At 67.7% G+C, this 46,020-nt stretch carries 47 protein-coding genes; 22 read left to right on the top strand and 25 right to left on the bottom strand.

Features of this window, described 5'->3' with window-relative positions; translation table 11 throughout:
- Positions 1 to 290: 290 nt before the first annotated feature.
- Both ON21_RS02730 and ON21_RS02725 read right to left on the bottom strand, forming a co-directional pair.
- Positions 291 to 530, bottom strand: coding sequence for an MbtH family protein (locus ON21_RS02730; RefSeq protein ID WP_039794945.1), 240 nt, complete (start codon positions 528 to 530; stop codon positions 291 to 293).
- 169 nt (positions 531 to 699) lie between these two features.
- On the bottom strand, positions 700 to 1,518 hold the full coding sequence (locus ON21_RS02725; RefSeq protein ID WP_039794930.1) for an alpha/beta fold hydrolase: 819 nt from the start codon (positions 1,516 to 1,518) through the stop codon (positions 700 to 702).
- Positions 1,519 to 1,707: 189 nt separating this feature from the next.
- On the opposite strand from ON21_RS02725, the gene ON21_RS39185 reads away from it, so the two are divergent.
- From ON21_RS39185 to ON21_RS02705, 4 genes are all read left to right on the top strand, one after another.
- Positions 1,708 to 1,878: a hypothetical protein gene (locus ON21_RS39185; RefSeq protein ID WP_169332663.1), complete on the top strand. Its 171-nt coding sequence runs from the start codon at positions 1,708 to 1,710 to the stop codon at positions 1,876 to 1,878.
- An 84-nt stretch (positions 1,879 to 1,962) separates the two neighbouring features.
- Positions 1,963 to 3,507: an alpha,alpha-trehalose-phosphate synthase (UDP-forming) gene (locus ON21_RS02715; RefSeq protein ID WP_051020238.1), complete on the top strand. Its 1,545-nt coding sequence runs from the start codon at positions 1,963 to 1,965 to the stop codon at positions 3,505 to 3,507.
- 64 nt (positions 3,508 to 3,571) lie between these two features.
- On the top strand, positions 3,572 to 4,303 hold the full coding sequence (locus tag ON21_RS02710) for a response regulator transcription factor (RefSeq protein ID WP_039794925.1): 732 nt from the start codon (positions 3,572 to 3,574) through the stop codon (positions 4,301 to 4,303).
- Positions 4,300 to 5,760, top strand: coding sequence for a sensor histidine kinase (locus ON21_RS02705; RefSeq protein ID WP_051020232.1), 1,461 nt, complete (start codon positions 4,300 to 4,302; stop codon positions 5,758 to 5,760). The genes ON21_RS02710 and ON21_RS02705 overlap by 4 nt, the downstream gene beginning before the upstream one ends.
- Before the next feature lie 15 nt (positions 5,761 to 5,775).
- On the opposite strand, the gene ON21_RS02700 is transcribed toward ON21_RS02705, so the two are convergent.
- The 12 genes from ON21_RS02700 to ON21_RS02645 all read right to left on the bottom strand — a co-directional run bounded on the left by ON21_RS02700 (position 5,776) and on the right by ON21_RS02645 (position 17,565).
- Entirely contained in the window at positions 5,776 to 6,264 is a 489-nt protein-coding gene (locus ON21_RS02700) for a hypothetical protein (protein WP_039794924.1), read from the bottom strand.
- A 145-nt stretch (positions 6,265 to 6,409) separates the two neighbouring features.
- Complete coding sequence (locus tag ON21_RS36700; protein ID WP_051020230.1) at positions 6,410 to 7,207, bottom strand: Rv1363c family protein; 798 nt, start codon at positions 7,205 to 7,207, stop codon at positions 6,410 to 6,412.
- On the bottom strand, positions 7,204 to 8,628 hold the full coding sequence (locus ON21_RS02690; protein WP_039794919.1) for an MCE family protein: 1,425 nt from the start codon (positions 8,626 to 8,628) through the stop codon (positions 7,204 to 7,206). Before ON21_RS02690 ends, ON21_RS36700 begins: the two co-directional genes overlap by 4 nt.
- A complete protein-coding gene (locus ON21_RS02685) occupies positions 8,625 to 9,878 on the bottom strand; it encodes an MCE family protein (protein ID WP_039794918.1) in 1,254 nt (417 codons plus the stop codon). Before ON21_RS02685 ends, ON21_RS02690 begins: the two co-directional genes overlap by 4 nt.
- On the bottom strand, positions 9,875 to 11,155 hold the full coding sequence (locus ON21_RS02680; RefSeq protein ID WP_039794917.1) for an MCE family protein: 1,281 nt from the start codon (positions 11,153 to 11,155) through the stop codon (positions 9,875 to 9,877). Before ON21_RS02680 ends, ON21_RS02685 begins: the two co-directional genes overlap by 4 nt.
- Before the next feature lie 61 nt (positions 11,156 to 11,216).
- Entirely contained in the window at positions 11,217 to 12,278 is a 1,062-nt protein-coding gene (locus tag ON21_RS02675; RefSeq protein WP_039794914.1) for an MCE family protein, read from the bottom strand.
- Entirely contained in the window at positions 12,275 to 13,303 is a 1,029-nt protein-coding gene (locus ON21_RS02670) for an MCE family protein (RefSeq protein WP_039794912.1), read from the bottom strand. Before ON21_RS02670 ends, ON21_RS02675 begins: the two co-directional genes overlap by 4 nt.
- Positions 13,300 to 14,514 (bottom strand): MCE family protein, encoded by a 1,215-nt coding sequence (locus tag ON21_RS02665; RefSeq protein ID WP_083880362.1) that lies wholly within the window; start codon positions 14,512 to 14,514, stop codon positions 13,300 to 13,302. Before ON21_RS02665 ends, ON21_RS02670 begins: the two co-directional genes overlap by 4 nt.
- Positions 14,515 to 14,519: 5 nt before the next feature.
- Positions 14,520 to 15,371, bottom strand: a complete 852-nt coding sequence (locus ON21_RS02660; protein ID WP_039794910.1) for an MlaE family ABC transporter permease — start codon at positions 15,369 to 15,371, stop codon at positions 14,520 to 14,522.
- A 4-nt stretch (positions 15,372 to 15,375) separates the two neighbouring features.
- Positions 15,376 to 16,140: an MlaE family ABC transporter permease gene (locus ON21_RS02655; RefSeq protein ID WP_039794908.1), complete on the bottom strand. Its 765-nt coding sequence runs from the start codon at positions 16,138 to 16,140 to the stop codon at positions 15,376 to 15,378.
- A 290-nt stretch (positions 16,141 to 16,430) separates the two neighbouring features.
- Positions 16,431 to 17,333: a 3-oxoacyl-ACP reductase gene (locus ON21_RS02650; RefSeq protein ID WP_039794906.1), complete on the bottom strand. Its 903-nt coding sequence runs from the start codon at positions 17,331 to 17,333 to the stop codon at positions 16,431 to 16,433.
- Between the two features lie 43 nt (positions 17,334 to 17,376).
- Entirely contained in the window at positions 17,377 to 17,565 is a 189-nt protein-coding gene (locus tag ON21_RS02645) for a ferredoxin (protein ID WP_039794905.1), read from the bottom strand.
- A 156-nt stretch (positions 17,566 to 17,721) separates the two neighbouring features.
- On the opposite strand from ON21_RS02645, the gene ON21_RS02640 reads away from it, so the two are divergent.
- Complete coding sequence (locus ON21_RS02640; protein WP_039794903.1) at positions 17,722 to 18,915, top strand: acyl-CoA dehydrogenase family protein; 1,194 nt, start codon at positions 17,722 to 17,724, stop codon at positions 18,913 to 18,915.
- Positions 18,916 to 18,936: 21 nt separating this feature from the next.
- Positions 18,937 to 20,031, top strand: a complete 1,095-nt coding sequence (locus tag ON21_RS02635) for an acyl-CoA dehydrogenase family protein (RefSeq protein WP_039794902.1) — start codon at positions 18,937 to 18,939, stop codon at positions 20,029 to 20,031.
- A 122-nt stretch (positions 20,032 to 20,153) separates the two neighbouring features.
- On the opposite strand, the gene ON21_RS02630 is transcribed toward ON21_RS02635, so the two are convergent.
- On the bottom strand, positions 20,154 to 20,741 hold the full coding sequence (locus ON21_RS02630) for a TetR/AcrR family transcriptional regulator (protein WP_039794901.1): 588 nt from the start codon (positions 20,739 to 20,741) through the stop codon (positions 20,154 to 20,156).
- Positions 20,742 to 20,842: 101 nt separating this feature from the next.
- Between ON21_RS02630 and ON21_RS02625 the strand changes: the two genes are divergently transcribed.
- Entirely contained in the window at positions 20,843 to 22,030 is a 1,188-nt protein-coding gene (locus ON21_RS02625; protein ID WP_039794899.1) for an FAD-dependent monooxygenase, read from the top strand.
- A gap of 66 nt (positions 22,031 to 22,096) precedes the next feature.
- Here the strand turns inward: ON21_RS02625 and ON21_RS02620 are convergent, their stop codons facing one another.
- Entirely contained in the window at positions 22,097 to 23,746 is a 1,650-nt protein-coding gene (locus ON21_RS02620) for an acyl-CoA synthetase (protein ID WP_039794941.1), read from the bottom strand.
- 60 nt (positions 23,747 to 23,806) lie between these two features.
- Here ON21_RS02620 and ON21_RS02615 point away from each other — a divergent pair, with 60 nt between their 5' ends.
- A complete protein-coding gene (locus ON21_RS02615) occupies positions 23,807 to 24,589 on the top strand; it encodes a crotonase/enoyl-CoA hydratase family protein (protein WP_039794897.1) in 783 nt (260 codons plus the stop codon).
- Positions 24,590 to 24,649: 60 nt separating this feature from the next.
- Here ON21_RS02615 and ON21_RS02610 read toward each other — a convergent pair whose 3' ends face one another.
- Complete coding sequence (locus tag ON21_RS02610; protein WP_039794894.1) at positions 24,650 to 25,069, bottom strand: VOC family protein; 420 nt, start codon at positions 25,067 to 25,069, stop codon at positions 24,650 to 24,652.
- Between the two features lie 183 nt (positions 25,070 to 25,252).
- Between ON21_RS02610 and ON21_RS02605 the strand changes: the two genes are divergently transcribed.
- From ON21_RS02605 to ON21_RS02595, 3 genes are all read left to right on the top strand, one after another.
- The gene (locus ON21_RS02605; protein WP_039794893.1) at positions 25,253 to 26,251 is read left to right on the top strand and encodes a sigma-70 family RNA polymerase sigma factor; all 999 of its coding nucleotides are present in this window, start codon (positions 25,253 to 25,255) and stop codon (positions 26,249 to 26,251) included.
- A gap of 309 nt (positions 26,252 to 26,560) precedes the next feature.
- Entirely contained in the window at positions 26,561 to 26,995 is a 435-nt protein-coding gene (locus ON21_RS02600) for a hypothetical protein (RefSeq protein WP_039794891.1), read from the top strand.
- Entirely contained in the window at positions 26,992 to 27,453 is a 462-nt protein-coding gene (locus tag ON21_RS02595; RefSeq protein ID WP_039794890.1) for a hypothetical protein, read from the top strand. The genes ON21_RS02600 and ON21_RS02595 overlap by 4 nt, the downstream gene beginning before the upstream one ends.
- 271 nt (positions 27,454 to 27,724) lie before the next feature.
- On the opposite strand, the gene ON21_RS02590 is transcribed toward ON21_RS02595, so the two are convergent.
- On the bottom strand, positions 27,725 to 28,069 hold the full coding sequence (locus tag ON21_RS02590) for a hypothetical protein (protein WP_157170689.1): 345 nt from the start codon (positions 28,067 to 28,069) through the stop codon (positions 27,725 to 27,727).
- A gap of 192 nt (positions 28,070 to 28,261) precedes the next feature.
- On the opposite strand from ON21_RS02590, the gene ON21_RS02585 reads away from it, so the two are divergent.
- Both ON21_RS02585 and ON21_RS36695 read left to right on the top strand, forming a co-directional pair.
- Positions 28,262 to 29,641 carry an NsdA family TPR-like regulatory protein gene (locus tag ON21_RS02585; protein WP_039794888.1) on the top strand — a complete coding sequence of 460 codons (1,380 nt, stop codon included), beginning with the start codon at positions 28,262 to 28,264 and terminating at the stop codon, positions 29,639 to 29,641.
- Complete coding sequence (locus ON21_RS36695) at positions 29,641 to 29,940, top strand: MTH1187 family thiamine-binding protein (protein ID WP_083880361.1); 300 nt, start codon at positions 29,641 to 29,643, stop codon at positions 29,938 to 29,940. Before ON21_RS02585 ends, ON21_RS36695 begins: the two co-directional genes overlap by 1 nt.
- A gap of 159 nt (positions 29,941 to 30,099) precedes the next feature.
- Here the strand turns inward: ON21_RS36695 and ON21_RS02580 are convergent, their stop codons facing one another.
- Positions 30,100 to 30,618 (bottom strand): DUF6879 family protein, encoded by a 519-nt coding sequence (locus tag ON21_RS02580; protein WP_051020228.1) that lies wholly within the window; start codon positions 30,616 to 30,618, stop codon positions 30,100 to 30,102.
- 138 nt (positions 30,619 to 30,756) lie between these two features.
- Here ON21_RS02580 and ON21_RS02575 point away from each other — a divergent pair, with 138 nt between their 5' ends.
- Positions 30,757 to 30,963 (top strand): hypothetical protein, encoded by a 207-nt coding sequence (locus ON21_RS02575; RefSeq protein WP_039794887.1) that lies wholly within the window; start codon positions 30,757 to 30,759, stop codon positions 30,961 to 30,963.
- Between the two features lie 237 nt (positions 30,964 to 31,200).
- On the opposite strand, the gene ON21_RS02570 is transcribed toward ON21_RS02575, so the two are convergent.
- Together ON21_RS02570 and ON21_RS02565 are read right to left on the bottom strand one after the other, a co-directional pair.
- The gene (locus ON21_RS02570; protein ID WP_051020226.1) at positions 31,201 to 32,787 is read right to left on the bottom strand and encodes an acyl-CoA synthetase; all 1,587 of its coding nucleotides are present in this window, start codon (positions 32,785 to 32,787) and stop codon (positions 31,201 to 31,203) included.
- A gap of 22 nt (positions 32,788 to 32,809) precedes the next feature.
- Entirely contained in the window at positions 32,810 to 33,847 is a 1,038-nt protein-coding gene (locus ON21_RS02565; RefSeq protein ID WP_039794934.1) for an LLM class F420-dependent oxidoreductase, read from the bottom strand.
- 115 nt (positions 33,848 to 33,962) lie between these two features.
- Between ON21_RS02565 and ON21_RS02560 the strand changes: the two genes are divergently transcribed.
- From ON21_RS02560 to ON21_RS02540, 5 genes are read left to right on the top strand one after another with little or no spacing between them, the layout of a single operon-like run.
- A complete protein-coding gene (locus ON21_RS02560) occupies positions 33,963 to 34,931 on the top strand; it encodes a Zn-ribbon domain-containing OB-fold protein (RefSeq protein ID WP_039794885.1) in 969 nt (322 codons plus the stop codon).
- Positions 34,932 to 34,943: 12 nt separating this feature from the next.
- A complete protein-coding gene (locus ON21_RS02555; RefSeq protein WP_039794883.1) occupies positions 34,944 to 35,978 on the top strand; it encodes a thiolase family protein in 1,035 nt (344 codons plus the stop codon).
- The gene (locus ON21_RS02550) at positions 35,975 to 37,141 is read left to right on the top strand and encodes a thiolase family protein (RefSeq protein ID WP_083880360.1); all 1,167 of its coding nucleotides are present in this window, start codon (positions 35,975 to 35,977) and stop codon (positions 37,139 to 37,141) included. The genes ON21_RS02555 and ON21_RS02550 overlap by 4 nt, the downstream gene beginning before the upstream one ends.
- Positions 37,142 to 37,146: 5 nt before the next feature.
- A complete protein-coding gene (locus ON21_RS02545; RefSeq protein WP_039794931.1) occupies positions 37,147 to 38,031 on the top strand; it encodes a TIGR03619 family F420-dependent LLM class oxidoreductase in 885 nt (294 codons plus the stop codon).
- A 28-nt stretch (positions 38,032 to 38,059) separates the two neighbouring features.
- Positions 38,060 to 38,476, top strand: coding sequence for a nuclear transport factor 2 family protein (locus ON21_RS02540; RefSeq protein ID WP_039794882.1), 417 nt, complete (start codon positions 38,060 to 38,062; stop codon positions 38,474 to 38,476).
- A 55-nt stretch (positions 38,477 to 38,531) separates the two neighbouring features.
- Here ON21_RS02540 and ON21_RS02535 read toward each other — a convergent pair whose 3' ends face one another.
- Positions 38,532 to 39,833, bottom strand: a complete 1,302-nt coding sequence (locus ON21_RS02535; protein ID WP_051020224.1) for a cytochrome P450 — start codon at positions 39,831 to 39,833, stop codon at positions 38,532 to 38,534.
- 102 nt (positions 39,834 to 39,935) lie between these two features.
- Between ON21_RS02535 and ON21_RS02530 the strand changes: the two genes are divergently transcribed.
- A complete protein-coding gene (locus ON21_RS02530; RefSeq protein ID WP_039794877.1) occupies positions 39,936 to 41,099 on the top strand; it encodes a steroid 3-ketoacyl-CoA thiolase in 1,164 nt (387 codons plus the stop codon).
- A gap of 359 nt (positions 41,100 to 41,458) precedes the next feature.
- Positions 41,459 to 41,875 carry a helix-turn-helix domain-containing protein gene (locus ON21_RS02525; protein ID WP_011207048.1) on the top strand — a complete coding sequence of 139 codons (417 nt, stop codon included), beginning with the start codon at positions 41,459 to 41,461 and terminating at the stop codon, positions 41,873 to 41,875.
- A 348-nt stretch (positions 41,876 to 42,223) separates the two neighbouring features.
- Here the strand turns inward: ON21_RS02525 and ON21_RS38065 are convergent, their stop codons facing one another.
- The 3 genes from ON21_RS38065 to ON21_RS02505 all read right to left on the bottom strand — a co-directional run bounded on the left by ON21_RS38065 (position 42,224) and on the right by ON21_RS02505 (position 45,192).
- Positions 42,224 to 42,454 (bottom strand): hypothetical protein, encoded by a 231-nt coding sequence (locus tag ON21_RS38065; protein ID WP_157170688.1) that lies wholly within the window; start codon positions 42,452 to 42,454, stop codon positions 42,224 to 42,226.
- Between the two features lie 1,015 nt (positions 42,455 to 43,469).
- Positions 43,470 to 44,381 (bottom strand): SDR family oxidoreductase, encoded by a 912-nt coding sequence (locus ON21_RS02510; RefSeq protein ID WP_039794873.1) that lies wholly within the window; start codon positions 44,379 to 44,381, stop codon positions 43,470 to 43,472.
- A 28-nt stretch (positions 44,382 to 44,409) separates the two neighbouring features.
- Positions 44,410 to 45,192 (bottom strand): SDR family oxidoreductase, encoded by a 783-nt coding sequence (locus ON21_RS02505; RefSeq protein ID WP_039794871.1) that lies wholly within the window; start codon positions 45,190 to 45,192, stop codon positions 44,410 to 44,412.
- Positions 45,193 to 45,250: 58 nt separating this feature from the next.
- On the opposite strand from ON21_RS02505, the gene ON21_RS02500 reads away from it, so the two are divergent.
- Positions 45,251 to 46,015, top strand: a complete 765-nt coding sequence (locus tag ON21_RS02500; RefSeq protein WP_039794869.1) for an enoyl-CoA hydratase family protein — start codon at positions 45,251 to 45,253, stop codon at positions 46,013 to 46,015.
- The last annotated feature ends 5 nt before the right edge of the window (positions 46,016 to 46,020 follow it).

Raw genomic sequence — 46,020 nt, 5'->3', positions numbered from 1 at the left:
GGCGAGTGCTCTACCACTGAGCTAAGGAGGCGGGAAAGCGGTTGTCATCATAGCCCGGCACGCCGTCCGTATCACAACGGAATCCGCGTTCGGCACCGAACGCGGTCATACCGGCCCGACAACCGCTTTCGAGCGAAGCGAGATCGAGCATGCGCCGTTCGCGGCCCGGCTCGTGACCGAGTGACCGCCGCGTCCGCGACGAAGTCGCGGGCGGCGGCCACTCGGACGCGAGCCATCAGTAGGCCGCGAACAACGCCGCGCCGAAGGCGCGGCAGATCAGACGCCGCGGATCAGGCAGAGCCCTGACGCGCCGCGTCGTCCGCGGCCATGGCGTCGCGCAAGCTCTTCGGACGCATGTCGGTCCAGTTCTTCTCCACGTACTCGACACAGGCGGCACGGCTGTCCTCGCCGAACACGACTCGCCATCCGGCTGGAACCTCTGCGAAGGCCGGCCACAGGGAATGCTGTTCCTCGTCGTTGACCAGGACGAAGAAGCGGCCGTCTTCATCATCGAAGGGGTTGGTGCTCAATTTCACCTCACTGGATACTGGCGCTATGTACGGGATCGCTCCTGGTTCGCACGGTGCCGGGTTGCTTGCAACCCCAGGCGCCGAGAGACCCCGAGCGTTGTTTCGACACTAGCAAGCAAGACGTTACGCCTGGGCGGTTACCTATGCCCGCACCTCGGCCGACTCGCTATCAGGCCGCAAAGAAGTCCAGGAGAATCTTGTTCACCGCCTCCGGCCGCTCCAAATATCCGAAATGCCCGGCGTCCGGTACCTCCTGGTACCGCGCACCAGGAATGACCTCGGCGATCTCCCTGGACAGATACGGCGGAATCATCCGGTCGTCGGCGAATCCGACCGAAAGACACGGCACCCGGATCGCCCGGTAGGCCTGCACCCGGTCGAAATCGTGATCCATCCTGCGCTGGGCGCGAATGCCGGGCGAGACCGGCCCGCCGGTGAACTCGAACAGGTCGAGCCAGTCGCGCGCTGCGTTCGGCTCGGCCATGGTCGCAGGCGAGAGATTCATGACCGCGGTGATCGCCGCCTCGTATTTCGGCGGCAGTGTCACCCCGCTCGCGTCGAGCTCGTGTTCGCCGAGCGAGAGCGTCTTCTGGAACTGGTCCAGCCGCCCGTGCCCGGCCATGAACACGGCCTTGCGGACCAGGTCGGGGCGGGCCAGCGCCAGTTCCTGCGCCACGCGCGCCCCCATCGAGGTGCCCACCACCAGCGCCGGGCCCTCGTCGAGGAACTCGATCAGGGCGGCGGTGTCGGCGACCAGCTCGTCGATGGTCATGCCGGAGGCGGCCTCGAAGGACGGCGCGATCCCCCGATTGTCGAACGTGCACACCCGGTAACCGGCCGCGACCAGGGCCGGAACCTGGTGCAGCTCCCACACCCGGCCGGGACTGCCGGTGCCCATGATCATGACCACCAGCGGCGCCGAGCCCTTGGCGCGGTCACCCTTCACCTGATAGTTGAGGGAAATCCCGTTCACCGTGGCCAGCGGCATGTCGACCCTTTCGTGGAGTTGGTGCTGCGCTCCCCACGGTATAGGGACCAGCGAGGAAGACGCATCGAGCGGGGTGTCCCGGCGGCGCCGACGGCCGTTGCGCAGCCGCCCCGGCGGGCGCGCTTCCCAGCGTCGCATACCATTGACTTTTCGCAGGGTAAGAGCGCACTGAGCCGGGAGGACTTGACGATGGCCGCGAAGGGCAGCGCCAGCGACATTGCGGACGACGATCTGGAACCACTCGCCGACGAAACGGCGCGTCAGGCGCAGCGGGTGGTCGCTGCCTACGCCGAGGATGCGGACGAATGCCGGATGTTGTTGTCCATGTTGGGTATTGGACCGAACGCTCGAGGCGAATAACCTCGTTCTCGACGCCAACGGCGACGTCGACTACACAACTCCAGCGGGATACAGCAACGCGCAAAGGATGCGTGAGTGGACCAGATGAATCCGTCCGACGACTCCGAGCACGCCAGAGACACCTCGACTGCTGACGCCGCGGCGGAGAACACGGGCGCGGGCTCCGGTTTCGTCGTCGTCGCCAATCGGCTCCCGGTCGACCTCGAACGACTGCCCGACGGCAGCACCCGGTGGAAGCGAAGCCCGGGCGGTCTGGTGACCGCGCTGGAATCGGTCCTGCGCAACAACAAGGGGGCGTGGGTCGGCTGGGCGGGCGTGCCCAACGTGGAAGTGGACCCGATCATCGAGGACGGCCTCGAACTGCATCCGGTCCCGTTGACCGCCGACGAGGTGGCCGACTACTACGAAGGCTTCTCCAACGGCACACTGTGGCCGCTCTATCACGACGTCATCGTGCGGCCGGTCTACGACCGCAGGTGGTGGAGCGCCTACGTCACCGTGAACCGGCGCTTCGCCGAGGCCACCGCCAAGGTCGCCGCCGAGGGCGCGACGGTGTGGGTGCAGGACTACCAGCTCCAGCTGGTGCCCAAGATGCTGCGCATGCTGCGCCCGGATCTCACCATCGGGTTCTTCCTGCACATCCCGTTCCCGCCGGTCGAGCTGTTCATGCAGATGCCGTGGCGCACGGAGATCGTCGAGGGCCTGCTCGGCGCCGACCTCATCGGCTTCCACCTGCCCGGCGGCGCGCAGAACTTCCTCTACCTGGCGCGCAGGCTGGCCGGTCAGCCGACCTCGCGCGGCTCGGTCGGCGTGCGCTCCAAGCTCGGCGTGGTGCAGGTCGGCTTCCGCACGGTGCGGGTCGGCGCGTTCCCGATCTCCATCGCCTCCGCCGAACTGGACGAACACTCCAGACGCAGGTCGGTGCGCGAGCGCGCCGCCAAGATCCGGGCCGAACTGGGCAACCCGAAGAACATCCTGCTCGGCGTGGACCGGCTCGACTACACCAAGGGCATCGACATCCGCCTCAACGCGCTCGAGGAGCTGCTCGTCGAGGGCCGGATCGATCCCGCCCACACGGTCATGATCCAGCTGGCCACCCCCAGCCGCGAGCGGGTGGAGAGCTACATCCAGATGCGCGGCGACATCGAACGTCAGGTCGGCCGGATCAACGGCGAGTTCGCCCGGGTCGGCTACCCGGTGGTGCACTACCTGCACCGCCCGATCCCGCGCGACGAGCTGGTCGCGTTCTTCGTCGCCGCCGACGTGATGCTGGTGACGCCGCTGCGCGACGGCATGAACCTCGTCGCCAAGGAGTACGTCGCGTGTCACAGCGGGCTCAACGGCGCCTTGGTGCTGAGCGAGTTCACCGGCGCCGCGGCCGAACTGCGGCAGGCATACCTGTGCAACCCGCACGACCTGGACGACGTGAAGGACGCCATCGTCGCGGCGCTGGAGGACGAGCGCGACGTCAAACGCAGGCGGATGCGCTCGCTGCGCAGGCAGGTGCTGGCCCACGACGTAGATCGCTGGGCGCGGGCCTTCCTCGACGCCCTGGCGCAGGACCAGGTCGCGGGCAGCGCGCTGCTGACCGACGACGACGTCTATCCCGAGGACCGCGAGCCGCGCTGACGTTCACAGGAAGCTCCCAGCTTCGGCCCAGCGACATCGCAGCCGACCACCGGACGATGAAGCCATGAGTGGCGCCCCTGTGCAGCAGACACCCGAGGCCAGGGTTCTGGTGGTCGACGACGAGCCGATGATCGTCGAACTGCTCGCGGTGAGTCTGCGCTATCAGGGCTTCGAAGTGGACACCGCGGCCGACGGCGCGCAGGCGCTGGACAAGGCGCGCGGCTTCCGTCCGCAGGCGCTCATCGTGGACGTGATGATGCCCGGCATGGACGGCTTCGGCCTGCTGCGCAGGTTGCGTGCCGACGGGATCGACGCGCCCGTGCTGTTCCTGACCGCGCGCGACGACGTGCAGGACAAGATCACCGGCCTCACCCTCGGCGCCGACGACTACGTCACCAAGCCGTTCAGCCTGGAGGAAGTGGTGGCCCGGCTGCGGGTCATCCTGCGCCGCGCGGGGCACGCCGCTCCCCAGCGGGAGAGTTCGCGCCTGCGCTTCGAGGACATCGAACTCGACGACGACACCCATGAGGTGTGGAAGGCGGGCGAGCCGGTCGCGCTCTCACCCACCGAGTTCACGCTGCTGCGCTATTTCATGGTCAACGCGGGCACCGTGCTGAGCAAACCGCGCATCCTCGACCACGTCTGGCGCTACGACTTCGGCGGCGAGGTCGGCGTCGTCGAAACCTACGTCTCCTACCTGCGCAAGAAGGTCGACACCGGCGATACGCGCCTGATCCACACGCTGCGCGGCGTCGGCTACGTGATGCGCGCCCCCCATCGCAAGAGCGGTTCATGAGCCGGATCGGCGGTGCGCGCGCGAAGGTCTCCGGCTGGCTGTCCGCCGTTCCGCTGCGCGTGACGCTGATGTTCCTGCTGGTGCTCACGGCGGGGCTGGGCTTGCTCGTCTCCGGCATGGTGGTCACCTCGGCCCTGGAACAACAGCTGACCGACCGCACCGACCAGCAATTGCGCGGGGGCGCGATGGAATGGTCCCGGCGCGGACCGCCGCCACCGGTGCCGCCGCCCGAACCGCGCCACACCCCGAGCCAGTTCTACGTGCGGTCGATGCGCACCGACGGGCGCGTGTTCCTCGTCCCCGCGTTCGCTGTCGACTCCGAGCCCGCGCTACCCGCGACGCCGCCATCGGGCCCGTACACCGTCGGCTCCGTGAACGGAGGACCGATCCAGTGGCGCGTGCTGACGCTGCGCACACCGGACGGCACGACGACGGTGGCGCTGCCGCTCACGCAGAACACCGACACGGTGCATCGGCTCGTCATGCTCGAGCTGATCGTCGGGGCGGTGGTCCTGGCCGTGCTGGCGGTCCTCGCGTACTTCGTGGTGCGGGGCAGTCTGCGGCCGCTGCGCCGGGTGGAGAGCACCGCCGCGGCCATCGCGCAGGGCGACCTGCACCGTCGGGTGCCGGTGCGCAACACCAACACCGAGGTCGACCGGCTGTCCAGATCGCTGAACGGGATGCTGGCGCAGATTCAGCGCGCGTTCACCGCGACCGCCGCGTCCGAGGAGGCGGCGCGCCGGTCGGAGGAGCGCATGCGCCGCTTCATCGCCGACGCCAGTCACGAGCTGCGCACCCCGTTGACCACCATCCGCGGCTTCGCCGAACTGTATCGGCAGGGCGCCACCAACGACCCCGCCGCGTTCATGGATCGCATCGAGCGCGAATCCCAGCGGATGGGCGTGCTCGTGGAGGACCTGCTGATGCTCGCGCGGCTGGACGCCCAGCGCCCGCTGGAACTCGGCCCCGTCGACCTCCTCGCCGTCGCCAGCGACGGCGTGCACAACGCGCGCGCCGTGGTCACCGCCGGGCACTCCGACGGGCCCGTCCGCACCATCGAGCTGAAGATCGAGCCCGGCGCGGGAACGCTCGAAGTGATCGGCGACGAGGCGAGACTGCGTCAGGTCCTGGGCAACCTGCTGAACAACGCCCTCACGCACACCGCACCCGACGCGAAGGTGACGGTGCTGCTGACTCCCGGCCCCGACGACGTGCTGCTCGAGGTCATCGACACCGGTCCCGGCCTGGCAGCGGAGGACGCCGAACGCGTCTTCGAGCGCTTCTACCGCACCGACAGCTCCCGCGCCCGCAGCAGCGGCGGCAGCGGGCTCGGCTTGTCCATCGTGCAGGCGCTGGTGACGGCGCACGGCGGCGAGGTCGGCGTGCGGAGTTCACCGGAGGCCGGGACGACGTTCACGGTGCGGCTGCCGCGCACACCGCCATCGCAGTCGTCCTAGCGCATCGGACCGGCGTCAGACCGGGGTTACCGCCGACACCAGCCAGCGCGAATCGGATTTCGTCAGGGAGACGCGGACCCGGCTGCCGGTCGTGGTGCCCTGCGGGGTGTCCTTGCTCGTCATCACCTGATTGAGGAAAAGCAGGACTTGTGCGTGCGAGCGGTCGGCGGAGATGACGCCTGCGGCCTGCGTGGTAGCGCTGACGGTGAGCTGCTTCTCCTTGGCGCCGGGCGCGATCTGCTTGTCGATCAGCGTCAGGTAGTCGGTACGGAAGTCGCCGCTGAGGTTGTCGGCGGACTTGCGCAGTTCGGTGTCCACGGTCTGCGGGTTGTAGGTGAACATGGCCTCGACGGTGCGCCCCGCCGTCGCGACCGCGTCCTTGCGCGACTGCTCGGCCTGGCGGTCGTCCCAGTAGCGGTAGCCGTTCACGCCGCCGACGACCGCGGCCGCCGCGACCACGACACCGAGCAGCGCGAGCAGGATCTTGGCTCGAATTCCGTTCATGCTGTGTCCTCTCCGGCATGAACGGGGCCCTCCGTGGTCACGCTGCGCTGCCGCCTCCGGGCCTGACCGTTCATGCCGTATCCGACTCCGGCATGAACGGGGCCCTCCGTGGTCACGCTGCGCTGCCGCCTCCGGGCCTGACCGTTCATGCCACGAACTCCACGTTGGAGACGGTCAGCCCCGAATCCCCGCGCGACACGGTGACCCGGAACCGGTAGTACCTGGTCTGCGGCTCGGCCTGACCCGCGTTGGTCAGCGTCTGCTTGGCGGCGACAAGTACGCGTCCGGAGCGATCGTCGTCGCTTTCCAGCGCGGCCTCGACGATCTCGCCGCTGGAAACCACTTTGGCCTGCTGCACGATGCTGGTGAAGGGGTCGACCCGGCCGTCGAACTCGGTCTTGAATTCGCCCGAGGCCAGCGCGAGGATCCGGTCGATGTCCTGCTTGGCCGTGTCGGCGCGGATGGTGGTCAGATTGACGATCGCCTGCTTGGCGGTGTCCACGTATTCGGCACGGCGCTCGTCGCGTTCGTGCGCCGCGTGCATCGCGAACACCGACACGACCGCACCGGCCACGAGAGCGACGACCAGCAGGGCCGCGGCGGCCGCGGCGAGAATGCGCGGGACCCCGCGCCGCTCGCTCTCGGCGGGCTCGGCCGGTGTCGCCTCGGAGGACTTCTCGGCGTCGGCTTTCGGGACGGAGACTTTCGGCGCGTCGGCGTTCGGCTCGTCCGTGGCCGGTTGCTGGTCGGTCGAGGCGGACGAGGCCTTCGGTTCGGCCGCGACCGAACTCGGCTCGCCGACGCCGACTTCGGGCGCGGGGGCGGAAGCGTTCGCAACCACGCTCTGCACGCCGCCACCGGTCGCGTTCTCCTCGACCGGCGGCCCGGCCGAGCGCACCGCACGCCGTCGGGTGCGGTGACCTTCTCCGTTGCTCTCACTCATTGTTGCTGCTCCTCGAGCATCGCCTGCCAGCTCGACGGTACCGTGCCCGAACCGCTCGGTCCGATATCGCCCTGTCGGTAGGTACGCCCGTCGGGGCCGATGTAGACGCCCGTCGCCGGGTCGTACGACCGCGCCGCGGCTGGTGTGCCGCCGCCGTAACTCGCCGGTGCGACGACCGGAGGTTCACCCGCGGGCGCCGCGGCGGGCGCCACCGGATGCGGCGGCCCGAACGGCGGATTGTCGCCGATCGGAACGTACCCCGTGCGGCACAGTTCCGGCGTCGGGGCGCGCACACCGGGCACCTCGGCGCACGGCGTGTTGCGGATGCCGCGCACCGCCTCCGGGGCGTCTTGCGGCACCTTGCAGTACAGGCCCGGCGGCGTGTCGGGGGTGTCGAGTTCGCTGGGCGAGCGCCGCTGGTCGGGCGGCAGGAAGCCGGTTGTGCACGCGGGCGGGTCGTTGACCAGCGCCATGAAGTCGACCAGCGCGCCGTATTCGAGTGGACCGCGGACGGCGGTCAGCAGCGCGGCGACCAGCGGCGGATAGACCACCAGGATCTGCTCCAGCCCCGCGTGATACGTGACGGCGACCTGACCGACACTGACCAGATTCGACAGCAGCAGCGGCAGCGTCGGGCGCAGGTCCTCGAACAGGTTGGTCACCCGCTGCATCGAGGACGGGCCGTCGCGCAGGATGCCGCGCAGCGCGGGGTCGTGCCCGCGCAGTTGGTCGGTGACCGCGGCGAGATCGGCCGTCCAGGAACGGATCGCGGCGTCGGAGTCGGTCTGGGTGTCCAGCAGCGGCCCGATCTTGTCGAGCAGTTGTTTCGTCGGTTCCGCGTTGGCCTGCGCTTCCTGCACCAGCAGCGATGCGGAGTCGATGAACCGTTGCAGGTCCGGTCCCGCGCCGTTGAACGCGAGGAACGCCTCGTCGATGACCTGTTTCAGCCGGGTGTCCGCGACACTCGACAGCAGCCGGTCGGCCTGGTCGAGCAGCGCGCCGACGTCTTGCGGCAGCTTGGTGCGCTCCACCGGGATGACGCTGCCGTCGCGCAGGTTTCCGCCCGTGCGGTTCTGCGCGGGCACCAGGTCCACGTATTGCTCGCCGACCGCGGAGACGCTGCGCACCCACGCGTCGACGTCGGAGGGGATCTTGTAGTCGCTGGCGATCGAGAGCTTCGCGTCCACGCCGACCGGCGTCAACCGGACTTCCTTCACCACACCGACGTTCGTGCCGCGATAGGCGACGTTGGCCGTCGGGTAGAGGCCACCGGTCGCGGCCAGCTTCACGGTGACCTCGTAGCGCCCGATGCCGAACATCGCGGGCAGTTTGACGTAGGTGCCGCCCATGACGACCAGGCCGATCACCGTCAGCACGGAGAAGATGATCAGCTGGGTACGGACGAACCGGGTGAGCTTCACTGTCCCGGACCCCCTTGCGGCGCGGTGTTGCCCGGCATGGGCACGGTCAACCCGGGAATGGCGGGAATGCCCGGGATCGGCGGGAGTCCCGGGATGGTCGGGGCGGGCTGGCTCGCCGCGGGCGGCGGCGCCTGCAACGGACCCGTGGCCGGGTCGCCGTTCTGTGCGGCCGTGCCCGGCGCGAAGCTACCCAGCGCGCCTTCCACGCCGCCGAACCGCCCGCCCAGCGGGGTTCCGGTGAGGAAGTTCGAATCCAGCCGCTTGCCGGTGATGTCCACGGTCATGAACAGATTGAGGTAGTCACCCTTGATCGCGTGGTCCAGGTTCTTCATCGGGAACGGGAAGGTGGCCAGGATCTTCAGCGCTTCGGTCAGGTCGCTCCCGGTGTCCGACAGCGACTTCAGCACCGGCACGAGGCTGCGCAGGTTGGCCTTCAGGTCCTCGCCGCTGGCCGCGACGATGCGCCGCACGACGTCGCTCAGCTCGCCCAGCGCGGTGATCGCCCTGGTGATGTTCGCGCGGCGATCGGCAAGCACGGTCAACGCCGGATGGATCTGCTCGATGGCGGTCGCTACCACGTCGCGCTGCTCGGCGAGCTGACCGCCGAGGCGGTCCAGCCCGCTCATCGCGGCGATGATGTCGCCGGTCTGGCGGTCCAGGTTCGTGGTCAACTCGTTCAGCTGCGGCAGCAGGTCCCTGATGGCTTCCTCCCGCCCGGTGAGCGCGGCGTTGAGCTCGTGGGTGATGGTTTCCAACTGCGCGACGCCACCGCCGTTGAGCACCACCGACAGCGAGGACAGCACCTGCTCGGTGGTCGGATACGTTCCCGCACGCGCCAGCGGGATGACGTCACCCGCCTTCAGCTGGCCTTCGGGAGGCTGATCCGTCGGCTCGGCGAGCTCGAGATGGTTGGAGCCGAGCAAACTGGTCTGCCCGATCTTGGCGACGGCGTTCGCGGGCAGGTGCACGTCCGGGTTCAACGTGACGGTGACCAGTGCGTGCCAGTCCTCCACCTCGATCTTCGAGACGGTGCCGACCGCCACGTCGTGCACCCGCACCGGTGAATTCCGGGTCAGCGTGGTGACGTTGGGCATCTGGATACGCACCTCGTAGGAGCCGGGCCCGGTGCCCTCGGTGCCTGGCATCGGCAGCGAATTCAATCCGTCCCACTGACAGCCGGTGACGCCGAGCGCCACCGCCAGCCCCGCCGCGACGACGGCGGTGCGGCGCATCCGCCGCGTCGGCATCATCGCCCTCCTCCTGTCAGGCCGGGAATGGCCAGTCCGGCGAGACCGTCCGGGATGCTCACCGGAGCGGGCTGCGGCTGCGCCGAATTCTGGCTCGCCACCCGCCCGGCCAGACTGGGATCGGAGTACACGAGCTGGTCTGGGAACGCGGTCACGCCGCTGGCCGGGTTCGCCATGATCGGCACATAGTTCATGCTCAGGCTGTTGATCACGGGCGCCAGGTACTGCGCGCACAGGTCGGCGCTGCGATCGGAGTCGTTGGTCTCCAGCGCGCGCACCGAGCCGCACAGGAAGCCGAGCGGGTCTGCCGGGTTGTTCAGCGCGATCGCGCCGGTCAGGGTGCCTTGGGCCGGTTTGTAGATCTGGTAGAAGTTCACCAGCGCGGTCGGGCCGGAGTGCAGTACGCGTTCCAGTTCCGGCCGCTTGTCGACCAGTACCTGGGTGGCGTCGGCCAGCCGCTGCACGCCCTCGGTGAGTTCGGCGCCGCTGCCGTCGATGAACCGGCGCACATCGACGATCGCCGCGTCCAGGTTGTCCAGTCCGGCGCCGAGATCCGAGGAGACCCCGGCCAGCACCGAGGACACCGACGCGAGTCTGCCCTCGAACTGCACGATCTGGTCGTTGCTCGCCGACAGCACCTCGACGAACTTCTGCAAGTTGCGCACGGTGCCGAACAGGTCGGTGCGTCCGTCCGACAGCGTGCTCAAGGTGGCCGACAGCTCACGCAGGGTGTCGCGGAACCGCTGCCCGTTGCCGTCGAGGTTGTTCGCGGCGGTGTCGACGAAGCGGCCGAACGACCCCTGTTTGTCGTCACCGACCGGGCCGAGCGCGGTGGCCAGCTTGGACAGTTCGGCCTTGATGTCGTCCCACTCGACCGGCACCGCGGTGTGCTCGATCGGGATCACGCCGTTGTCCTTCAGCTTCGGGCCGCCGGTGTAGGCGGGGGCGATCTGGATGAAGCGCGCCGAGACAAGCGAAGGCGAGATGATCACCGCCTTCGGGTCGGCGGGGACATCGACCCCGCGATCCAGGGTCATGGTCACCTTGACCCGGTCCGCGCCGGGCTCGATCGCGTCGATGCGGCCGACCTTGACGCCGAGCACCCGCACGTCGTCGCCCGCGTACAGGCCGGACGTGGAGGGGAAATAGGCGGTGACCCTGGTGGTCCCGATCCGGGTTATGCCGTTCCACGCGACCGCGACCACGAGCGCCGCGACGACCACTCCGGCCAGCACCAGCGCCCAGCGGGGCAGTCTTCGTACGGCGTTCAGCGCGCTCATCCGTCCACCTCGCTGAGGGTCGGCTCCGGCAAGACCGCGCAGGCGGCCGTGTTGCGCTCACTCATCGCGGCGGCTCCTGTGTCGCGGGAACGATCGACGGGGCTGGCGTGAGATAGCTCTGCAAGTCGTTCGGCAGGTGCTGCGGCCACACCAGCGCGTCCACCAGCGGTTGCAACGTCTTGCTCGCGGCGTTGATCACGTACGCCTGGAAGTAGGGGCCGCTGCCGACCTGCTCACCCAGGGCCGCGGCGAACGGTCCGAGCCCGTCCAGCGCGTCGGCGAGGTTCTGCTTGTTGCGCTGCAACAGCGCCAGCACGGAATTCAATTTGTCGAGCGCCGGTTTGAGCTGTGCCTCGTTGTCGGCGACCAGGCCGGACAGCTGCTGGGCGAGTCCGTTGACGTACACGATCAGTTGCCCGAGCGCGGTGCGCCGCCGGTCCAGCTCGCCGAGCAACTCGTTGCCGTCCAGCAGCAGTGCATTGATCTGATTGCCGCGGTCGGCGAGGATCTTCGTCACGTTCTGCGCCCGCTTCAGCAGATCCGTCAGCGCCTGGTCGCGCGCGTTGATGCTGCGGGAGAGCGCGGTGACGCCGTCCAGCGCCGAACGCAGCGGCGCTGGCGTGTCGGCGAAGGTCGCCGAGAGCGCGTCGAGGGTCTGGTCGACGCGGTCCAGATCGAGGTCGTGCACCGTGCCGGCCAGATCGCTCAGCGCCTCGTTGAGCGAATACGGCGAGGTGGTGCGCTCGAGCGGAATGGTGTCGTCGGCGCGCAGCGCGCCGCTGCCCGAGGGCGTGATCTCCAGTGACTTGCGCCCGAGCACCGTGTTCGTCTTGATCGCCGCCGACGTCTTCTCGCCGAGCACGATCGACTCGGCGAGGGTGAACCGGACGAGCACTTTCGCGCCGTCCAGGCTGACGTCTTCCACCCGACCGGATCGAACGCCCGCCACCTGCACCTGGTCGCCGGGCAGCAGGCCGCCCGCGTCGGCGAAGTAGGCGGTGAACGTCGCGCCGGAGCGGATGAACGGCAGCCGGTCGAACTGCAAGGCCGACAGCGCCACCGCCACCGCGAGCACGAGGCCGACGATGCCGATGGTGATGGCGGGTGATCGCTGCTCTTTCATCGGTTGTCCGCACACCTTCCGGTCGTCTGCGCCCCGGGCATGTTGACCTTCATCGTCTGGCCGTTCGGGCCGTCCACCAGGAAGTTCGTCGAGCAGACGTAGAGCTGGAGGAAGGAGCCGTAGGAGCCGATGCGGATCAGCTGGCGATAGGTCTCCGGCAGCCGGTCCAGCACCCACTGCACCGTGTCCGACCCGGCGTCGAGGTTCGTGGCCAGGCGTCCGGTCTGCTCGATCGTGCCGTGCAGATCGGGGCGGGCCTGGGAGAGCAGATCGGTCAGATCGCCGGTGGCGCCGGCGATGCGCGGGATCGCGTCGCCGATCTGGTCCCTGTCGGCGGCCAATCCGCTGATCAGGCGCTGCAATTCGGCGATCGTGGTGGCGAACTGGTCGCCGCGCTCATCGACGGTCCGCAGTACCGTGTTGAGATTGTCGATCACGCTGCCGATCAGCGCGTCCCGGTCGGCTAGGGTCTTGGCGAACGAGCCGCCGCTGTTGAGCAGGGACACCAGCGTGCCGCCCTGGCCCTGGAAGATCTGCAGCAGCGCGTTGGTGAGGTCGTTGACCTGGCCCGGGTCGAGGCCGCGCAGCAGCGGCCGGAAACCGCCGAGCAGCATGTCCAGATCGAGGGCGGGTGCGGTCTGTTCCTTGACGATGGTGCCGCCGGGCTGCAAGACGCGGTTGGAGCCAGGTCCCTCCGACAGCTCGAGATAACGGTCACCGACCAGGTTCTCGTATTTGATCGCCGCACGGGTGCTGGTGAGCAGCCGGTATTTGCGATCGACGTCGAACTCGACGTGCGCGAGATAGTCCTTGCCGACTTTCACCGACGTGACCGAGCCGACCGGCACGCCCGCGATGCGCACCTTCGCACCCGGCAGCATGCCGGACGAACTGGTGAACACGGCGTGGTAACCGTTCTCCCGCGCGAAGCGCATCTGACTGAACACGACCGCCAGGCCGGCGAAGATCAGCGTCATCACCAGGGTGAAGATGGCCAGTTTGACGGTGGTCGCGGTGTTCTTCACGGGCGCGGCACCCCCGGTAGTCCGGCGAACAGAAGCTGGAAGACCTTCGGCGGGTTGACCGTCAGCATCGTCGACGGTGTGTACACATGCCCCTCCGAGGTGTCGGTGACGACATAGTTCGAGTGGCTCCCCGGCACCCGATCCAGGATGCCCCCGCACTGCGGGCCGCCGGTCGCGTTGACCTTGGGCAGATCCTCCGGGTAGGTGTACGGCTTCGCGCCGTACATGAAGCCGGTGTTCAGCGCGACACCTTCCTGCAGGCCGCCGAAGACCGCCTCACCCAGCGGCAGCGCCTTGCCCAGGCCGCCGATCAGGCAGTACAGCGCGGGCGCGTACTCGTCGAGCAAACCGGTGGTCGGGCGCAGCAGATCGAGCGCCGTGCCGAGCTGGTTCTCGTTGTCGCGCAGGACCGATCCGGTCGTGTCGGCCAAGCCGGTGACGTTCACCAGCAGGTTGTCCAGGCTGTCCTGCTCCTGGGCGAGGGTCTTGCTGGTGACCGTGAAGTTGTCCACGGTGCGCAGCAGGTCGTTCACCGTGTCCGCGTAGAGGTCGGTGACCTCGCCGGTCTTGGCCAGATCCTGTTGCAGCGTGGGCAGATACGGGTTGATGTCGCGCAGGTAGGCGTCGCTCTGCTCGAGCAGTGCGCCCAGCTTCTCCCCGCGGCCTTGCAGCGCGGTGCCCAGCGCCGACAGCGTCGCGTTCAGCTTCTCCGGCTCGATCTTGGCCAGCACGTCGGACAGGTGCTGGAACAGCGTGTTGAACTCGACGGTCACCCGCTGCGCGGTGACGACCGCGCCCGGTTGCAACGAAGTGTGCGCGGGTTGCTGCGGGACGGTGAAGTTGACGTATTTCGCGCCGAACACCGTGGTGGACCTGATGTCGACGTCGGCGTTGGACGGCACCAGCTTCAGCAGTTCCGGATCGACGGCCAGCTTCAGCCTGGCTCCCTCGTCGGTGTGGTCGACCGAGGCCACCCGACCGATCTCCACCCCGCGGACCTTCACCTTGGCGTCCGGGTCCAGCACCAAGCCGCTGCGCGGCGCGTCCACCGTCACGGTGGCCGTCGGCGTGAACCCGCCGACGAACATGATCAGCGCGACCGTCACGATCGCGACCAGCGCCAGCACCATCGCCGCCCCGGCCAGTTTCAGGCCGAGCCCGCCGCGCAGCGCCCGCACCAGGCGGCTTTCCGTTTGCTTCGATTCCGCCATGTCGCTTATCCGGAGAGATGGAAGTTGCCGGAGGTGCCGTAGATGGCCAGCGAGATCAGCAGGGTGACCGTGACCACCGCGACCAGCGAGGCGCGCACCGCGTTGCCCACCGCGACGCCGACCCCGACCGGCCCGCCCGCGGCGTTGTAGCCGTAGTAGGTGTGGATCAACATGACCGCCAAGGCCATGAAGATCGCCTGGGCGAAGGACCAGAGGATGTCGCTCGGGATGAGGAACGTGGAGAAGTAGTGGTCGTAGACGCCCGCCGACTGGCCGTAGATCACCACGGTGGCGAACCGGCTGGCCAGGAACGAGGCGATCACCGCGAGCGCGTAGAGCGGGACGATCGCGATCATCCCGGCCAGCACGCGGGTGCCGACCAGGTAGGGCACCGGACGGATCGCCATCGACTCCAGCGCGTCGATCTCCTCGGCGACCCGCATCGCGCCCAGTTGCGCGGTCGAACCGGCCCCGATGGTGGCCGCCAGGCCGATGCCGGAGATCACCGGCGCCGCGATCCTGACATTGATGAACGCCGCGAAGAAGCCGGTCAGCGCCTCGACGCCGATATTGCCCAGCGAGCTGTAGCCCTGCACGGCGATGGTGCCGCCCGCGAACAGCGTCAGGAACCCGACGATCACCACCGTGCCGCCGATCACCGCCAGCGCGCCGGAACCCATGCTGATCTCGGCGATCAACCGGATGGTCTCGGTGCGGTAGTGCAGCAGAGCCCGCGGAACGGAACCGAGCGCCTGGGCATAGAACACGGCATGCTTGCCCACCGAATCGAGCGAATCCGACATCCGGCGCACCCGTCGAACGGTACGGGGAAAGCGGGATTCGATTACGAAGGCCATCGGATCACCGCGCCGTGAACTTGATGCCGACGGCGGTGACCACCACGTTCACGACGAACAGGGCCATAAAAGCGAAGACTACGGTCTGATTCACCGCATCACCGACACTCTTGGGTCCACCTTTGACATTCAGGCCCAGATAGCAGGCGACCAGTCCGGCGATCAGCCCGAACAATCCGGCTTTCACCTCCGAAATGATCAACTCGGGCAGATGGGTGAGCAGCGTGATGCCATTGACGAACGCGCCGGGGTTCACGTCCTGCAGATACACCGAGAACAGGAATCCGCCGACGATGCCGATGGTGCACACCAGGCTGTTGAGCAACAGCGCGACGAACATCGAGGCGAGCACCCGTGGCACCACCAAGCGGTGCACCGGATTGATGCCCAGCACCCGCATCGCGTCGATTTCCTCGCGGATGGTGCGTGCGCCCAGGTCGGCGCAGATCGCGGTCGCGCCGGCCCCGGCGACGATGAGCACGGTGACGATCGGCCCCACCTGGGTGACCGCGCCGAACGCCGCACCCGCTCCGCTGAGGTCGGCCGCGCCGATCTCCCGCAGCAGAATGTTCAGCGTGAAGCTCACCAGAACGGTGAACGGAATGGCCACCAGCAATGTCGGCACGATCGATACCCGCGCGATGAACCACGACTGATCGATGAACTCTCGCCATTGAAAGGGTCTGCGCACGCTGGCGCGTGCGACATCGGCGGTGAGTTCGAAGAATCCGCCGACAGCCCGCAACGGCACGGCAAGGACCTCGTTCATCCGCGATCCTCCTTGCTCACCGGCGTACACAGCACACGGCGCGAATGTCACCGTGGCCGCACCGCCGGAACGATTAGAACATGTTCACCGTGTTGCCGGTAGCACTTTTCCCACATTTGAAGTGCAATTTTTCGAAAAATCGGCATATAAATTTGTAACCGGTGTCAGCGAGTGATGATCCCACCTTTGTGAGGTAGGACATAACCCGTCCCTATGTCTACCAAGCACCGATCACATGATCAACAGTTGGACAGCTGATCAGTAGCGCACCCGCGGCGTGCCGCCGCCGCTCACCCCAGCTCGGTCAGCGAAGACGCCGAGAAGGTCCGCCCATCGGGGCGATCGGCGAAGTAGCCGCCCAGCGTGTCGGCCAGATCTTGCGGCGACCACTCCCCCGCGGCCGCGTCGAACCGGCGCTCGACGACGGGCGCCGCCATCAGCGCGACCATCCCCCCATAGACGACGAACAGTTGCCCGTTGACCGCGTCGGCCGCGGGCGAAGCCAGATAGGCCACGAGCCGGGCCACGTAATCGGGCGACAGCGGATCGGGCTCCCCCTCCGGGGCGGGGCTGAACACCGCCTCGGTCATCGCCGTCCGCGCGCGCGGCGCGATGGCGTTCGCTCGCACGCCGTAGCGCGACAGCGCCCGCGCGGCCGACAAGGTCAGCGCGGTGATGCCCGCCTTCGCGGCGCCGTAGTTGGCCTGCCCCTCCGGGCCGAGCAACCCGGCCTCCGACGAGGTGTTGATCAGCCTGCCGTACACCGGCGCGCCCGCCTGCTTCGACTTGCCGCGCCAGTAGGCGGCGGCGTTGCGCGACAGCAGGAAATGACCGCGCAGGTGCACCGCGAGCACCGCGTCGAAGTCCTCGTCGGACATGTTGAACAGCATCCGGTCGCGGGTGATGCCCGCGTTGTTGACCACGATGTCGACCGAACCGAAGGACTCCTCGGCGGTGCGGATCAGCGCGTCGGCGGTGGCGCGCTCGGCGATGCTGCCCGCGACGAACTCCGCCTTGGCGCCGAGCGCCCGGATCGCGCCGAGCGTCTCGGCGACCACGTCGGACTCGGCGAGATCGTTGACCACCACGGACGCGCCCGCCCCGGCCAGCGCGAGCGCCTCTGCCCGCCCAAGTCCGGCGCCGCCGCCGGTCACGATCGCTACTCGGCCCGCCAGGCTCAGATCATTGCTCACGCGGCCGACTCTAGAACGTGTTCCAACTTACGGCAAGGGTGCTTCACTGCAACCGCAGCGCCGCCTTGGGGCACTGCGCGACAGCATCCTGGACATCGGCGAGCCGATCGGAGGGCACGTCGGCGTCCTGGATGTGCAGCACGTCCTCGTCATCGAGTTCGAACACGTCGGGGGCGATTCCGACGCATATTCCATTAGCTTCGCACTGGTCTGGATCGACACTGATCTTCATGGCAACTCCTTTACCACCACTCTGGCCGAAGCCTAACAAGCCGATCCGCTCCACCGGGGCGTCATCGGGGGGATTCAGTATCAATACTGGAACATGTTTCAGTCCATATGCAATGATCGGGGGAACCCGATCCGAACGAAGGCATGAGGTATCGCCATGCGCATTGCGTACACGCCGCAACAGGAGCAGCTGCGCGCGGAACTGCGCGACTACTTCGCGCGGCTCATCACCCCCGAGCGCCGGGAGGCCCTGAGCGCGCAGACCGGCGAGTACGGGCAGGGCAACGTCTACCGCGAGGTGGTCCAGCAGATGGGCCACGACGGCTGGCTGGCGCTGGGCTGGCCGAAGGAGTACGGCGGCCAGGATCGCCCGACCATGGACCAGCTGATCTTCACCGACGAGGCCGCGATCGCGGGCGCGCCGGTGCCGTTCCTGACCATCAACTCGGTGGCGCCCACGATCATGCACTACGGCAGCGAGGAGCAGAAGAAGTTCTTCCTGCCCAAGATCGCGGCCGGTGAACTGCACTTCTCCATCGGCTACTCGGAGCCGGGCGCGGGCACCGACCTGGCCGGCCTGCGCACCACCGCGGTGCGCGACGGCGACGACTACGTGATCAACGGCCAGAAGATGTGGACCAGCCTGATCGCCTACGCCGACTACGTTTGGCTGGCCGTGCGCACCGATCCGACGGCCAAGAAGCACAAGGGCATCAGCATGCTCATCGTGCCGACCACGGCCGAGGGCTTCTCCTGGACGCCCGTGCACACCATGGCGGGGCCGGACACCAGCGCCACCTACTACCAGGACGTGCGGGTCCCCGCGAGCGCGCTGGTCGGCCAGGAGAACGGCGGCTGGGCGCTGATCACCAACCAGCTCAACCACGAACGCGTCGCGCTCACCTCGGCCGCGCCGCTCGCGCTGGCCCTACGCCAGACCGTCGAGTGGGCGAGCAACACCAAGGCCGGCGACGGCTCCCGCGTGATCGATCGCGAATGGGTGCAGCTCAACCTGGCCAGAGTGCACGCCAAGGTCGAGTACCTCAAGCTGCTGAACTGGGAGATCGCCAGCCGGGCCGACGCGGGCGGCGACGCCGCTCCGCGCCCCTGGGACGCTTCGGCCTGCAAGGTGTACGGCACCGAACTGGCCACCGAGGCGTACCGGTTGCTCATGGAGGTACTCGGCCCGCAGGCCTACCTGCGCCAGGACTCCCCCGGCGCACAACTGCGCGGCCGCCTGGAGCGGATGCACCGTGCCGCGCTCATCCTGACCTTCGGCGGCGGCACCAACGAGGTGCAGCGCGACATCATCGCCATGACCGCCCTCAAGCAGCCTGCCGCGGCGCGCTGATCGAAAGCAGGGAGAACTTCCATGGATTTCACCCCCACCGAAGCCCAACTGGATCTCGGCCGGCTGACCGGCGAGGTGTGCGGCAAGCTGGTCACCGCCGACCGGCTGCGTGAACTCGACAGGGCCGATGAGCGGTTCGATCAGCAGCTGTGGAGCTCGCTGGCCGAGACCGGCGTGCTCGCGGCCGCGCTGCCCGAGTCGGCCGGCGGCAGCGACCTCGGCGCGCTCGAGCAGACCACGATCCTGCGGGAACTGGGCAAGCACCTCGCGGCCGTGCCGTACCTGTGGTCGATCGCGCTCGGCGCGGCCGCGCTGGCGCGATTCGGTTCCGCGGCGCAACAGGAGCTGGCCACACGGGCGGCCGCGGGCAGCGTCATCCTGACGGTGGCGCTGGCCGAGGAGCGCAACTGGGAACCCGCCGCGCCGACCACGACCGCCGTCGAGACCGCCGACGGCTGGCGGCTGACCGGGGCCAAGACCACCGTGCCCTTCGCGAATCGAGCCGAGCGGATTCTGGTGCCCGCCACGGCGTCCGGAACCACCGCGGTGTTCCTGGTCGATCCCGCGGCGGCGACCGTGACCGCGCAGCAGGTGGTCGACCGCAGCCCGGAGTTCGCGGTCGAACTCACCGATACCCCTGCCGAACTCGTCGGCACGGTGGCCGGCGGCGCGGAGATCCTGGACTGGATTCTCACCCGCGCCTGGCTCGGCCTGAGCGCCACGCAGCTCGGCACCCTGGAACGGGCGCTCGAGCTGGTCGCCGAATACGCCAGGGAGCGCGAGCAGTTCGGCAAGGCGGTCGGCAGCTTCCAGGCCGTGGCCCAGCGGCTCGCCGACGCCTACATCGACGTGCAGGGCCTGCGCCTGGCGGTGACCCAGGCGGCCTGGCTGCTGTCGGAGGACCTGCCCGCCGCCGAAGCGGTGCACACCGCCAAGTTCTGGGCCGCCGACGCGGGCCACCGCGTCGCGCACACCGTCGTCCACGTGCACGGCGGCGTCGGCATCGACCGCGACCACATCGTGCACAACTACTTCACCGCCGCCAAACACAACGAGTTCGCCCTCGGCGCGAGCACCGACCACCTCCGCGCCCTCGGCGCGCTGCTGGCCGGCTGAGAACGGCACGGCAGACCGATCGGCCCGCACGACAGCACGTCGTGCGGGCCGATTTCGTTATGTCGCGGAGCAGCAGGGATCGTCGGCCATCATTCGACCGTACAGCCCCGTACCAGCTGATTTCACTCAGTCGGGACGGACGTCAGGTAGCGCTGGAGGGTGGGTGCCACCTCCGCGATGATCTGGTCGCGGGTCAGGGCTACGACCGGGGGCAGGCACAGGACATAGCGGCACAGGGCGAGGCCGAGCATCTGCGTGACGATCAGACCTCCCCTGCGTGGAGCGTCGGCGGGATCGCCGAAACGCAGGACGGCGGGCAGTATCTGCTGGGTGAAGACGGCGCGGACGCGTTCGGCCACGGCCTCGTCGGTGATCGACGAGCGCAGCAGCGTCAGCAGCACCTCCCTGTTCGGCTGCTCTTCCCAGATTTCGAAGAAGCGGCGCACCAACTGCTCGCCCAGGGTGTCCGGGTCCGCGGAGCCGAGGTCGGGCAGATCGAGACGGACGTCGACCGCCGCCGCGAAGAGGCCGTCTTTGCTGCCGAAGTACCGCATGACCATGGACGGGTCGATGTCCGCGTCCGCGGCGATGGCGCGGATGGTCGCCTTGCGGAAACCTTCGGCGGCGAATCGGGCACGGGCCGCTTCCAGAATCGCCGCACGCGTCGCGTCCGAACGTCGAGCGGGGGCTTGATCAGGTTCTACGATCATGCCAACAAGTGTAGGCCAACAACTGTTGACTTCCTAGTGCGGGCCGCGCTACGGTTATGTCAACAAACGTTGGCCTACAAACGTTGACCTGAGGAGTTCCGATGAACGCCACCCCGAACCCACTGCCCGCCACCACCTCCGTCGTGATCGTCGGCGCGGGTCCCGCCGGACTCACCGCCGCCATCACCCTGGCCGACGCGGGGGTGGATTTCCTCCTGCTGGACCGGCTGAGCGAAGGCGCGAACACCTCGCGCGCCGCGGTCGTGCACGCCAGGACGCTGGAAGTGCTCGAGCAGCTCGGCATCGCGGACGAACTGGTCGCGACCGGCGACATCGTCGCGCGCTTCACCGTCCACGACGGCGGGCGCACGCTGGCGACCATCGGGTTCGACGGGCTGCCGACCCGCTACCCCTACACCTTGATGACTCCGCAGGACACCACCGAGGCGGTACTGCTGAAGCGACTGCGGCAAGCGGGCGGGGAGGTGCAGCGCCCGTACCAGGTCACCCGGGTGGCCGAGGAGAACGACGGCGTCACGGTCGAATACACCGACGAGGCGGGCGCGCCGGGCAGCATTCGCGCGGACTACGTCATCGGAACCGACGGCATGCACAGCATCGTCCGCGAGCAGGCCGGCATCGGATTCACCGGCGCCACCTACCCGGAATCCTTCGTCCTCGCCGACGTGCGGATGGACTGGCCGATCGCGCGCGACGAAGTGGCCCTGCACCTTTCACCGGAAGGCGTCATGGTGGTCGCGCCGCTGCCCGATGAGAAGGAACCGAATCGCTTCCGCGTGGTCGCCACCCTGGAAACGGCGCCCGAGCACTCGACCGCGGAGGACATCCAGAAGCTTCTGGACGCCCGCGGCCCCGGCGGCACGGTGCGCGTGCACGAAGTGCTGTGGAGCTCGCGCTTCCGCGTGCACCACCGCGTCGCCGACCACTACCGCAGCGGCCGCATCCTGCTCGCGGGCGACGCCGCCCACGTGCACAGCCCGGCGGGAGGCCAGGGCATGAACACCGGCATCCAGGACGCAGCCACCCTCGGCCCGCTCCTGGCCCGCGTGCTCGCGGGCGAGCCGGACACTCTCCTGAACGACTACGAAACCACCCGCCGCCCCGTCGCCCTCGGCGTCGTCTCGTTCACCGACCGCATGACCAAGATGGCGACCCTGCGCGCACGCCCCGCCCGCACCCTGCGCAACCTGACCCTCACCACCCTGGCCCGCATCCCCGCCTTCCGCCACCGCCTCGCCTACCAACTGGCCGAACTGGCCAATCGCTGACTCGGCAAAGAGCACAACGTGGTCGGCCACCGTCGAGAGGACGGTGGCCGACCACGTTGTGCACCGCTACTTCGCGCTCGCCACCGCGTTGTCGTCGGCGGGACGGGACCGGGTCTGTTCCTTGGCCCAGCGGTAGTCGGGTTTGCCCGCCGGGGAGCGCTTGATCTCGTCGACGAACCACAAGCTGCGGGGCAGTTTGTACGGCGCGATCTCCTGGGTGAGCATGGGGCGCAGCTCCTCGAGGGTGGGGCGGGACTCGCCGCGGCATTGCACCACCGCGACCACCCGCTGACCCCAGCGCTCGTCGTCGATGCCGACCACGAGCGCGTCGAAGATCTCCGGGTGCGTCTTGAGCGCGCCCTCGACCTCCTCGGGGTAGATCTTCTCGCCACCGCTGTTGATGCTGACCGAGCCGCGGCCGAGCATGGTGACCGTGCCGTCCTCCTCGACGCGAGCGAAGTCGCCGGGGATGGCGTAGCGAATGCCGTTGAACTCCTTGAAAGTCGCCGCGGTCTTCGCCTCGTCCTTGTAGTAGCCGAGCGGGATGTGCCCGCGCCTGGCCAGGATGCCGACCACGCCGGAGCCGGGCTGCACCGGATTGCCTTCTTCGTCGAGCACATCGGTGGAGGCGTCGATCTTCACGCGCGGCCCTCCGGTGTGCGTCGCGCCCTTGGCGACGATGGCGATGCCGCCGAAACCGGTCTCCGAGGAGCCGATCGAGTCGGAGATCATCCGGTTGGGCAGCAGTTCCAGGAACTGGTCCTTGAGTGCGGGCGAGAACAGCGCCGCGCTGCTGGCCATCACGTACAGACTCGAAAGATCGTAGGGCTGTCCGGTTTCCGGGTTGCCCTCGATCAGCGCGTCGAGCATCGGGCGCGCCATCGCGTCACCGGTGATGAAGATCAGGTTGATCTTGTGCTTGTCGATGGCCTGCCACACGCCGTGCCCGGAGAACTCGGGAAGCATCACCGCTTTGCCGCCGCCGAACAGGCTGTGGAACGTGGCCCACTGCGCCCCGCCGTGGATCATCGGCGGGATCGGGAACCGCACCATCGGCGGGCTGCCCGCGCCCACCTTGGCCAGTTCCCACTCGTCCTGGACATATTCGCCGGTGATGAAGTTGATGCCTGCGCCGAGCACGCGCCACACGTCCTCCTGGCGCCACATCACGCCCTTGGGCATGCCGGTGGTGCCGCCGGTGTAGACCATGTACAGGTCGTCCGGGGAGCGTTCGCCGAAGTCGCGTTCGCCCGAGGACTGCGCGATCACCGCCTCGTATTCCACCGAATCCGCTGCGGTGGCGATCGTGCCGGTCGTATCGTCGTCCACGACGATGACGGTGCGCAGCTGCGGGGTTTTCGGACGAACGGCGGCGACCCGGTCGCTGTAGCGCCGCTCGTGGATCAGCGCGACCATGTCCGAGTTGTCGAAGATGTACTGCAACTCGTTCTCGACATAACGGAAGTTCACGTTGATCATCACGGCCCGCGCCTTGAAGATCGCGACCATGGCCTCGACGGCCTCGATCGTGTTGCGTGAGTAGATCCCCACCTTGTCGCCCGGCTGGACTCCCTGTTCTTGCAGGTAGTGAGCGAGTTTGTTGGCCCGCTCCTCCAACTGGGCGTAGGTGACCTCGCGGCCGTCGTCGGCCAGCGCGACGCGGTCGGGCATCAGGTCGATGGCATGTTCGACAAGGTCCGCTATGTTGTAGCTCACAACCATAAAAATAGAACGTGTTACTGTTTCTGACAAGGCTCGAAGTCAGGAGAATCAGCGATGCCGCACTGCCTCGTCGAGAAGCGCGACCACGTCCTCATCGTCACCATGAACCGGCCCGAGGCGCGCAATGCGCTGTCGGGCGAAATGATGGCGATCATGAAAGACGCCTGGAACCAGGTGGACGACGATCCGGACATCCGGGTCGCGATCCTGACCGGCGCGGGCGGCGCGTTCTGCGCGGGCGCCGATCTCAAGGGCATGACCTCCGAGCACCCCGGCGACACCATCGACGGCGGCGGCTGGAATCCGGCCAAGCTGGAGGCGCTACTCAAAGGCCGCAGGCTGACCAAGCCGCTGATCGCGGCGGTCGAGGGCCCCGCCATCGCGGGCGGCACCGAGATCCTCCAGGGCACCGACATCCGCGTGGCCGGGGAGAGCGCGAAATTCGGCGTCTCCGAAGCGCGCTGGGGCCTGTTCCCGCTGGGCGGCTCGGCGGTGCGGCTGGTCCGCCAGATCCCCTACACCGTCGCCGCCGAAATCCTGCTCACCGGACGGCACCTCACCGCCGCCGAGGCCAAGGAGATCGGCCTGATCGGGCACGTGGTGCCGGACGGAACGGCGCTGGACAAAGCGCTGGAGATCGCAGCGCAGATCGCCGCCAACGGCCCGCTCGCGGTGCAGGCGATCCTGCGCACCATCCGCGAGACGGAGGCCATGCCGGAAGAGGACGCCTTCCAGATCGACGCCAAGCTCGGCATGTCGGTATTCCGCTCGGCCGATGCCAAGGAAGGGCCGCGCGCGTTCGCGGAGAAGCGCAAGCCCTCTTTCACTGGAAACTGAGTTTCCACCCGAGCCCAACGCCCCCGATGCGCAGGCATCGGGGGCGACCCCTCGCCGAGCTCAGTTCGCGCCCGGGTAATCCATCCAGAACGGCTCCCACTGGTGACCATCCGGGTCGATGAAGGTGCGGCCGTGCATGCCCACCTGCGCCTCCTGCGCCCGCTTGTCCTCGTTCACCTCTTCGGTCGCGCCCGCGGCCAGCGCGGCCTCGGTCAGGCTGTCGACCTCCTCGGCGCTGCCCAGCGCGAGCGCGTACGCGGCGTTGATCGCCGCCTTCGTGTCCGCCACCGGGCGCTTGCTGAACGTGGTGAAGAAATCCCTGGTGAGCAGCATCAGGCAGATGTTGTCGTCCACCACGATGCAGGCGGCGTTGTCGTCGGTGAACTCCTGGTTGACCTTCCAGCCCAGCGCCTCGTAGAACGCCATCGACCGGTGCAGATCCGCGACCGGGAGATTGACGAAGATCATCTTGCTGCTCATGGCCTCTTCCTCTCGAGCATGTCCGTTCGTGTCACTGGTTAGGACGGGCCGCGAATGATGAACTCATCGCCGCGGCGACCGTGACAGGTTCCACAGCCCATACAGGTTTAATGATCTTGATCGGCGCCGCTCTCGAGTTCGCGGGCCTGTTTCGTGTCGGTGGCCTGTGGCAGGGTGACACCCATGAACGACTCGCCAGGCGCCCCCGCCGGCCTCGCTCCCGAACTGCTCGCCGCGTTCGAGACCCATCGCAGGGAGCTGTGCGCGTACGCCTACCGCATGCTCGGCTCGTCCTTCGAAGCGGAGGACGCGGTACAGGAGACCCTGACCCGGGCGTGGAAGTCCTACGACTCCTTCGAGGGTCGCGCCAGTCTCCGCTCCTGGCTGTACAAGATCACCACCAATGTCTGCCTGGACATGCTCGACGGTCCGCAGCGCCGCGCCCGGCCGATGGACCTGTCCGGCCCGTCGCGGCCGGATTCGCCGTTGCCCGCGCCGCAGCCGGATTACGTCTGGATCGAGCCGATCCCGAACGCGCTCGCCTTCGGCGCCGATCCGGCCGACCACGCCAGCGCCAAGGACACGCTGCGCCTGGCCTTCGTCGCCGCCTGCCAGCACTTGCCCGCCACCCAGCGCGCGATCCTGATCATGCGCGAGGTGCTGCGTTTCTCCGCCAACGAGACCGCCGAGGCGCTCACCATGTCGCCCGCGTCGGTCAACAGCGCACTGCAACGAGCGCGCGCCACCATGTCCAAGGTCCAGCCCGCGGCCACCGACACCTACGACGAGACCGACGAGGACCAGCGCGTACTCGTGGACAATTTCGTCAAGGCGTTCGAGGCCTACGACATGGACACGCTCACCACTCTGCTGAAAGCGGATGTGGCCCTGTCCATGCCGCCGATCGAGCTGTGGATCTCCGGTCCGGAGAACGTGGCCGCGTTCATGCTCGGCCACGGAAGCGCCTGCCGCGATTCGCGACTGGTCCGGCTGGAAGGCGCGAACGGCCTGCCCGCCTTCGGCCACTACAAGCCGAGCGGCGAGCCGGGCGTGTGGGTCCCGTGGTCGATCACGGTGCTGGAACTCGACGGCGACACCATCGCCGGACTGAACTTCTTCCTCGACACCGAGAAGTTGTTCCCGCTGTTCGGCCTCGCGCCTGAACTGCGCGAAAGCGTCTGACCCGAACGCGCGAATGCGCCCTCCGTGGCATAGGAAGCTTCGGTCCCCCCAACACTTGCCATTCCCCCGGTGACAAGCCAGCGCCCGCCGCAAACAAGCGGCCAGCGAACGACACAGTGAGGCTGTAACGCACAATGCCGTGCACGCGCTGCGGCTGATCATGCCTGGCGTCGTCGCGCGGGAACATCTGGTCTACCTCGCCGCCAAGGGCACGGGAGCGCTCGCGCCCGGCAGCGGCCCCATACAACCAGCTCACCGCCACATGGACATAACCACTCGCGCTGACGCATCCGATCAGGGACCATTGCCATGGGGATGCAAGACCAAACCTATTACCGCACAGGGGGAATCGTGCACACTACAACCCTCGCTGTCGCCGCCGCGTTTGCCGCACTCGCTGTCGGCGCCGCCCCGGCCCACGCCAGCGCGGAGAAACAAGACGGCCCGGTCAGCCTCACAGTGATCGGCGAGGGTCTGGTTGTCGGCAAGACCGTCACCACCTACGCCAGCCCCGGAGGTGAAGGCCAAGTGCAGGCGTACTACATCGTGGTGAGCCCGGACGGTAAAGCCAAAAGAATCAACTCCGAAGTAACCCAGCCGGGGGCGAAAGGCTCCGGTGTCTACCGTGACAGCTACGGCCCGACCGGAGGATTCCTCGATGGCACGCGAATCTGTGCTGGCTGGTGGGACCCCACCGGACGGGTCTCGATCTCCGGCTACCCGTGTGTGACAATCCATAAATGACCCTCCGCGATCAAGGTTGGGAGCCGGTCACGCCGGTTGGTTCCCGCGGTGAATTCACATGGCGCGTCTGGTGCGACGCACGACGGCCACCGGAAGCCGATCTCATGGGCTGGCCGGAGGATGCAGATTTCCTGGCGACCTTCGTGGAAGTCGCGAACGGCGAGGGCCGCCTGGATTCCGGCGGCATCGGTGGTGTTCGCGAGCCCGGCGAGCAACTGCGGTACTGCATCGGCGGTCGTGACGGTTTCCCTGAAATCGTTGCCGTCCGGGTGGCGCAGGATCGGCCGGGCATCGTGGTCGAGACGACGCGGCGGTCCATCGAAATCGATGCCGCTGAGCTCGGCGAACCACACTACGGAATGCGATTTTTCGCGATGCCGCTCGATGACCAGGAGCGTCTCGTCGCCGTCGCCAGTGGCGACATGCGGCAGGAACATAACGCGCTGTCGGCCCGCTAACCCGACTCGCGAACCACGAAACCCCCGGACCGAGAAGGTCCGGGGGTTTCGTCGTTGCAGACCCGATAACCCTGCTTGCGTGGGGGAGCCTGAACTGCGGCTACTCCAACGGTCCCGGTGCCGTGCGCTGTGATCGCCGGTGTGATCCACGTCGAGGTGCATCTCTGCGCCCCGACCGAAGTTGACGCTGTGGGGGGCGGTGGCCCCTCCCGCACGCCGACCGGTGAGCGTCGGAGGACGCGAACTGCGTGCGAGATGCTCAAAGCGCTGCTCAGTGCATGCGTGGCGAGTCCGGATACAGACGCGCGGTATCCGGCACCATCCGTCCGGCGTCGATCAAGGTTTGCCGTGCGGCTGCCTTCCGGGGGCAGCCATCGGCGCGGCATCCGCGATGGCGCTGCATCGTTGCGTGCGCTTCGGGCACGCTCAGCGGGTGCTCTGGTGCCTCATGCGGCCAGCCTGTCGGCCATAGGCCCATGTCGGCGGATTCGGCGGCCTGGGCGGCGCGGATACGGTCATGTCGCCGTTCGGCTCGCCACTCGGCCTGTACGCGATCGATGATCGCCTGCGGCGATGTCTCGTCCGGTTCGGCTTCCCTCCACCAGTTGAACCCCACCACTTCACCCCTGTCTGTCGGCTTTTGCTGGTGAGCACCCGACGCCGGGGAGTCGATGTAGGCACCGCATCAACCCGGCGGCGGGGCTGGTCATCAGCGTGGCGTCACCCTTGACGTTGTTGCAGTCACACGGTGCATACGGAGCGCTTACGCTTCCTATACGCGAACAACAGACACGGAGGGGCGTACGCGATGTTCGTGGTGACCCGTTGGACCGGCTTGGAAGTCCGAGCGTTGCGCCGGGTAGCTCTGCGAGTCAGTCAGTCTCGGTTCGCCGAGATGACTGGTTTCTCCGAAGCGGTTGTAAGCAAGTGGGAAAGACGTGGCGAGACGATCACTCTGTCTGGTGACTTCGCCGCTGCCATGGACATCATGCTGAAGCGACTGGACGATGACCAGTCGGCACGGTTCCAGGCCGAACTGGCTGTTTCGGTGCGGCCGATTGCACCCAGCGAAGGTCCGGAAGATCGTCCTATCATCGCGGCCGAAGGCAGTAGCGATCTTCGCATACCTGACGCGGAAGCTGAGGACGACGTGAACCGCAATGAATTCCTACGCGGATTGTTGGCTCTCCCCGCCGCTACCCTTGCGAACGATCTCATTACGGTGGCCAGCGCTCCTATGGAGCCATCCGCCCCGGCCAAGGTGGGGATGGATCACGTCGACCAGGTTCGGGCGTGGGCGGGACTGTTCCGTGCAGCGGACGATGCGGGACTGCGGGTGGGTGACGCCATGACCACCCAACTACGGACAGCAGTCTTATTCCTCCGCGCCGACATGCCATCACACGTTCGCACCGCGATGCAATCGGCGGTCGGAACGTTCTTCAGGGTCGTCGGATGGGCCTATTTCGATCGCGGGCAGCACGATCCGGCCAGAGCTCACTTTCATATGGGTTGGCAATGCGCGGAACAGGCTGGTGAATGGTGGCTACGCGCCGCAATCCTGACCTGCATGGCGCGTCAGGCAGTATTCCTCGGCAATGCCGACGATGCACTCACCATGCTCGGCCTTGCCTCGGTGCGGTCCGATCGTATTTCGCTGCTGCGCCGCGCAGATATTGCCGCAGTGCAGGCCCGCGCCTTCGGCAAGCTAGGCAACGATATCGAATGCATTCGAGCTGTACGCCAAGCCGAGCAGCTCTTTGCGGAGGCCGCCGGGCAAGAACACCCCGATACGGAGTACGAAGGCTTCAAAGGCTATTACAACGAGCAACTGATGAATAGTGACGCCACACATGGATTATTCGAGCTCGCATATCAGCGAAACATCCGGATAGCCAACACGGTTGAACGTCTCCACGCCGCGTTGAAGCTGTCGGACGACCACGCTCGCTCGCGGCAATTGAACACCGCGCGCCTTGCTGCGCTGCAGCTCCGACACGGAGACTTGGACGAGGGGGTCGCCCTGGGAACCACAGCCGTCCAAGGCGCTTTGGGCACAACGTCGGCGCGAGTGCTGAACGAGCTGGCAAAGATCTATCAGGTGACGGGCGAAGACCGCATCAGGAATGCATCAGGCGTGCCCGAATTACGGCGGGGCATTTTAGATATTCTAACAAAGGAGTCATAGTGATCATCGCCTTCTCGGTAACACCGGTTGGAGTAGGCGAAAGCGTCGGTGCCGCAGTGGCCGAAGCGGTGCGTATTATACGCGCCAGCGGATTGCCGAATGAGACGAACGCCCTGTTCACAACCATCGAAGGTGAATGGGATGAGGTAATGGCGGTGATCAAGCAAGCGGTAGATGCCGTAATGGAAGTCGCGCCACGATGCAGCATCGTTCTCAAGGGCGATGTCCGACCTGGATCAACAAACGCGATCACATCGAAAGTCGAATCGGTGGAGCGTCATTTGAGGCAACCTCGTTAGCCGCGCATCCGTGGGCTACGGTCCCCGGTTTCGATCTTCGACACCACCGACTCATGCCAACCGCGAGAGAGGAAAGCTGACGGCCGGACAGCCCGGCATCACGACGAAGCCCCCGGAGAGTTGCCCCAAGGGCTTGTCGCGCTTTATGAACGGAGTTGGTCACCGCTGAACATACTCCGCATAAGGGATAGCCAGCTTCCAGAGCCGCCCCCGTATCTCTTGGCAGTACGCCACGATTCCGGGGTCTGTGGTCACTGCCAGACCGGCCGGCGCCCCGGCCGGATCGGTGAGGTTGTAAACAACCCTCTCGCCATCCATCAACCACCAGTCGTCTGGTGGCACCGTTCCCGCGATATTTCTCGGCACATAACGGATGTCGTCCCCAGCTTCCACGTTGTACCCGGTGACCGACAACAACCATCGCTGATAGTCCGACAGTGGTTCTGTGACCACCCGAACACGGGTCACCGATACGCCCCGGCTAGTGGTTTCCAGCATGAGGTCTTGCCACGGCGTCCGGGTGTACGGGGCTGGTTCGCCAGCGAGGAAGGCACGTATCCGGGTGTCCTCGTCGGCTACGTGATATTCGTCCCGCACTTCGAGATGGAACGCATCCCGTCTCAGCTCACGGAACAGATTCGGCCACAGGTCCGGTTCATCGTTGGGCCGCAGCAGCATTGCAGTAGAACGTCCTTCCTAGCTTCGGGACCTCGATAGCGGTTTCGTCCTCTGCCAAGGTCAACATGCCCAACACATCCGGCGCGGTGGAGGTCCCGACCTCCAAGTGCCCTAACCGGTTCTGACCAGAGGAGCGGTATGTCTACCACGGAACCCCCCGGCGCACTCGACAAGGAAACCTCGGTGCGGCTACGTGACCAGCTCCAACAGATCACAGAGGAAGCGGGCCGGTACCTCGGTCCGGAGCACCGGGCCATAGCCGCACTGACCCAAGCTGCACGGGAGTTGGCCCTAGCCACCTGGCCCAAGTCGGGGCAGTACGCCGAGTACACGCCGGACGAGTGAGCCGGAGCGGAATCGAGGACGCTGCTCCCAGTGTCCGATCTGGGGCACCGGTAACACTCCCAGACCCCTTTCGCGGGGACGCGAATGCGCCCTTCACGGTAATCGTGAAGGGCGCATTCGCTTTTCGGCGTCGTCGCGTGGCCGGGTCACAGCCCCAGCGGCCCGGCTATACGGCGAGCCTCGCCTCCGCCGGACCTGGGGCGGGCGTCGCGCCGTCCGTCCGTCGGGCGGCGGATCTCAGGACGCGGGGATGTACCGCTCCCGCAGCTTGCGCTTGTATAGCTTGCCGTTCGGATCGCGCGGCAGTTCGGGCAGATAGTCGATCGACTTGGGCATCTTGTACTTCGCCAATTGGGTGGCGGCGAAAGCGAGCAGCTCCTCGGTGAGCGCGTCGTCGCCCTCGGTTCCGTCGGCGGGCTGTACGACCGCCTTCACTTCCTGGCCCCAATCCGGGTGCGGGATGCCGAACACCGCGACGTCGGCGACCTTCGGGTGGGTGATCAGGACGTTCTCGACCTCCGCCGGGTAGATGTTCACCCCGCCGGACAGGATCAGATCCGAGCGCCGGTCGTGCAGGTAGAGGTAACCGTCCTCGTCGAGGTGGCCGATGTCGCCGACGGTGAACAGGTCGCCGACGCGCGAGTCCTCGGTCTTGGCCTTGTCGTGGTGGTACTCGAAACTCGAAGCGCCCATGCGCATGTAGACCAGGCCGGTCTCGCCTGCGGGCACCTCGGAGCCGTCCTCCTCGCTGAGCACCTTGATCACCGACCACGGCCACGCCTTGCCGACCGAGCCCGGTTTGCGCAGCCAGTCGGTGCCGTTGATCACCGTGCCGCCGCCCTCGGTGGCCGCGTAGTACTCGGTGACCGTCGGGCCCCACCACTCGAGCATCTTCCGCTTGGTCTCCTGCGGGCAGGGCGCCGCGCCGTGCACCATGCTGCGCAGCGAGGACACGTCGTACTTGGCGCGCACCTCCTCCGGCAGCGCGAGCAGCCGGTGGAACTGGGTCGGCACCATGTGGCTGTGCGTCACCCGGTGCTTGTCGATCAGCCGCAGCATCTCCTCGGCGTCCCAGCGATCCATCAGAACCAGCTTGTGACCCAGATTGATCGAGATGGTCGCGAAGTTCAGCACCGCCGTGTGGTACAGCGGCGAGCCGCAGATGTGCACGTGGTCGTCGTACGGCGCGAGTTCGAACAGGCCGAAGAACGCGGTGGTGTGCGGCGGGACGACATCCGGGTCGGCGCCGGTGAGCGGCCGCCGAACGCCCTTGGGCCGCCCGGTGGTTCCCGACGTGTAGAGCATCGGCGCGCCGGTGCTGCGGTCGGACGGACGGCCGGTGTCGGCGGCGCCGAGCCAGGCCACCGACTTGAAGCCCTCGATCTCGCCCACCGCGAAGCGCGCCGTCGCGGGCAGGCCCGCCTCGTCGGCGGCGGCCTTCGCGGCGGCGGCGAAACGATCGCTGGCGATGAACGCCTTCGCCTCGCTGTCGGCCAGGATGTAGGCGACTTCCGGACCGGTGAGATGCCAGTTCACCGCGACGATGTACAACCCCGATTGGTAGGCCGCGAAATACGCCGCGATCGCCTCCACGCAGTTGTGCACCATGCTCACCAGCACGTCACCGGTTTTCAGGCCGAGCCCGCGCAGGCCGGTGGCGTAACGATTGGCGAGGGTGGCCAATTCGCGATACGTCACCTCCCGCCCCGAAGGATCGACCATCGCGATCCGATCGGATTCGGCTTCGGCGATGTTCCACAGACCGAGAACTTTTTCTGACTCCTGCGCAGGAGGCGGAGCCGACGGGGCGGGTGAGGCAGTCACGCCATTGAATTTAGAACGTGTTCTACTGTTCGACAAGGGGTGCCAGCCGACGCAGTTGCGCGACATCGGGAACCGACACCAGCATCATGGTGACGCCGGCGGCCTCCCAGACCCGCAGCTGTTTGCGCACATGCTCCTCGTCTCCGATGATCGCGGTGTCCAGAATCAGCTCGTCCGGCACCGCCGCGGCGGCCTCGGCCTTCTTGCCCGACTGGAACAACTTGCCGATCTCGTCGACCTCGCGGTCGTAGCCCATCCGCCGGTACACCTGGGCGTGGAAGTTCAGCTCCGGCGCGCCCATGCCGCCGATGTAGAGCGCCATGATCCAGCGCATCCGCTCCAGCTCGCTCGCCGGGTCGTCGGTGATCACCACCTGGCAACTCGCGGCGATCTCGAAATCCGCCCTGCTGCGCCGCGCACCGGCCCGCGCGAAGCCCTCGTCCAGCCACTCGTCGTACATCCCGGCCAGCCGGGGCGCGTAGTAGATGGCCAGCCAGCCGTCGGCGATCTCGGCGGTGAGCGCCACGTTCTTCGGCCCTTCCGCGCCCAGCCAGATCGGCAAATCCGCACGTAGCGGATGCACGATCGGCTTCAGCGGCTTGCCGAGCCCGATCGAGCCCGGCCCGGTGTAGGGCAGCGGGTAGTGCGGCCCCGCGCTGGTGACCGGAGCCTGCCTCGCCAGCACCTGGCGCACGATCCCGACGTACTCGCGGGTGCGCTGCAACGGCTTGGCGAACGGCTGGCCGTACCACCCCTCCACCACCTGCGGACCGGAGACGCCAAGGCCGAGAATGGCGCGGCCACCGCTGAGGTGGTCGAGGGTGAGCGCGTGCATGGCGGTCGCCGCGGGCGTGCGCGCCGACATCTGCACCACCGACGTGCCCAGGCGCACCCGCCGCGTGGCCGAGCCCCACCAGGTGAGCGGGCCGAAGGCGTCCGACCCCCACGACTCGGCGGCGAACACGGCGTCGAACCCGGCTTCCTCGGCCGCCACCACCAGCTCCCCCGCGTTCGCGGGCGGCTGGGCCATCCAGTACCCGAGTTGCAATCCGAACTTCACGCCGGACCCCTTTCCGATCAACTGCTTGCCACCAGAGTTAGAACCTGTTCTACTCGATATCGTGACTCAGGGGAATACTGCATCCACGGCAATCGCTGGTGGTAGCGGCACGGCATTGAACACGGACGCCGTGCCCGAGGTACTCAGCGCGCCCCTGCGGGTGCGTTTCGATTACACCCGCTCCGTCGGCTCCACCATCGGCGCCTTTCTGACCCGGTTACGCGACCACAAGATCGTGGGCGCGCGGGGCTCGGACGGCCGCGTGATCGTGCCGCCGCCGGAATACGATCCGATCACCGCCGAACCGCTCACCGAGTTCGTCGACGTCGCCGACACCGGCACCGTCGAATCGTGGACCTGGGTGCGCGAACCGCTGCCCGGCCAGCCGTTCGACCGCCCGTTCGCCTGGGCGCTGATCCGGCTGGACGGCGCGGACACGACGCTGCTGCACGCCGTCGACGTCGCCGCGCCCGAGGACATCCGCAAGGGCTTGCGGGTGACCGCCCGCTGGGCCGAGCAGACCGAGGGCAGCATTCGCGACATCCTCTGCTTCGAGCCCGGCGAGAAGTCGTCCGCACCTGTGGAGTCCGCCGCTTCGGCCGACCCGGTCACCATGATCACCACGCCGGTAGACCTGTCCTACAAGCACACCGCCTCGCCGCAGGAGACCGTCTACCTGCGCGGGCTCGCCGAAGGCAAGCTGATCGGCGCGCGCACCGACGCCGCGGGCAAGGTGTACTTCCCGCCGCGCGGCGCGAATCCGACCGACGGCAGGCCGACCGACGAGTTCATCGAACTGTCCGATCACGGCACCGTGACCACCTTCTGCATCGTCAACGTGCCGTTCATGGGCCAGCGGATCAAGCCGCCCTACGTCGCGGCCTACGTGCTGCTGGACGGCGCGGACATCCCGGTGCTGCACCTGGTGCTCGGCTGCGACGCGAGTGAGGTGCGCATGGGCATGCGGGTGCAGGCGGTGTGGAAGCCGCGCGAGGAGTGGGGCTACGGCTTGGAGAACGTGGACCACTTCCGCCCCTCCGGCGAGCCGGACGCCGACTACGAGACCTATAAGCACCACCTCTGAGAGAGGCGCACGTTGACTGACAACGCCACCGACATCGCGGTCGTGGGCTTCGCCCACGCACCGCACGTGCCGGAGACCTTCGGCACCACCAACGGTGTCGAGATGCTGGTGCCCTGCTTCCAGCAGCTCTACGACCGACTCGGCATCACCAAGTCCGACATCGACTTCTGGTGCTCCGGCTCGTCCGATTACCTTGCCGGACGCGCTTTCTCGTTCATCTCCGCGATCGACGCCATCGGCGCGGTACCGCCGATCAACGAATCGCACGTGGAGATGGACGCCGCGTGGGCGCTGTACGAGGCGTGGGTGAAACTGCGCTCCGGGCAGGCGACGACGGCCCTGGTGTACGGCTTCGGCAAGTCCTCCGCGGGCACGCTGCGCCAGGTGCTCACCATGCAGCTGGATCCCTACCTGGTCGCGCCGCTGTGGCCGGACGCCTGGTCCATCGCGGGCCTGCAGGCGCGCGCCGGTCTGGACGCGGGCCGCTGGACCGAGCGCGACATGGCGGCCGTCGCGGCCGGCGACGGTGACGTCGACAGCCTGCTCGACCAGCCCTACGTCGCCGATCCGCTGCGCGCGCACGACATCGCGCCGATCACCGACGGCGCGGCCGCGATCGTGCTCGCCGTAGGCGACCGCGCGCGTGAGCTGTGCGAACGTCCCGCCTGGATCACCGGCATGGCGCATCGGATCGACACTCCCGTACTCGGTGCACGCGACCTCACCGTCTCGCCCTCGACGGCCGCCGCCGCCAAGGCGGTCACCGGCGGCGACGTGAGCGATTTCGACATCGCCGAACTGCACGCGCCGTTCAGCCATCAGCAGCTGATCCTCGCCGAGGCGATCGGGCTGAAGAACGGCACGAAGGTGAATCCGTCCGGCGGCGCGCTCGCGGCTCATCCGATGTTCGCCGCGGGCCTGGAACGCATCGGCTTCGCGGCCGAGGCGATCATGGGCGGCTCGGCGAATCGGGCGCTGGCCCACGCCACCAGCGGCCCCGCGCTCCAGCAGAACCTTGTGACCGTCTTGGAATCGGAGAACCGATGAGCTTGCCAGCTGCGGTGCTCGGCACCGGACAAACCCATCACGTGACGAAACGGACCGACGTCTCCATGCCGGGGATGTGTCGCGAGGCCATCGATCGCGCCCTCGCCGACGCCGGTCTCACCATCGCCGACATCGATGCGGTCGTGGTCGGCAAGGCGCCCGACGGATTCGAGGGCGTCATGATGCCCGAGCTGTTCATGGCGGACGCGCTCGGAGCTACCGGCAAGCCATTGCTGAGGGTGCACACCGCCGGTTCGGTCGGCGGCTCCACCGGCATCGTCGCGACCAACCTGGTGCAGGCGGGCGTGCACAAGCGCGTGCTCGCGGTGGCCTGGGAGAAGCAGTCGGAGTCGAACGCCATGTGGGCGCTGTCGATTCCGGTGCCGTTCACCATGCCGGTCGGCGCGGGCGCGGGCGGATACTTCGCGCCGCATGTGCGCTCCTACATCCGGCGCTCCAACGCCCCGGGTCACATCGGCGCCATGGTGGCGGTGAAGGATCGCCGCAACGGCGCCAAGAACCCGCTGGCGCACCTGAAGCAGCCCGACATCACGCTGGAATCGGTGCTCGCCTCGCAGATGCTCTGGGACCCGATCCGTTTCGATGAGACCTGCCCCTCCTCCGACGGCGCGTGCGCCATCGTGCTCGGCGATGCCGAGGCCGCCGAGGCGGTCGAGGCCACCGGCCGGAAGGTCGCCTGGGTGCACGGCACCGCGATGCGCACCGAGCCGACCACCTTCGCCGGGCGCGACCAGGTCAACCCGCAGGCGGGCCGGGACGCCGCCGCGGCGCTGTGGCAGGCCGCGGGCATCACCAACCCGCTCGAGGAGATCGACGTGGCCGAGATCTACGTCCCGTTCTCCTGGTTCGAACCGATGTGGCTGGAGAACCTCGGCTTCGTGCCCCAAGGCGACGGGTGGAAGCTCACCGACAAGGGCGAGACCGAGATCGGCGGCACCCTTCCGGTAAATCCGTCCGGCGGCGTGCTGTCGTCCAACCCGATCGGCGCCTCCGGGCTCATCCGGTTCGCCGAAGCCGCCAAGCAGGTCATGCAGCGGGCCGGGGACTATCAGGTCGAGGGCGCGCGCAAGGCGCTGGGCCACGCGTACGGCGGCGGTTCCCAGTACTTCTCGATGTGGGTGGTCGGATCGGAGCGGCGGTGACTGCGCTGAAGTTCACCGTCGGCATCGCGCTGAGTCCGCTGGACCAGCTGCCTGCACTCGCGAAAACCGCCGAAGAGTGCGGTTTCTCGTCCATCGCGCTGCCGGACTCGCTGTTCTACATGAAGTCGGCGTCGGCGAAGTACCCCTACACCGCCGACGGCAGCCGGTTCTGGGGGCCGGAGACCCCGTGGGTCGACCCGCTCATCGGCGCGACCGCCATGGCGGCCGTCACCAGCCGCATCCGCTTCTACACGAACGTGCTGAAGCTGGGTTCGCGCAATCCACTGCTGCTGGCGCGGCAGGTCGGCTCGGTGGCCAACCTGTCGGGTAACCGCTTCGGTTTCGGCGTCGGAATCGGCTGGGCGCCGGAGGAGTTCGAGTGGTGCGGCGTGCCGTTCGCGCGCCGCGGCGCGCGGGTGGACGAGATGATCGAGGTGATCAAACTGGTGCTCGCCGGCGGCATGGTCGAGTACCACGGCGAGTTCTTCGATTTCGATCCACTGCAGATCAGCCCGGCTCCGAGCGAGCCGGTGCCGTTCTACATCGGCGGGCACACCGACGCGGCACTGCGCCGCGCCGCGCGCGTCGGCGACGGCTGGACCTCGGCCATGATGACCTACGACGAACTGCGGAGCACCATCGCCGAGCTCGACGCGCTGCGCGCCGAGTACGGCCGCGCCGACGATCCATTCGAGATCCAGGCGGTGTGCGTCGACCGCTTCGGCCGGTCCGGCTATCAGGACCTCGCGGACGCGGGCGTCACCGACGCGATCGTGGTGCCCTGGCTGGCCGACGGCATCGGATTCGACGGTGAACTGGCCGCCAAGCAGGATTCGCTGCGCAAGTTCGCGCAGCAGTACATCGCCGAACCCGTGCTCGCCGCGCGATGAGGCACGTCAACCGGTCGAGGGAGGCCGTATGACCACCACCGAGCATCCGGCCAGGGCCGCGGGCCTGGCCTCGCAGGCCGCCGTGCGGGCGCGGGACAAGCAGGCCTGGGTCGCGCTGTTCGCCGAGGACGGCATCGTGGAGGACCCCATCGGCCCGTCGGGCTTCGACCCGGAGGGCAAGGGCCACCGCGGCGCCGAGGCCATCGCCGCGTTCTGGGACAAGGCGATCGCCAAGACCGATCTGATCGAGTTCCTGTTCGGCGACTCGTTCGCCTGCGGCAACGAGGTGGCCTTCACCGGCACGATCCGCAGCACCATCGGCGGGCACCGGATCGACGCCGACGGCGTGTTCACCTACCGGGTGGACGAGGACGGCAAGATCGCCGCCCTCCGCGCGTTCTGGGAGGTCGATCGCGCCATGAAGACCGCGCGTCCGGTCGACTGACTCGGTATCGGGACGAAAAGGCCCTCGCACCGAAGTGCGAGGGCCTTTCTACGTCTCAGTGCGCGACCGGGCAGGTCTTGTAGGCGACCGGGAACTCTTTGATGCCGTTGAGCCAGCCCGAACGCAGCCGCTTGGGGTCGGCGACCTTGGTGATGTCGGGCAGGTGGTCGGCGATGGCGTTGAAGATCAGGTCGATCTCCAGCCGGGCCAGGTTCGCCCCGATGCAGAAGTGCGCACCGGTGCCGCCGAACGCCAGGTGCGGGTTGTCCTTGCGCATGATGTCGAACTTCTCCGGCTGATCGAAGACGTCCTCGTCGAAGTTGGCCGAGCGGTACAGCATGACCACCCGCTGGCCCTTCTTGATCTGCACGCCGCCCAGTTCGGTGTCCTCCAGCGCGGTGCGCTGGAACGAGGTGACCGGAGTCGCCCACCGGATGATCTCGTCGGCGGCCGTGGCGGGGCGTTCCTTCTTGAACAGCTCCCACTGGTCCGGGTTCTCCAGGAACGCGATCATGCCGTGCGAGATGGCGTTGCGCGTGGTCTCGTTGCCCGCGACGGCGAGCATGATCACGAAGAAGCCGAACTCCTCCTCGGTGAGCTTGTCACCGTCGACATCGGCCTCGATCAGCGTGGTGACGATGTCGTCGGCCGGGCACTGCTTGCGGGAGGCCGCCATCTGGTAGGCGTAGCCCAGGATCTCGGCCGAAGCCGCGACCGGATCCGCGGTGCTCTCCGGGTCGTCGTAGCCGGTCATGTCGTTGGACCAGGAGAAGACCTTCATCCGGTCCTCCTGCGGGACGCCGATCAGCTCGGCGATGGCCTGCAGCGGCAGTTCGCACGCGACCTGGGTGACGAAGTCGCCGGAACCCGACTCGGCCGCCGCCTTCACGATGGACTCCGCGCGGGCCGACAGCTCCGCGCGCAGGCCGTTGATGGCGCGCGGGGTGAAGCCGCGCGCGATGATCTTGCGCAGCTTGGTGTGCTCGGGCGCGTCCATGTTCAGCAGGACGATCCGCTGCAGCTCGATCTGCTCCCGGGCGATGTCGTCGTTGAACCGCGGGATGGCGGTGTTCTCGTAACTGGAGAACACATCGCTGCGCCGCGAGACCTCTTTGACGTCGGCGTGCTTGCTCACCACCCAGAAGCCGTCGTCGTGGAAGCCGCTGACGTCCGGCGACTGCGGGTTCCACCAGATCGGCGCCGTCCGGCGCAGTTCGGCGAACTCTTCGACCGGAACACGCTCGGCGTAGATGTCCGGGTCCGTGACGTCGAACCCGTCCGGAAGATTCGGCCGGGCATTCCGAGTGTCTACCACCAGATGTCTCCTTCGACAAACTGAAACACGTTCTATAATCATTGAAGCACAGGCGGGAGAACGAGGAAAGAAACCGGACAGATCCGCCCCTGGCAAGTGCTATGAACGCGTTTCAGTTTTCTGTCCCATAAGGAAAGGTTGGACATGGGCACACCCGTCATCGTCGAGGCCGCACGGACCCCGATCGGCAAGCGCGGCGGCTGGCTGTCAGGCCTGCACGCGGCCGAACTGCTCGGCGCGGCCCAGCGCGGGCTGCTCGAGCGCGCGCACCTGGATCCCGCGCAGGTCGAGCAGGTCATCGGCGGCTGCGTCACCCAGGCGGGCGAGCAGTCCAACAACGTCACCCGGGTCGCGTGGCTGCACGCGGGCCTGCCGTGGCAGGTGGGCGCCACCACGATCGACACCCAGTGCGGTTCCGCGCAGCAGGCCAACCATCTGATCGCGGGCCTGATCGCGGCCGGCGCCATCGATATCGGCATGGCCTGCGGCGTGGAGGCGATGAGCCGGGTTCCGCTCGGCGCCAATGTGGGTGAGAACGCCGGGCCGCGCAGGCCCGCGTCGTGGAACATCGACCTGCCCAACCAGTTCGAGGCGGCCGAGCGAATCGCCAAGCGGCGCGGCATCACTCGCGCGGACGTGGACGCGTTCGGCGCACGCTCGCAGCGGCTGGCCGGACAGGCGTGGGCGGAGGGCCGTTTCGATCGCGAGGTGCTCACCGTCACCGCACCCGCGGTCGACAAGGAGGGCAACCTCACCGGCGAAAAGCTCGATGTCGCAAGGGATCAGGGCTTGCGTGAGACCACGGTCGAGGGCCTGGCGAAACTGAAGCCGGTCCTGGAGGGCGGCGTGCACACCGCCGGATCCTCCTCGCAGATCTCCGATGGCGCCGCCGCGGTGCTGCTGATGGACGAGAAGGCCGCCCAGCGAGCGGGCTTGCGGCCGCGGGCACGGATCGTCACACAGGCGGTGGTCGGCGCGGAGCCGGAGTTCCACCTCGACGGCCCCGTGCAGGCGTGCACGAGGCTGTTGGAGCGGTCCGGGATGAATATCGGCGACATCGACCTTTTCGAGATCAATGAAGCGTTCGCGTCGGTGGCACTTTCCTGGGCCTCTGTACACCAGCCGGACATGGATCGGGTTAATGTCAACGGTGGCGCCATCGCCCTCGGACATCCGGTCGGCTCCACCGGATCACGCCTCATCACAACGGCTTTGCACGAGCTGGAGCGCTCCGACCGCAGTACCGCAATGGTTCTCATGTGCGCCGGTGGCGCACTCGCGACAGGAACTATCATCGAACGTTTGTGACTTCAACCATTTCGCGTGCGTTTGTTGAACGTTCATCCCCCACGGCCGCAAACGTGTCGTACGCCACACAAACCCATGTACCGCCGAGTCCATGAGATGTCAGCTATCTTGCGGCTATCAAGACCCCTTGCGCCGAGACCCCAGGGACGGGCCAGAACCGGTTCGTACCGGGGCTTCTCGAGAGGCCTTGGGGTGACCCGCAAACGCGACCGTCCCAGCCCCTTCGCCGCCATCCGACCTAGAAGCTTCAAGGAAATCCGGAATCAGGCGTAGGTTTTCAGTTACTGAGCCGCTAATATCAATGATACGTATCCGAGATAACGACTGTTAGTACAGCGAAGGGAATTGGGCGGCTCACAATGGCTGATTTCGCGGCGCGGCTGAACAAGCTGTTCGAAACCGTGCATCCCCCGGGGCGTAAGCCGCACACCAACGCGGAGGTTGCGGCGGCGCTGACGGCCTCCGGACATCCGATCTCGAAACCGTACCTGTCGCAGTTGCGGTCGGGACAACGGACGAACCCGTCGGATGAGACGGTGGCCGCCCTGGCGAAGTTCTTCAAAGTCAAGCCGGACTACTTCTTCAACGACATCTATGCCGCCAAGATCGATCACGATCTGGAGCTGCTGTCCCAGCTGCAGGGCTATGGGCTGCGACGGCTGTCGAGTAGAGCGTTCGACTTGTCCGAAGAATCACAGAACCTGCTCACCTCCATGGCGGAGAAGTTGCGGGCGAGCGAGGGCTTGCCCGAAATTCCTCCGGATGGAACCGAATAGGTTCTCCTGCACGGCAGCACAGTGCGGCCCACCGGGTCGCACTGTGCTGTGTTATAAGGGCGAAGTACACAACCGGCGTGGGGTCGTGCCCCGAGAAAATGGGGCGCGGCCGCAGGCCGGTTAGTGCTGTGCGCCCGATAGTGTGCTTACATATGCACTTTCGGCGTGGTTCGCCGATGGTCGTTCCCGCCGAAGAGGATTCCCGGTCCAACCGGTCTGTCCGAATAGTCCGATCGATCGGCTATTGCGCCCGATTGATCGCATTCGCGCGAAGTCGATCAATTTCGAGCGGACCCGGGCGCGGTGGTCCGATAGACGCGTCCGACCGCCTGCACCCGGCCACACGCACTATTGCCTGCGGGCGAAGCAATCCACCGCGACCGCCCCAACCCGGTCCGCGCACCCACCGGGCCACCAGCCGGCCACCGAGACAGGCGGCGCGAGTTCCGTCGGCACGAGGCCGCCGCCGGACTGCGGATTCAGCGCGTCGATGATCTGCGCCATCTGCTCGAAAGTCTCATACTTCGTGGAGAACCGGCTCTCTGCGTGCGCGACCATCTCGGGTGAACGACCGACCATGATCCGATGCAACGAGCGGATCCGGCGCGGTAGCAGCACCCGCGCGCCCCCAGATCCACCACGATCCGTACCGCGCCGAGCGCGATGAGCAGGTTCGCGCCCCCTCGAGCAGGCAGTGGATTCCCGGACCTGACGGCCGCCGAACTCGAAGCTGCGGAACCCACCGCAGCCGAGCTCCTGTGGCCGAATCCACGGCAGCCGAATCCACGGCAGCCGAACCCGCCGCAGCCGAACCCGCCGCGACCGAACCCGCCGCAGCCGAACCCGCCGCGACCGAACCCGCCGCAGCCGAACCCGCCGCAGCCGAACCCGCTGCGGCGGAACCCGTTGCGACCGACCCGAGCGCCACCGGCCCGTTGCCTGTCGGGCCGACCCCCGCGGAAGCGGTGCCGCCGCCCAAGACGACGGAGCCAGTACCCAACTCGGTGGGCTCCATCGCCAGCCCGACCGAACCCGAATTCGAACTGAGGACAGTAGAGCCGGTACTCGCGGCGTCGGGTCGCCGGGGCGGGCCCGCCGACAACGGCCGGTCCGGACGCGCCTGGTTCGGGGGCAGTTTCGTACCCGTCACCCGCAGCACCCGCCGACCACAGCAAGGACCCCGACGCCGCCGTGCCCATTCCGGTGAGCGCGAACCGGCGGCCGCGGAATCCGCTGCGGCCGATGCCGTCCCGGCGGTCGGCCGGGCCTGCACCGCACCGACCTCCGAGGGCTGTCCCAGCACGGTCAGTGGAAGCCAGGAATCGCCGGTGTCATAGTGCGGAGCGGGAGTTGCCACACACGTTGGGCAAAACGATGGCGCGTCGGCGCAAGCGGGGCCGCCGAGCAGCGCGGAACCGCCGGGTGCGGACAGCACACCGAACGCGCGACCTACTCCCATGCGCCGAGCCTTCCCCTCGTCAGTCGAAGCGCAGTTCAGTGCCCGGTCGCCACTCTCACACGGGACTTCCCAACGGATGGGTGCCCATACTAAACCCCCGTCCGCGTACACGCCCCCCGAAGGGGTCGGGGCCGATCAGGCCCCGTACACCGGCTCCGGCGGAGTCGCTTTGGCGATCAGATCGGCCACGACGGGTCCGAGCTCGGCCGGATCCCAGCGGGCGCCGCGGTCGACGGGCACACCGTGCCGCCATCCGTCGGCCAGCGCCACCTTGCCGCCCTCCACCTCGAACACCCGCCCGGTCACCGCCGCCGACTGCGCGCTGCCCAGCCACACGACCAGCGGTGACACGTTCTCCGGCGCCATCGCGTCGAAGCCGCTCTCCGGCGCGGCCATCATGTCGGCGAACACCGTCTCGGTCATCCTGGTCCGCGCGGACGGGGCGATCGCGTTCACCGTCACGCCGTAGCGGGCGAATTCGGCGGCGGCGGTCAGCGTCAGGCCCGCGATGCCCGCCTTGGCCGCGCCGTAATTGCTCTGGCCGACGCTGCCCTGCAGACCGGCGCCGGAACTGGTGTTGATGATCCGTCCGTCGACCGGACGGCCCGCCTTGGTCTCCGCACGCCAGTATTCGATCGCGTGCCGCATGGTGGCGAAGTGGCCCTTCAGGTGCACGCGGACCACCGCGTCCCACTCGTCCTCGCTGAGGTTGACCAGCATCCGGTCACGCACGAAACCGGCGTTGTTGACCAGTACGTCCAGCTTGCCGAAGGTGTCGACGGCCTGGTGGACGAGCCTGCGGGCGCCTTCCCAGTCGGCGACGTCGTCGCCGTTGGCCACCGCTCGGCCGCCCGACGCCTCGATCTCGGCAACCACCTGCGCGGCGGGCGTTTCCGCGGTGGCCGCGCCGTCGAGCGTCGAACCGATGTCGTTGACCACAACGCTCGCGCCCGCCGCGGCGAAGGCGAGGGCGTGCGCGCGGCCGATGCCCCGGCCCGCGCCGGTGACGATGACGACGCGCCCGGCGCAGATCTGCTCGGTGTCCATATGTGTCCTTCTTCGTGTCCGGTCTTGTTCAGGACTGCTGGTCGGCGTTGGAGGCGGCGAGGAAGGCGGGCCGTTCGCCGCCGCCGTGCACCAGCAGGGTCGCGCCGCTGACGTAGGCGGCCAGCGGCGAGGCCAGGAAGACGGCGCAGCGGCCGACGTCCTCGGGACGGGCCATGCGACCGAGCGGAATGGTCCGGCCCACCGCGTCGACGCCGTCCTGATCGCCGTAGTGCAGTCGGCTCAGCTCGGTGTCGACCGGTCCCACCACCAGCGAGTTCACCCGTACCTTGGGCGCCCACTCGACGGCGAGCGAGCCGGTGAGACTGTCCATGCCCGCTTTCGCCGCGCCGTAGGCGGCGGTACCCGGCGACGGACGATGCCCGCTGACGCTGGAGATGTTCACGATCGAGCCGCCCTCGTCCTGCCGCTGCATCACCGCGTTGGCGACCTGCGCCAGCAGCAGCGGAGCGAGCAGGTTCAGCTCGACGATCTTGGTGTGGAAGTTCTTGCTCGCGTCGGCGGCGAGTGCGAACGGAGCGCCGCCCGCGTTGTTGACCAGATGGTCGAGGCGGCCGTGGCGCTCGGTGATCGTGTCGACCAGCGCGTGCACCGCGTCCTCGTCCCGCACATCGCACGGCACGTAGTCGATCGCGCGGCCGTCGACTTCGACGGGCGCGTCGGCCGGTCGCCGCGCGCATGCCACCACGGTCGCACCCGCGGCCAGGAACGCCTTGCTCACGCCCGCGCCGACACCGCGAACACCGCCCGTCACCAGAACGACGCGGCCGGACAGATCGATTTCGAGTGGCACCGTGCTAACCTACCAAGCAACTGCTTGCTTTGCCAATGCGCACACGATGGGACTTGCCATGGGGATCAACCGCCACTCCGAATCGACCGGCATCAGCGTGGTCACGGTCGACTATCCGCCGGTCAACGCCATCCCTACCGACGGTTGGTTCGCCATCGCCGACGAAGTGCGCGCCGCGGGCCGCGACCCGGACACCAAGGTGGTGGTGCTGCGGGCGGAGAACCGCGGCTTCAACGCGGGCGTGGATATCAAGGAGATCCAGAGCAAGCCGGGCCATCAGGCGCTGATCGACGCCAATCACGGCTGCTTCGAGGCGTTCGCGGCGGTGTACGAGTGCCAGGTGCCGGTGATCGCGGTGGTGCAGGGCTTCTGCCTGGGCGGCGGCATCGGCCTGGTGGGCAACGCGGATGTCGTGATCGCCTCCGACGACGCCACCTTCGGGCTGCCCGAGGTCGATCGCGGCGCGCTCGGCGCGGCCACCCACCTCGCCCGGCTGGTGCCCCAGCACCTGATGCGCGCGCTGTTCTACACCGCGAGCACCATCACCGCCCAGCAGCTGCACCACTACGGCTCGGTGTACCAGGTGGTGCCGCGCGCCGAACTCGACGCCGCCGCCTTGGAGCTGGCCAAGAACATTGCGGCCAAGGACGGCCGGGTGATCCGGGCGGCCAAACGTGCGCTGAACGGCATCGACGTGCAGGACGTGCACCGCAGCTACCGGTACGAGCAGGGATTCACCTTCGAACTCAACCTCGCCGGAGTCGCCGACGAGATCCGCGCCCGGTTCGACGACGATCTCGCGGCGCGCAAGAGCGGGCAGTAGAGAGG

The sequence above is a fragment of the Nocardia araoensis NBRC 100135 genome (assembly GCF_000308435.1).
Classification (GTDB): Bacteria; Actinomycetota; Actinomycetes; order Mycobacteriales; family Mycobacteriaceae; genus Nocardia; species Nocardia araoensis.
The sequence above is the reverse complement of the archived record's forward strand: the minus strand, read 5'-3'. Positions and strand labels throughout refer to the sequence as shown.

Bases quoted from the DNA above. Each gene is read 5' to 3' on its own strand.
- ON21_RS02725 (WP_039794930.1), bottom strand. From the start codon at position 1,518: ATGCCGCTGGCCACGGTGAACGGGATTTCCCTCAACTATCAGGTGAAG.
- ON21_RS39185 (WP_169332663.1), top strand. From the start codon at position 1,708: ATGGCCGCGAAGGGCAGCGCCAGCGACATTGCGGACGACGATCTGGAA.
- ON21_RS02715 (WP_051020238.1), top strand. From the start codon at position 1,963: ATGAATCCGTCCGACGACTCCGAGCACGCCAGAGACACCTCGACTGCT.
- ON21_RS02710 (WP_039794925.1), top strand. From the start codon at position 3,572: ATGAGTGGCGCCCCTGTGCAGCAGACACCCGAGGCCAGGGTTCTGGTG.
- ON21_RS02705 (WP_051020232.1), top strand. From the start codon at position 4,300: ATGAGCCGGATCGGCGGTGCGCGCGCGAAGGTCTCCGGCTGGCTGTCC.
- ON21_RS02700 (WP_039794924.1), bottom strand. From the start codon at position 6,264: ATGAACGGAATTCGAGCCAAGATCCTGCTCGCGCTGCTCGGTGTCGTG.
- ON21_RS36700 (WP_051020230.1), bottom strand. From the start codon at position 7,207: ATGAGTGAGAGCAACGGAGAAGGTCACCGCACCCGACGGCGTGCGGTG.
- ON21_RS02685 (WP_039794918.1), bottom strand. From the start codon at position 9,878: ATGATGCCGACGCGGCGGATGCGCCGCACCGCCGTCGTCGCGGCGGGG.
- ON21_RS02680 (WP_039794917.1), bottom strand. From the start codon at position 11,155: ATGAGCGCGCTGAACGCCGTACGAAGACTGCCCCGCTGGGCGCTGGTG.
- ON21_RS02675 (WP_039794914.1), bottom strand. From the start codon at position 12,278: ATGAAAGAGCAGCGATCACCCGCCATCACCATCGGCATCGTCGGCCTC.
- ON21_RS02665 (WP_083880362.1), bottom strand. From the start codon at position 14,514: ATGGCGGAATCGAAGCAAACGGAAAGCCGCCTGGTGCGGGCGCTGCGC.
- ON21_RS02660 (WP_039794910.1), bottom strand. From the start codon at position 15,371: ATGGCCTTCGTAATCGAATCCCGCTTTCCCCGTACCGTTCGACGGGTG.
- ON21_RS02655 (WP_039794908.1), bottom strand. From the start codon at position 16,140: ATGAACGAGGTCCTTGCCGTGCCGTTGCGGGCTGTCGGCGGATTCTTC.
- ON21_RS02645 (WP_039794905.1), bottom strand. From the start codon at position 17,565: ATGAAGATCAGTGTCGATCCAGACCAGTGCGAAGCTAATGGAATATGC.
- ON21_RS02640 (WP_039794903.1), top strand. From the start codon at position 17,722: ATGCGCATTGCGTACACGCCGCAACAGGAGCAGCTGCGCGCGGAACTG.
- ON21_RS02635 (WP_039794902.1), top strand. From the start codon at position 18,937: ATGGATTTCACCCCCACCGAAGCCCAACTGGATCTCGGCCGGCTGACC.
- ON21_RS02630 (WP_039794901.1), bottom strand. From the start codon at position 20,741: ATGATCGTAGAACCTGATCAAGCCCCCGCTCGACGTTCGGACGCGACG.
- ON21_RS02625 (WP_039794899.1), top strand. From the start codon at position 20,843: ATGAACGCCACCCCGAACCCACTGCCCGCCACCACCTCCGTCGTGATC.
- ON21_RS02615 (WP_039794897.1), top strand. From the start codon at position 23,807: ATGCCGCACTGCCTCGTCGAGAAGCGCGACCACGTCCTCATCGTCACC.
- ON21_RS02610 (WP_039794894.1), bottom strand. From the start codon at position 25,069: ATGAGCAGCAAGATGATCTTCGTCAATCTCCCGGTCGCGGATCTGCAC.
- ON21_RS02605 (WP_039794893.1), top strand. From the start codon at position 25,253: ATGAACGACTCGCCAGGCGCCCCCGCCGGCCTCGCTCCCGAACTGCTC.
- ON21_RS02600 (WP_039794891.1), top strand. From the start codon at position 26,561: ATGGGGATGCAAGACCAAACCTATTACCGCACAGGGGGAATCGTGCAC.
- ON21_RS02595 (WP_039794890.1), top strand. From the start codon at position 26,992: ATGACCCTCCGCGATCAAGGTTGGGAGCCGGTCACGCCGGTTGGTTCC.
- ON21_RS02585 (WP_039794888.1), top strand. From the start codon at position 28,262: ATGTTCGTGGTGACCCGTTGGACCGGCTTGGAAGTCCGAGCGTTGCGC.
- ON21_RS02580 (WP_051020228.1), bottom strand. From the start codon at position 30,618: ATGCTGCTGCGGCCCAACGATGAACCGGACCTGTGGCCGAATCTGTTC.
- ON21_RS02575 (WP_039794887.1), top strand. From the start codon at position 30,757: ATGTCTACCACGGAACCCCCCGGCGCACTCGACAAGGAAACCTCGGTG.
- ON21_RS02550 (WP_083880360.1), top strand. From the start codon at position 35,975: ATGAGCTTGCCAGCTGCGGTGCTCGGCACCGGACAAACCCATCACGTG.
- ON21_RS02540 (WP_039794882.1), top strand. From the start codon at position 38,060: ATGACCACCACCGAGCATCCGGCCAGGGCCGCGGGCCTGGCCTCGCAG.
- ON21_RS02535 (WP_051020224.1), bottom strand. From the start codon at position 39,833: ATGATTATAGAACGTGTTTCAGTTTGTCGAAGGAGACATCTGGTGGTA.
- ON21_RS02530 (WP_039794877.1), top strand. From the start codon at position 39,936: ATGGGCACACCCGTCATCGTCGAGGCCGCACGGACCCCGATCGGCAAG.
- ON21_RS02525 (WP_011207048.1), top strand. From the start codon at position 41,459: ATGGCTGATTTCGCGGCGCGGCTGAACAAGCTGTTCGAAACCGTGCAT.
- ON21_RS38065 (WP_157170688.1), bottom strand. From the start codon at position 42,454: ATGGTCGGTCGTTCACCCGAGATGGTCGCGCACGCAGAGAGCCGGTTC.
- ON21_RS02510 (WP_039794873.1), bottom strand. From the start codon at position 44,381: ATGGACACCGAGCAGATCTGCGCCGGGCGCGTCGTCATCGTCACCGGC.
- ON21_RS02500 (WP_039794869.1), top strand. From the start codon at position 45,251: ATGGGGATCAACCGCCACTCCGAATCGACCGGCATCAGCGTGGTCACG.